Genomic DNA, 57,671 nt, shown 5'->3' with positions numbered 1-57,671 from the left:
TGCGCCGTTCCAACTACAGCCTGATCTGAATGACAATCAGGTTTATGCGGATGAATTCGTCAACTTTTTAGTGAAAAAGTACGGCGTTGCTTCAACAAAGACGGGCGTGAAAGGATATGCGCTCGACAATGAACCCGCTCTCTGGTCGCACACGCATCCGCGCATTCATGGTGAAAAGGTCGGAGCCAAAGAGTTGGTAGACCGGTCGGTAAGTTTATCCAAAGCTGTTAAAGCGGTTGACGCGGGTGCGGAAATTTTTGGGCCCGTTCTTTACGGTTTTGGCGCCTATACAGATCTTCAAACCGCACCTGATTGGAACTCTGTAAAAGGCAACTACAGCTGGTTCGTGGACTATTACCTGGATCAAATGCGCCTTAGCTCGCAAGCTGAAGGCAAGAGATTGCTGGATGTTTTCGACGTCCACTGGTATCCCGAAGCGATGGGCGGAGGCATACGAATTACGAATGAGGTAGGCAATGACGAAACGAAGAAAGCCAGAATGCAGGCGCCTCGTACTTTGTGGGATCCGACCTACAAGGAAGATAGCTGGATCGCTCAATGGAACAGTGAATTCTTGCCTTTATTGCCTCGATTAAAGCAGTCGGTGGATAAGTATTACCCGGGAACCAAGCTGGCTTTGACTGAGTATAGCTATGGCGGCGAAAATGATATTTCTGGCGGTATCGCTATGGCCGATGTGTTGGGCATCTTGGGCAAAAACGACGTTTATATGGCAAACTACTGGAAGTTAAAGGAGGGTGCCAACAACTACGTTAGTGCCGCTTACAAGCTTTATCGCAATTATGACGGAAAAAGCTCTACTTTCGGTGATATCAGCGTTAACGCGCAAACGTCGGATATTGTTAATAGCTCGGTGCATGCTTCTGTAACAGATGCATCCTACAAAGAACTGCACCTCGTTGTCATGAATAAAAGCATGGACAGCGCATTCGACGCCCAATTTGATCTTTCCGGCGAGACGACTTACGGTTCCGGTAAAGTATGGGGCTTCGACAAAAATAGCTCGCAAATTAAGGAATCCGCACCAATCACGCAAATTTCAGGCAACCGCTTTACCTATACAGTACCACCATTGACGGCTTATCATATCGTCTTGACTGCTGGCAATGATACGTCTGTGCCACCTGTGGAAGGTCCTGAAAGCTTTGCGCTGAGGGCTGAGGCTGGCGATGGGAAAGTCGATTTATCCTGGGACGCTTCCAGCGGAGCTGTAGGGTACAGTGTACAGCGGGCTACGTATGAAAACGGTCCTTTTACTGCTGTAGCATCCAACTTGGTCGAAACGTCTTATACAGATACCAACGTAACGAACGGCACTTCTTATTATTATAAAATAACCGCAAAAACAAAGGCGGGAATAAGCGAATCCAATGTTTTGAAAGCGGTTCCTAGAGCGCCTGTAGACGGATCGAATCGCTATGAAGCCGAAGAGGGCACGCTGAAGGGAACCATTGTGGAATCCAGCGGGACTGGCTTCTCAGGTACTGGTTATGTAACTAATTTCCACAATCCGGGGGATTCCCTGGCGATGACGATTCAGGCAGAGGCGGCAGGCTTGTACAATCTTACAATCGGCTACCGTTCTCCTCATGATGACAAACGCACGAACTTCTCTTTAAACGGCAAAGCGTCTGGCGAGCTGATACTTTCGAAATCGGCTGATTTTAAAGAGACTTCCGGTGGTAAGGTTCTGTTGAATGCAGGGGCCAATACGATCGGTTTTGAAACAGGCTGGGGCTGGTATGATATCGACTATGTCAAGCTGGAGCCAGCTACTGACCGTCCACCGCATGCGGTAACCAAAACGCTCATTAATCCGAATGCGACGATAGAAGCAAGAGCATTGATGAACTACCTGGTTGATCAATACGGGAAGAATATGCTCTCTGGTCAGGAGGAGATAAACGAAATTGATTGGCTTCAAGCCAATGTAGGTAAAAAACCAGCAATTGCAGCGCTTGACCTGATCGACTATTCGCCAAGCAGAGCGGAACACGGTCTTAGTTCCACAGAGACGGAAAAGGCGATTGCATGGGATAAGCAAGGGGGCATTGTTACCTTTGCATGGCATTGGAACGCACCGAAAGGTCTGATCGATACGCAGGGAAAAGAATGGTGGAGAGGCTTTTATGCCGATTCAACTACATTCGATATCGAATATGCGATGAATCATCCAGAGTCCGAAGATTATACATTGCTTATTCGCGACATCGATGTAATTGCGGGGCAATTGAAGAAGTTGCAGGATGCGAAAGTTCCTGTGCTGTTCCGTCCTTTGCACGAAGCGGAAGGCAAATGGTTCTGGTGGGGCGCCAAAGGCCCTGAGCCTGTTAAAAAATTGTATATTTTGATGCATGACCGTTTGACGAATGTGCACAAACTGAACAATTTGATTTGGGTATGGAATTCTGTTGCTCCGGATTGGTATCCGGGAGATGAGTATGTGGATATTTTGAGCTTTGACTCTTATCCGCAAGCAGGCGACTACAGCCCGCAGATTGCAAAATACGAAGACCTTGTTACATTGGGCAAGGACAAAAAGTTAGTTGCCATGAGCGAAAACGGACCTATCCCGGACCCTGATCTGATGAAGGCGTATCAAGCCCATTGGAGCTGGTTCGCTACATGGTATGGGGATTTCCTGAGAGACGGCAAACAAAACAGTCTGGAGCATCTGAAAAAAGTGTATAATCATCCGAACGTCATTACGCTTGAAAAGCTCCCGACTAACTTAAAAACGTATGGCATTACCGAGCAACCATCAGTACCGGGCAGCTTCACGCTGAACGCAGCGGGCGAAACGGCGAAAGTAAAGCTGAGCTGGACAGCATCGGCGAATGCCGCAAGCTATGAAGTGAAGCGTTCGACGGCTGAAAACGGTACGTTCGCCACCGTAGCGAGCGATGTATACGAAAGCAGCTACACCGACACAGCCGTAACGGCAGACACGATATACTATTACCAAGTCGTAGCGAAGAACGATGCAGGTCAAACGCTTTCGAACACGGCTAGCGCAGCACCGAAAGCGGATACTCAGCAGCCGACAACGGGACTGGTGCTCCAGTATCGCACAGCGGATACAAATGTGAACGACAATCACTTGAACCCGCATTTCCAAATTGTAAACAAAGGTACAGCCTCCGTACCGATCAACGAGTTGAAAATTCGCTACTACTACACGATCGACGGTGACCGTGAGCAGACATTCAACTGCGACTATGCAATGCTGAGCTGCTCAAAGCTGAATGGTAAACTGGTTAAAATGGATAAGGCTGCAACCGGTGCTGATTATTATTTGGAAGTCAGCTTCAACTCAGATGCAGGCGTGTTAGCACCTAGAGGAAGCACGGGCGGAATTCAAACTCGTATTCATAAAACAGACTGGTCGAACTATAACGAAAGTGACGATTACTCGTATAAAGGCACGCAAACTTCATTCGCCGATCATACGAAAGCTACGTTGTATCATAATGGGGTACTTGTTTGGGGAACCGAACCGACAGCTAATTAAAATGATATAAATACTATCGCTGAAATGAGCAGGGGGATTTGTATCCTACCTGCTCATTTTTTTATACGAGAAGCCATCTATATGATTATTTTGTAAAAAATGAAATGATATGTTTATTTCTATTCTTTTTGTAACATATCAAGAATTAGAATGGAATTAATTAGAAGGAAGGGGGTTGGAAAATGTAACAGAAACGTAGCCACAGACATAAAGCAAGGTGTTTAGTAGCTTAAGAACTTTTAAAGAAGACTATTAAAGAGGAGAAATGACAAATGAAAAAAGCAATCTTAGCACTATCAATTTCCGCGTTAGCTTTATCTTTAGGGGGAGTAGCTTCGGCTTCACCAGTAAGTTCAACAATATCTGTTGGAGCTCCAGCAAAAGTAACCGTAACCTTTAGTCCTGCTAACGGAGAAAAGCCACCTATTACAAAGCAGGATACCACACTTAAATTAGGTATAGGTAGCTCATATGCTATGGAAGGTTCTAACTGGATGATTTTGTATGGAAGTGATGTTGTCGAACTTCATGGAAATAAAGCTAAGATGATTGGCTATGGTTCAGCTCAGGTTGAAGCCTTTAAATCTAATGGAGACAAACTTGGAGTTTATACTTTTAAGGTTGAAAGATAGTATTTATATGCAGTGAAGGAGGTGAAGTACGCTTCACTTCCTTCACTTATTTATTATCATGGATTGATTGGGTAAGTAATCTCTAGATCAGGGAAATACTCTATTTTTGGATTTCCATCTTTGTCTAATTCAAATTTGCTCTTATCATCTTTTCTTAAGATAACCTTGTCGACCTTTATAGTAATTGATTTGGGGAGAGAGGTGAAAGGTTCAAATCTTGAATCAGTTATCAGAACGTTGCCATCCGTAGCACTCCAACCATTGCTGCTAATAGATTTCAGTTGTTTTCCTTTATCATCGTAAATTTCATACTCCAAAAAAGGAAGTGACGAAATTTTCGAATTAGTAGGTAGCTTTATGCGAGTTGTGATGCTGGTTGTAATCGGTGTGAGCTCAACTTTTTCTAGGGTATAGTCAATGTTTGAATACTTTCGCTTAAGAGACGGTGTAAAAACAAAGTTATTCTTGGTGTTCTTTTCCACAGGAATTTCTATTTTAAATGGTTGCTTAATGCCGGAGACAGGCATGGAGACTGTTAAATTAAACTTATCTGGGAAAGGCTTCCCTCCCTGGTTACGTAAATCTGAAAATTGTATAATTGTTGAATTAGAATTTTTCCCAGGTATCGTATAAGGATCAATGGAGTTGCTAGTGTTAGCAGGTGCATAAGAGTGTATGTCTTCTCCATTAATGGAAAGTATTAAATCATCAAGTAATAAGGGTAATTCAGTGTTTAAAAATCTTTTGTCAGTGGTTTGTCGTTCTAAGGCAATGGATATACGTGTTCCATCAAACATAACTTCCGGTACGCTGAGAGTCAGGCCATCGTGAGTGTCACTAAGATTTGGTTTGGATACTAGCCCTTTTTCATCCGCTGTTTGTAAACCAAGATCACCAGCAAGCTGGAATATAGAATCTATACCTGGAATTTGTTTCAAGGAAGCAGCCATTGTTGGTGAAATAAATCCAGTACTAACGACAAGTGCAAACGCCATTACAAGTGCGGCGGAGGTTCCGAGAAAGGTATTGCGAACCCTTTTCGAACGGGAGTTAGAGCGCTTATAGCGTCTTGTTTTCATTGTACTATAGCGTTCCATGGTTCTATCAATTAAATCCACTTGTAATGGAGTATTCCGAATAAGCTTTTGTAAGTGCTCAATTTCTTTATCTTCCGGGTTTAAATGAGTGCTCAATTTGTTTTCCTCCCTTTTCATTGTAGTTGATTAGCTTTTTACGGAGTCGCTCATATCTTTTTCGGATCGTGGATGATTTCAGCCCCATAATTGTAGCAATCTCTTCGTAGTTGTAATCCTCAAGTGAACGTAATAATAAAATTTGACGATCTTTTAATGTTAGCTGATCCAGTAACTCGTGAATTAAATTTGTATATTCGTGTATTGGCTGTTGCTTTAGATTCAGTTTGTACTGAATGAAGGACTTGAATGTTCTAGCGTTTCTTTTTAATAGGTCAGTACAATGATTTTGAGCGATTTTGTAAAGCCAAGCTGAAAAAGAGACGGTAGGTACAAAATGATGTATATGTTCTAGCCCTCTAATGAATATTTCTTGAGCAGCATCTTCCGCTTCTTCCCGATTTTTAAGTAAATAGTAGCAGTATAAAAAAATCTGTTGTTGATAACGCCGTATGATATGTGTGTATGCTTGTTTGTCGCCTGTTTGGACCTGCTCTATGACAAGATTGATATCTGCGTTTTGATTATTTGTATTTAGCTTTTCCATTAACGTCCCTCCCTTCTGCCTATATAACTGAAAAAGATATGCATTTGTGACATCCAAATAAAAAAACTTGAAGTTTGCTTTTAATGCTTCTCCAGATGTACCTCATTTAACTTTTCAATTATCACGGGATTCATTAAAAAAAGACTTCCTTCTAAGGCATCATAAAATAAAATGACTTTATAGACCATATATTTCACTATTTTAATTATTTTGTAATGTAATGAAGTTCTTATGGTCGAAATCACATGTTAAGTATGACTTACGATATAACTGCAACTATATTGAGGGGGATTGAAATGAAACATACACCTACGATCCGCTCGACGATAGAGACCGAACTCAAGCAAAGGGGATATACATTTAGCAGCTTTAGTAAAATATCTGGTATTAACCGTGGTACATTCAGTACCATGCTGAACAGTAACCCGCCCAAGCCAATCTCCGTTCGGCAGATGGACCTGATTACTAAGGCATTAGGATATCCCGAAGGCTGGTTGTATGAGTTATACATAGATGAATGCTTTCACGAGGGGAAAGGGCACTGGAAACGGATTAAGCCTTTTTTATTGCGTTGTGTAGATTTAGGAAAGAAAGACTGTATTCAAAAGGTATTATGGAGACTAACAGAGGACTTGTCTTATGTATTGACGGTATTTGAGTTTGCAGAAGAACTACATAAAGGAGGCAAGGAAAAGGAGTCTGCCCCTTTTTACGAGTGTGTGGTAGAGAACGAAAGATATTACCACTCGGAACGTCTGGCTATTAGTCAGTACAGGTTGTTTCGTATACAATTAGGTACCAATGCAGAAGAAAATTTAAAGTTAACTATTTTATTTTCTCCTTTTTTAGATCGTTTACCTGAAGCTTATCAGTTGGACGCTTTGTTGCAGATGGCCAATATTTATTCTTCTTTACACAAGTGGAGTCAAACTATTTTTTATAGCCAGAAATTGTTGAAACTCACAAAATGTATATATGAATATAGGGTAGCTCAAGATGATATAAAGCATGATAATTTTGAGCCGTATTCTAGCGAACGATCATTAGTAGTTTATTATGGGCAAGCGTTATTAATGCAAGCTTATTCATTACAGAAGCAAGAATTATATCAGGAGGCTAAAAAAATTGTTTCCAGATATGCAGATTTAAGTTGGTTTAAAGGTTTGGATGAGGTTGGCCAAAGAGAAGTTGAAAAATTAAAAATGTATGCAACAGCTAATGGATATGTACTGGATTTATTAATGGGGGATAAAAGTAATTTAGAAGAGTATATTTTACTACTGGAAGAGAATGAGAAAGAGATATTGCCAGGAATTCTCACATTATTAGAGGTGGCTAATAAACAATCCTTTAATATAGACAATATATTAAAGCGTTTTAGTGATTACATTCAAAAGTTCTCTGAAAATGAGGATGCATTATATATGGATGATTATTGCAATTTTAATTTGCAACTAGCTATATATCAATTTAATTTTAAAGATTATAATGCTGGAATAAACACAATTCTTAGAAATATAAAACTGGCAACATGGGTGAATAGTTCAAGTGTATTTGCACAATCTATTATATTGTTTGAGAAGTATAAAAATTTTTCTACAAAGTGTCAGTATAATGAATTTACAATTCATAAAGAGAAATTTGGGAAGGACTTTAATTTTGCGTTTTAAGCCAACGATCAAGGAACATGAAGTCGATTTTGAGCTAACAGTATTATTTGAAATGAGGTGTTAACATGAGATATACACCTACGATCCGCTCGACGATAGAGACCGAACTCAAGCAAAGGGGATATACATTTAGCAGCTTTAGTAAAATATCTGGTATTAACCGTGGTACATTCAGTACCATGCTGAACAGTAACCCACCCAAGCCAATCTCCGTTCGGCAGATGGACTTGATCACTAAGGCATTAGGGTATCCCGAAGGCTGGTTGTATGAGTTATACATAGATGAATGCTTTCACGAGGGGAAAGGGCACTGGAAACGGATTAAGCCTTTTTTATTGCGTTGTGTGGAGTTGGGGAGGAAGGAGTGTATTCAAAAGGTATTGACGAGACTAACGGAGGACTTATCCTATGTGTCTACAGTATTTGAGTTTGCAGAAGAACTGCATAAAGGGGGGAAGGAAAAGGAAGCTGTCCCTTTTTACGAGTGTGTGGTAGAGAACGAAAGGTATCATCATTCCGAGCGGCTGGCTGTCAGCCAATATAGGCTATTTTCTTGCTCTTTAAACAAAGATCTGGAGAATAATCGTCAACAAGCTATAAAATTTGCTCCATATCGCAGAAACTTGCCTGAAAATCATCAACTGGATGCTTTATTAAAGCTGGCAAATGTGTACTACCAGGTTGATGATTGTGAGACAACTATACAATATGCTAAAGAACTTGAGGAGATCACCAAAAATATTTTTGAACAGCAGATTCTAACTAGGCAGAAAAAACATGAAATCAAGCCTCTAAATACAGAAAGACATCTAATCGTCTATTATGGTCAAGCCTACTTAATACAGGGAGTTGCCCTTGAAAAGCAAGGGCTGTATGAAGAAGCAATGAAATTTATACCTTACTATGAAAAATTGACTTCTTTTAAAGGGCTAGATGAAGTGGGAGTTTTAGAAGCACAGAAATTTGAAATGTGGGCAGAGGCAAACCGTTTGAATTTAGAAATTCTAATGGGAGATATGACTAATTTACCCGCTTATGTGGAACTAATTAGGAATAATCCTCAGGAAATATTACTTGGACTACTAACCATAATAGAGTCGGCCAATACCTACAATTACACAGTGGACGATATTTTGATCAATTTTGCTGAGAATATTAATGAATCTAGGAACTTACGCACAAATATTTCTTATTATATGACGAACTATGACCTGGTGACCTATTCTCGCTTTTTTCTCGAGCTTAGTCGCTATTATTTTAATAAGGGAAACTATTCTGAGGCGATCGATAGTATGTTGAACAGTCTCAAAGCAACCTCACAGTTGAATGATAAGGCTTTCTATATCAGGTCTATCACGTTATTGTTTGAGAAATACAAAGACCATTCGACACATGAACAACGGGCAGAATATGAAAAAGTACTTAAAGCTGTCGAATATAACATTAAGCAAATGACGCCTTAAAACTCAAAAAGGCTATGTACTTTTCTACTATAGGTAGAGAGACATAGCCTTTTTTACATTTAGAGAGTATGGCGCACCGCTAATTCTAAGAATTTAATTTATCATTAGCATCCGAATCACCTGATTTACTCACTAAAAGCTCACCCTCTGAAGAGGTGAACAGTTCTTTTATGATCCGATAAGCTTTATTCTGTTCTGCTTCACTCTGCTGGGAAAGAATATGAATACATCCCCATATCCAGGGCTGGCTTTTGAGTTCTTCATATGAATTAAAGTTAAAAAATGCAAATACGTTTGTGTTCAGCGCCTCTGCTATTTTCTCTAATGTTTTGATCTGCACATTGACTTCACCACGTTCCAACTTCCCTATGTAGGAGCCTGTTGAATCGGATGCTTCTGCCAGTTGTTCTTGTGTAATATCACGCAATTTTCGAAATTGGCGAATTTTCGTTCCTATAAGTTTCGTCGTTTCCATAGACCTCCACACTCCTATAGTATGAGTGTAGACAAAGCCAGATCAGGCGTGGAGGTAATTGTATTGCCTAAATTGTTATATATTTAGTTTTTGTGAGAACTATTTAATAAACATCAAATTCCATAATATAATAAAACAGTGTAGAAAAGGGGTTGACCATCATCCAATTTATTCATATAATTTCTAGTATATTGTAATTGATTGTCGAGGAGGGTGATTTTTAAAATCATCTGAATACGCCGGGGGTGCTTTTATTGGAAAATGCAACCACGATTCGTTCGGAAATTGAGAAAGAACTAAAACTTGGTGGCTACACTTTTAATAGTTTTGGACAAGCTACGGGTCTTAACCGGGGCATATTTAGTGCTATGCTTAACGGGAATCCGCCTAAACCTATCTCCGTAAGACAAATGGACTTGATTACCAAAGCATTTAATTATCCAGAGGGCTGGTTGTATGACCTGTATGTGGATGAATGTTTTTATGATGGAAGACCACATTGGAAAAGGGTCAAGCCGTTCCTGATTCGTTGTGTTGAAGTGGGAAACCTGCGCTGTGTTGAGAAAGTGCTCTCACGCTTAATGGAAGATCTTAACCACATTCCGACAATCTTTACTTTGGCAGAGGAGCTTTATGAAGAAGGGAAGTTACAAGAGGCAATTCCTTTCTATGAATGTGTCATTGAGAATGAGAAGTATCAACATTCAGAGAGGTTGGCAATTAGTCACTATAAATTATTTGTAGCTTCGATAAGTCAAGATTTTGAAAAAAATTTGGAATCGGTATTGAAATTTGTTCCTTATCGTAGTCGCTTGCCAGAGAATTACCACTTGGACGCTTTGCTAAAGCTCGCTAATATATACTTCAATCTGCATAAGTGGAAAGAGGTAGAGAAATATGCAGATGAATTGCGAAATCTTGCAACGGTTATATATAACAATGAAGTTCAGAAACGAAAAAGTAAATATAAGAATAGAAGCTTAGTAACTGAAAGACCTCTTGTTGTTTATTATGGACAAGGGTACTTATTAAAGGGACTTGCATTAGAAAAACAAGGGTTTTATGACCAAGAATTAGAGTATATCTGTGGCTATAGAGACTTAAGCTGGTTTGAGGGACTCGATCAAATCGGAAAGATGGAAGTAGAAAAATTCAAAGTATGGGCAGAAGCTAATTTGTTGAATCTAAGTTTAATTATGGGGAACGTCGAGAAACTTTCTGAGTATGTAGAGTTTCTTAAGTGTAATCCTCAAGAAGTTTTACCTGGCTTATGGACAATTACAGAATCTGCCAATAGGCATGGTTTTTGTATAGATGATGTTCTTGAAATTTTTGCCAAAGAGCTAAAAACATTTAGTTCAAAAGTGCATCTTAGGGAAAGTTATTATGAATCCACTTTTATATTGGATAGTTGTGCTAATCTTTTTCAACAAATTGCAGTTTATAAATTCATACATTCTTCTTATTCTGAGGGTCTACATTATATTTTGCAAAGTTTAAAATTATACTTTCAAATAAATAATAGAAATAGTTTTGCAGAATGCACTGCACTTTTTGAGAAATATCGCATTAAATCTTCCGAGATTCAATTGCTGGAATATCAAAAAATTATGGAAGAGGTGCTTAAGAATGCGAAAGAAAATTCCCCTGCTTATATTGCTTATGAGCTTGGTTAGTATATGGAATATTGGACATTCAGAAAATGTTTATAAAGACATAACGAGCATTAGCATTTTTAATCATGGTGCAGGAGGGTAGGTTTGCTATTTATTAATGTTAAAGAAATGAAAATGCATAGTATTTTCTAGATGGATTTTATGTTCTCGAAGCCAATTCTTATGGATTGGCTTTTTTGATTCTCCCCGTTAAAGGGATGAATTGGGTTTTATTATATTTTTAACCTGTAGGGAAGGTATCAGCTTGTAAACTAATGTAAATACCACACCGAACAGGAGGTTTATTGATGTGAAATGGAAACAATTGGAGGAATGCATCGAAGAAAAGCGGAAGGAATTAAATGATTTGGCGAATGAGGTGGGATTGAAGGATCGGCGGGTGTTAATCAAGTCCATGGAGTTAGATCGACTTCTTAATAAATACAGCGACTGGAAATATAGCTATCGTAGACAACAGAGCATCCCCCAAAGTTCACAAATACAAGAGAAGCAACACGAGCTTGTCCTATCTTATTAATCTTCAAGTATCATGACAAGATAGAATCTAACTTCACCAGGGCTTCTAATACATAGTGGGATATAGAATAAACAAGATAATCTCTATTGCATCTCGTACGCTGCTCTTATCCACGTTGTTCGTACGGTTTATTGTTCTGCGTCTACATCAGGCGGAAGCCATGTATTAATGATGAATATGTATCAAAAAAACCTCCCGATTCACGTTATTACGTGACTCAGGAGGTTTTTGGGTTTTACTGTTGAAGTTGGCGTAGTACGGTGATTTCGACACGGCGGTTTTTTTGTCGTCCAGCTTCGGTGCTATTGTCACCAACCGGTCGGGTATCTGCATAACCTGCATACTGAAATCCTGAGGGTGAAAGTTGCTCTCGGTCGAGAAAGAATCGGAGTACAGACAGTGCCCGTGCGCCGGAAAGCTCCCAGTTATCCTTATACATCGATGAGTTCGATGAGCGCGTGAACGGAATGTTGTCCGTATGGCCCTCAATGCTAATCGGTGTTTTCAAATCTCGAAATAGACTGGCCAACTTGGATAGTGTGTTGGCAGAGCCTTGCTTGAGTGCAGCTCTACCTTGATCGAATAAAAAGCGGTCATTCAGCGTAATGACAATACCACGCGGCTGGTCTGACACAAAAATCTGATTTTCCAGTTTGTTGTCCGTAATATATTCTTGAATGACACCCATTAAATTTTGCAGCTCTTTTTCCTGCGTGCGGAATGCTTGTTCACGTTCGGTAAGCTTTGTCGATCCAGTTTCCTTTTTATCGGCTGCTGGTTGCTTGGTCGTGGGTGGATTCTTGCTGGTATAACGATCGGCAGTACCTGTAATGCCCGAGCCTTGCTCCAAAATAGAATCTCCCTTGTGGAACGTATCCTGAAGGGATTGAACAACGACATCGTATTTTTTAGCATCCAAACTACTCATGGCATACATCACAACGAAAAATATGAGCAGCAGGGTGATTAGATCGGCATAGGTAATCATCCAGCGGTCACGATGGTCTCCGCCGCCTCCTTGACCCCCACGGCGCTTACCGCGCGTTCTCATGGAAGTCCTCCTTTGGAGATGCGTCCTCAGTGCGTGAGCGACGAGGCGGTTTGCGATCTATATTTTGCTCTGAGCGGATAAAGAACTCCAACTTTTTGCGTACAAGCTTTGGATTCTCTCCGTTTTGGATAGCCAGAATACCTTGCAGCAGTAAATCCATCGTGATAATTTCACTCTCACTGGCTGCTCTTATTTTGGATGCGATGGGCAGAAAGATCAGATTGGCGCTAGCAACGCCGTATAGGGTTGCGATAAAGGCAACAGCAATGGACGGACCAAGCGCAGTAGGCTCGGTCAGGCTGCCCAGTACATGGATTAGGCCCATAACCGTACCGATAATCCCCATCGTAGGGGCATAACCGCCTGCGGATTCAAATATTTTGGCGTACCCCTCATGTTTGTGTTCAATGGCATCTAACTCAAGCTCTAAAATCTGTTTGATCTGTTCCTGCTCGGTGCCGTCGATGACCAACTGAAGACCTTCGCGCAAAAATGCATTCGGATGCTCTGATGAAATACGCTCTAGCGCAAGCACACCGGATCGGCGTGAGGTGGCAGCCATGGAAACCAAATCTTCTATATATTGCTCCGTAGGATTGTCCTCACGGCTAAATGCCATCCGTAGAGCGGTGGGGATCGTCTTCAGCTTGGAAGCGGGGTAGCTGATCACAACTGCGGCGAAAGTTCCCCCAAATACAATGAGAGCCGATGTACCTTGAAGCAGCCCGGTAAATTCGCCGCCTTCCCATAAGAAGCCACCGATTAATGCTATGATTCCTGCGATGATGCCCAATACGATGGTGATATCCAAAATTTAATTCACTCCTATTCAAGACTTATCGTTTGCATCCGCAGTAAGAAAGAGGTATAATACGGGAACAAACATTCTTATCCAACCATATTTCCCAAGTATCATTGCTCGGGAAATATCGACATAGAGTTACAGGTAAAGACGTTAAAGCTCGACTGGTGTAAAATCATGATGTTTCCATTTTAGACGATAAGGGTGATGCAGGGCAATGAGTGATATCGTTGTTAGCGATAAGACTTTTGAAATTCAGTCGGAATTCCAACCTCAAGGCGATCAGCCCCAGGCCATTTTTGAATTGGTAGAGGGAATTGCAGAAGGAAAGAAGCATCAAACGCTATTGGGTGCTACGGGAACAGGTAAGACGTTTACCATCGCACAAACCATTGCCAAGTTAAATCGGCCTACGCTGGTTATTGCACATAATAAGACTTTGGCTGCTCAACTGGCGAGTGAGTTTAAAGAATTCTTTCCGAATAACTCCGTCGATTATTTTGTCAGCTACTATGATTACTATCAACCGGAAGCATACATCCCGTCTTCCGATACGTATATTGAGAAGGATTCCAGCATCAATGAGGAGATTGATAAACTTCGCCACTCAGCGACAAGCTCTCTGTTTGAGCGTCGTGACGTTATTATTGTAGCGAGTGTCTCCTGCATTTATGGTTTGGGTTCGCCGAAAGAATATTCAAGTCTGCTGCTTTCGCTTAGAGTTGGCATGGAGAAACCCCGCAATCAGATTTTGTCCCGCTTGGTCGATATTCAATATCAGCGGAACGATATCAACTTCGTGCGGGGTACTTTCCGTGTACGGGGGGATGTTGTTGAAATATTCCCGGCTTCCCATGGGGAACATGCTATACGTGTAGAACTATTCGGGGATGAAATTGAACGAATTACCGAGATTAATGTGCTTACAGGTGAATTGATCGGTGAACGTGATCATATTGCTATTTTCCCGGCATCTCACTTCGTTACTCATGAGGATACGATGAAGGTAGCATTGGTCAACATTGAACGTGAGCTTGAAGAGCGGTTAGCAGAGTTGAAGGAGCAAGGGAAGCTGTTAGAAGCGCAACGTTTGGAGCAACGTACCCGCTATGATATCGAGATGATGAAAGAGGTTGGTTTTTGTTCCGGTGTCGAGAATTATTCAGGTCCACTGACATTCCGTGAGCGAGGAGCAACACCATATACGCTAATGGATTATTTCCCGGATGATATGCTGATCGTCATTGACGAGTCCCATGTTACATTGCCGCAGATTCGTGCCATGTATAACGGTGACCAAGCACGTAAGAATGTACTGGTGGATCATGGTTTTCGTTTGCCGTCTGCATTGGATAATCGCCCGTTGAAGTTTGAAGAGTTTGAGGACAAGGTAAGTCAGATTATCTATGTATCAGCTACTCCAGGACCCTATGAGATGGAGAAGTGCGAAACGATGGTGCAGCAGATTATTCGTCCTACCGGGCTTCTTGATCCGATTATTGAGGTGCGTCCGAGCAAGGGGCAGATTGACGATCTTATTAATGAAATACGGCTTCGCATAGAACGTGAAGAACGGGTGCTGGTGACCACACTTACGAAGAAGATGTCCGAAGATTTGACTGACTATTTAAAAGAAGTAGGCATCAAGGTCCGGTATATGCACTCCGAGATTAAGACGTTGGAGCGGATGGCTATTTTGCGGGATCTTCGTCTAGGGACCTTCGACGTGCTAATCGGGATCAATCTTTTGCGGGAGGGTCTTGATTTGCCGGAAGTATCTCTGGTCACGATTTTGGATGCAGACAAAGAAGGCTTCCTGCGTTCTGAGCGCTCTCTGATACAGACAATCGGACGGGCAGCACGGAACAGTGACGGTCGTGTTATTATGTACGGCGATAAGATTACCGATTCTATGGATAAAGCGATAAAGGAAACGGAACGTCGGCGTGCGATTCAAATTCAGTATAATGAAGAACATGGGATTACCCCGCAAACCATACGTAAAAAGATTCGTGATGTTATTGAAGCAACTAAGGTGGCAGAATCGAAGAATGATTACCTTCCTAATGAGACGGGTAAACTTTCCAAGAAGGAGCGCCAATCACTCATTCAGCGTCTGGAAGCAGAGATGAAAGACGCCGCCAAGAACCTACAGTTCGAGCGGGCAGCCGAGCTGCGTGATGCTTTGCTGGAGTTGCGAGCTGATTAAACATTGAGAATAAGCTAGAAGCAAAACATATGAAAATAAAATGTTTGATTGCTTTGCTTTTAAAAATAGTGAGGGCGGCCTATGTGGTCGTTCTCTTTGCGATATATCACTTCCATGGGATAATCCAATGCGATATAGCATGACGTGAACTACGGCTAAGGAGATGAAACATTTGGCGAATGAAAGCATCATCATCAAAGGCGCACGCGCGCATAATCTCAAAAATATTGACGTGACGATTCCACGGGACAAGTTCGTCGTCCTGACAGGGCTTAGCGGCTCAGGTAAATCGTCGCTGGCTTTCGATACGATCTATGCGGAAGGGCAGCGGAGGTATGTGGAATCTTTATCTGCGTATGCCCGTCAATTTCTCGGGCAAATGGAGAAGCCGGACGTTGATTCGATTGACGGTCTGTCTCCTGCCATTTCCATTGACCAAAAAACAACAAGTCGGAATCCGCGTTCTACTGTCGGAACAGTTACCGAAATCTATGACTACCTGCGGTTGTTGTTTGCCCGGGTGGGTCATCCTCATTGTCCTGAACATGGCATTGAAATCACGTCACAGACCGTCGAACAGATGGTAGACCGCATTTTGCAGTATCCTGAGAAGACACGACTGCAAATCCTAGCTCCATTGGTATCGGGTCGCAAAGGTGAGCATAAAACACTGTTTACGGATATAGCCAAGCAGGGCTTTGTGCGGGTACGTGTGAATGGCGAACTGCGTGAATTGTCTGAGAAGATTGAGTTGGAAAAGAATAAGAAGCACTCGATTGAAGTGGTCGTAGACCGCATCGTTGTCAAGGAAGATGTGCGTGCGCGTCTGTCTGACTCTATTGAGACGGCATTGAATCTTTCAGGCGGGCAGTTGCTTGTAGACATTATGGGGCAAGAGGAGTTGCGGTTCAGCTCCAACTTTGCATGTCCTATTTGTGGATTCAGCATAGATGAACTGTCTCCGCGGATGTTTTCCTTTAATAGTCCGTTCGGCGCTTGCCCGGATTGCGATGGGTTAGGAGTTAAAATGGTGGTTGACCCTGATTTGCTCATTCCCGATCCTGAAAAAAGTGTGGAAGATGGGGCGTTTCAGGCTTGGAGTGGGGGAACTTCCACTTATTATCCTCAATTTTTACAGTCAGTATGCGAGCACTACGGTATTCCACAGGACATTCCTGTTAGTCAATTGACGACAGAACAAATGAACCTCATTTTACATGGAACGGGTGAGCAGAAGATCCGTTTCCGCTATGAAAATGATTTTGGTCAACGTAAGGAAGCCTATGTGACCTTTGAGGGGATTATCCCCAACTTGGAGCGTCGGTATCGTGATACGGCTTCTGAGGGCATACGTGAATTTATTGAAGGCTTTATGAGTGCAAAGCCATGTAACACCTGTAAGGGACATCGACTGAAAAAAGAAAGCCTGTCGGTAACCATTCAAGAGCGCAATATTGCTTATGTAACAGCCCTGTCTATCGGTGAAGCCTCAAACTTTTTCCATACACTGGAGCTGAGTGAGAAGGAGAAGTCGATTGCCAATCTCATTTTAAAAGAAATTAACAGCCGACTGGGATTCCTCGTTAACGTGGGTCTGGAATACCTGACTTTAAGCCGTGCGGCAGGCACGTTGTCAGGCGGTGAGGCACAGCGTATCCGATTGGCGACACAGATCGGGTCCAGTCTGATGGGTGTGCTTTATATTTTGGACGAGCCTAGTATCGGGCTGCATCAGCGAGATAATGATCGTCTGATTAGTGCTTTGGAGCATATGCGGAATCTTGGCAATACCTTGATCGTGGTGGAGCATGATGAAGATACGATGATGGCGGCGGACTATATCATTGATATCGGGCCGGGAGCTGGAATCCACGGTGGGATGATTATGTCGCAGGGGACCCCGCAGGAAGTTATGGAAGACCCGAATTCCTTAACCGGGCAGTATTTGAGCGGACGCAAGTTCATTCCGGTCAATACCGAGCGGCGCAAGCCTGCTGATAAGTGGCTGGAGATTCGCGGAGCCAAGGAGAACAATCTCAAAAATGTGAATGTCAAAATTCCGTTGGGTGTTTTCTCGGCTGTTACTGGTGTATCCGGCTCTGGAAAGTCGACGCTGGTCAACGAAATTTTGTACAAAACGTTGGCGCGTGATCTGAACCGGGCGAGAGTGCGTCCAGGGCAGCACAAAGAAATTCGCGGGCTAGAGCATATCGAAAAGGTTGTTGAGATCGATCAATCGCCAATTGGCCGTACACCGCGTTCCAATCCTGCAACGTATACTGGTGTATTTGATGATATCCGTGACTTATTCTCGCAGACGAACGAGGCCAAAGTACGAGGCTACAAGAAAGGCCGCTTTAGCTTTAACGTTAAGGGAGGTCGTTGTGAAGCTTGTAGAGGCGACGGCATCATCAAGATTGAGATGCATTTTCTGCCGGATGTGTATGTTCCATGCGAAGTGTGCAAAGGTAGGCGTTATAACCGGGAGACCCTGGAGGTTAAATACAAAGGAAAAAGTATTGCCGATGTGCTGGAGATGACGGTAGAGGATGCGACGGAGTTTTTTGAAAATATTCCGAAGATTCATCGCAAGATCCAGACGCTGATGGATGTAGGTTTGGGGTATATCAAGCTGGGTCAACCAGCGACTACCTTGTCAGGCGGTGAAGCACAGCGTGTGAAGCTGGCCTCCGAATTGTATCGTCGCAGCACAGGCAAAACCATTTATATTTTGGATGAGCCGACAACTGGTCTGCATGTTCACGATATTGATCGATTATTGACGGTGCTGCATCGTTTGGTTGATTCAGGAGAGACGGTGCTGGTCATTGAGCATAATCTGGATGTGATTAAAACAGCCGATTATCTGATTGATTTGGGACCGGAAGGCGGAAGTGGCGGTGGAACGATCTTGGCTACCGGGACACCGGAGCAACTCGTGAAAGTCGAAGAATCCTATACAGGTCGATACTTAAAGCCGATCCTTGAACGGGATACAGAGCGTAGCCAAGCGCTTCAGACAGTCGATCTATAGATATCGTTTAACGTACGCTTTAAAAGCCCTGCACAGGCAGGAAGGCAGAATACGAACTACTGTATTTATGCCTTCGCCTTGGCAGGGCTTTATTTTTTTTGTAAAAAAAGAAAACTTTTATCAAATTCCTGCGTTAAAGCATGTGACACGTAGTTTACCAAGCGCTGGGATAATAAATCTATACGTATATTCATCGACAGAAAGTCTCTGAGTAGTCTCTAAATTTTGGAGTTTTGGATGTTTAGGTTCGGACTTGAAGAGGTAAATATATAAATCGTCATAGCATCATACAAAGTTCCGTGCCCACGTGACACCATTACAAGTTGAAGCGAAACCGTCTCTAGTTTTATCACATCTAAGGTTCATACAACATCTCTGAGGAAGTCATGAAGGGAGCTGGAACGCTTGAAGGTTAAGCAAAGTAGAGTTTTACGTACACGTGTGTATACATGGGCAGCAGGAGCTGCTTTGGCGGCATGCTTGATGGGATATAGTGCTGCACCGTCCTATGCCTCCGAGGTGTCCGAGGCGTTTGTGCCCAAACAAGCCGAAATCGAAACAAGTGCGGCCATTGGCAGTATTAAGGATTTAGGAAACGCTCACAATTACATTCAACCCACAGCAAATGGTGGGTTTTTAACGCTGAACGTCGAGGACGATACAGAAGCAAGTGTAGTACACGTCACATATGGCAAGCTGGACAGTTCTGTGGAGGCTGTATGGAAACATCAGCAGGATCTGAACGTACAGCCTGGAACAAGCAGCAGGGGAGTCCAGCGGGAGACGTCGGATGGTGGCTTGCTGTTTCTGATTGAATATACAAAACCGAACGGAATACGAGAGTTGCAGGCTTCACGATTGGACGAGGATGGAAACACCTTGTGGTCCAAAACATTACCCACAGATGGCTTGATATCTCATGGGGAGGATTCTCAGGTTGGCTTGGAGCCACTGGAGGATGGCGGTTTCCTGGTCTCCTATCTGAACCTTGCGGAACAGTCCTTCACTGTACTCAAATACACTGAAACTGGCGATATACAATGGAATCGAACGACGGCCGGAGTGACCTCGGGTTGGCTGGTCGGCAGTCACAATGGATATTATGCGCTTTTGAACAGCTCAGATGGTCCCGTGGGGGTACAAGCAGATGTATATGGTCGCGATATCCGTGACATCCATCTGGACTTGGGATCAGGTAAAGAAATTGCCGCAGTACGTGAGTTGCCGAGCGGTCATATTGCTGTAACAGGGCTTAAAGGAAACAGCAAGCGTACACAGGTGCTAAGTAATAGTCTGCAATTATTTAGCAATACAGCGGACTACGGGGCTGACCAGGTGTATCTGCCTGAGGAGCAGCTGTATGTCCAGTTCAGTGATCAATATGATCCACTGGGGAAAACGACGAAGATGCATGGCATCACCATTACAGGCTTGAAAGAAAACGGTACGAAGGTGTGGGAAACGAGGACTCATTATAAGGAGGACAATTCCTTCGGCATCCGGTATGATACGGGATTGATATATAAGATACCTTCAGGCTACGCGGTGGTGACATCTACAACAGGCGCTCATAAACCGACAGTGCTTGATTTTGCGAAAATATTGATACCGGAGTAATCCGGTGTCTTTTTTTTTGTGAAAGTGAGGGAGACGATATTGCGGGGCTGTATGGCGATAAGAAACAGCCTGCTTGTATATGGGATACAAGCAGGCTGTTAATAGGCTCTATATTTAGGATGCAACGTGGCTGGACTGTAAAATGGCAGACAGCTTTTCCTGGAAAGTCGGAATACCTACACGCTGTACATATGCGTAAAAGCTTTCGCCAGCGCTCCTGTTTTCTTTGTAGAACAGAATGAGCTCCGCCAGCACAGGTCCAACCTGATCCCCACGTACGCGACCTTTGAGCGCCTTGTTAAACTGGGCGCCTGCCCCAAGCGCTCCGCCGACAGCGATGTCGAACGCGTCGACCAAGCCTTCCGGTGTCTTTATGAGCGAGCCTTGCAGACCGATGTCCGCAATATGCTTTTGACCGCAGGAATTTGGGCAACCGATAAAATGAATGCGCACCTTTTCATCCAATTGTACGTGCTGATCCAAATACTCGGCAACGTCAACCGCCCGTTTTTTGGTTTCCACAATCGCCAGATTGCAAAACTCATTTCCTGTGCACGATACCGTACGACTCATAAAATGCTTGGGTCGTGGTGTCAGGCGTTGCAGCACGGGAGCTTCCAGTAGTTCATCCACTTGCTCATCCGGCACGCCGCTCAGCAAAATATTTTGCGACATCGTGGTACGAATCTGACCATCGCCATAGCGGTCAGCCAGTTCGGCCAGTTCATGCAACTCGTCAGCGCTAAGGCGACCGACAGGCACGTTCAGACCGACATAGTTCAGGCCTTTCTGGGCTTGAGGGTGCACACCGTCAAAATAGGCGGCTTGCCAGCCAATCGTTTTGTCCTCGCCTCTTCCGGGCATTTCACCGATATACTCGGTGAGCTTAGCCAGAAATTTGTCTGGGCCCCAATCGACAACGAGGAATTTCAAGCGAGCATGGTGCCGCTTTTCCCGATAGCCGTAATCACGGAAAATGGTGGTGACAGCAATAGCAACCTTCAGCACTTCCTCTGGACGAACAAACAAATCCAGAGACTGTGCCATATGCGGCTTGGCGGACAAACCTCCACCAACCATCACATGGAAGCCGATCACTTCTTTTCCGTCGAGGATCTTGGTGGCCGGAGTGAAGGACAGGTCGTTAATTTCAGCCTGTGCATTGTTGTACGTATTACCGGAGATAGACATTTTGTACTTACGCGGCAGATTGGAGAAGTCTCGATTTAATAAGAAAAAACGGTTTACTTCATCTACAATCTCTTGGGTATCCACCAATTCATTGGGATCAATACCAGCCAGCGGATTACCGACAATGGTACGCGGGCAGTCTCCACAGGCTTCGAAGGAATACAAGTTGACTTTTTCCAGTCTTTCAAAAATATCGGGCAAGCTTTCGACTGTCAGCCAGTGGAATTGAATCGCCTGGCGAGTGGTGACGTCCACAAGACCGCGTCCGTATAGCGCGGATATGTCTGCCAGTGCATGTGCTTGTGCTGAAGTCATGATCCCTGTGTTGATGCGGACTCGCATCATGAAATGACCATCCTTGGGCTTTTGCTGATATACCCCAGCCCATTTGAAACGATCCATATCGTCCGCAGAGATCGAGTCATAGCCTTCGTTGGCATAGTTTTCAATAATGGTACGGATAACGTCGAGACCGTCCTTTTCCAGCTTGACTAACTCGAATTTGTTAAGCTTATCGGGATGAGCGTTCCAGATTGGTTCGTAGGCCATTCTTTTAACCTCCTGTAGGTGCTTATTTATACTTTAGTGTTTTGGATAGAGGACTCATGATTTTATTCTTTATTTCCGACAATAAAACTAAGATATAATGTGATGGTATCATAGTTGGTTATGCCCGTAAATGAAGGAATGACCTAAACGGTATAACGATTATTTATCGTTTTTGCTTATTTTTTTGATATAAGGATTTGGAAAATTTATAATATAAATAGCATGAGAGGACAGGGATGCAGCAAACGGCGCCTTTTAGAAAAAGATAGGGCTTAAAGCGATTGTATACGTGTCCCCTCTATGGTAGATTTGGACTAACTGATAGAACAGGGTCATGTAAGAGAGGGAATGGTGAGTATATGCGTAAGATGGGGAAAAGGGCAGTTGTTCTGGCTTTGGGCAGCGCTCTATGTGTTTCTGGTACGGCAGGTGCAGCCAGCAGTGGGACTGCGTTAAAGGCCAAAGTCATTAATGGTGGGGTCTATGTTAACGTAAGCGATATGAATAAGGCATTAGGAACCAGCGGCGCATATAACAGCGCAAATGGTACATATACGTTATCGGCCGGTCGTGTGCCGCAGGTGGTTAAAAATGTATCTCCTTCTGTGGTCGGTATTATTGGCCGTTCAGCCACGGGAGAGACCGTAGCAGGAGGAGATCGATACAACCTGGCTCACGGCACGGGTGTCATCATTCGTACAGATGGATGGATTGTGACGAATGCGCATGTTATCGAAGGATTAGGTGATGCCGTGGTCGTAACCTCGGACGGAAAATCTTACGGAATCACCGACAGCTATAGCGATCCGATCAGTGATTTGGCATTAGTTAAAATCAAGGCAAGCGGCCTCAAACCCGCTACCTTGGCAGCTTCAACGAACAGTCTACAGGTAGGGGAGCAGGTAGTGGCTATTGGTACGCCTATATCCTTTTCACTTCGCAATTCGGCAACCTCAGGTGTGGTTAGCGGGCTGAACCGTGGTGTCAACGCTGCTTATCGTTTGATCCAAAGTGATACCGCGATCAATCCTGGTAACAGCGGCGGTCCGCTGGTCAATCTCAAGGGTGAGGTCATTGGGATCAATACGATGAAATTCTCGGCGGTCGGCATTGAAAATATGGGCTTTTCGATTCCGGCGGATACGGTGAAATATGTCATCGGCCAATTTTTCAAATACGGAGAGGTTCGGCGCGCTAGTCTTGGTCTAGGGCTGGAAGAAAGCTGGTCAGCTATCGTCGGATTACCTACCGAGGATCCTTTGAAAGTTACGAAAATTACTTCAGCCAATGCCGTTCAGGCCAAAATCAAGGAAGGCGATGAGCTGTATAGTATTAACGGTAAGCGTGTAGCTTCCGCTATTGATGTCAATGAACTGCTTAAAAACTATCAACCAGGTCAAACGGTGAGTGTACTTATGCAGTCTGACGGTGATATTGTGAAGCGCAAGCTGGTACTGACACAGGATAATGGTGAAATCTATGAGTCCATTCAGTCTGGAGAAGATAGTGAAGATTCGAACGGTTCGGAAGCCGCTGAAGATGGTGGTGTAGCGCCTTCTAAGGAAGCATCGGAGCCAGCTCAAGGAGCAACTACTGGAAAGTGAACAATAATGCCTCTTGAATCTATAAAATAAAGCTAAAGGGAGATTTACTGTGAAGCATATTCAAAGAAAAATGATGCGTAAGCTGGGGGTCGGCGCTGTCGCATTGTCCCTTCTGCTTTCCGCTTTGCCAGCAGTTGCAGCAGATCATGATAAAACCATGCTGGAATTACGGTTGCAAAGCGGCAGCAATACAGCCATCGTGAACGGTCATAATGCCAATATTACGAAGCCGTATTCCAAAAGTGGTGCACTGATGGTTCCGGCTGGTGTGTTTAAAAAGGCATTTAACAGCAAAATTCGATTAGCTGAAGATAATGTGGTTAAAATCACTAGCGGAACTCATGTTGTATCGCTAACCATTGGTAGCCGTACAGCGTGGGTGAGAGGTCACAAGGTGACACTTCCAGCTCCACCGGAAATGTCATCAGGTATTCTCATGGTGCCTCTGCGTCAAGTAGCAGAAGGGCTTGGCGGTAAGTTGGAGAAGAATGGTGCCGGAATCATTATTCGGATGGAAGCACAAGAAGAGGCAGGCACGGTAGCTGAAGAGACACCGAACATTGATAATGATGAGGGTAAGACACAGATCGGGAACAGTTACTATGACTGGTCTATGAACTATCCAACAGGGCTCGTCATTGGTCAGGGAGGTGGAGATGAGAGTATTTCCACATTTATGGACGAGAACAGTGCGTATTATATGGAAGTGCACACAGCGTCACAGCCGGTTCCGCTGAATGCGGACGATCTGCTGCAACAATTGGTGCAGGCAGCCAAGGAAACGGGAGAAACTGTGATCGATCGAAAATCCTTCCCGAAAGCGAAGGTACCTTATGCTCGTGTCATTACGAAGGATGGGGACGGCGTGCTGTGGGAAAATCGTCAGTACTATGACAACGGACGATTGTATGTAGTTTATTTTTCCGATGCTAAAGCAACGAATTATAAAGATCTGGCCCAGTATGCGGGACTTTTAAATTCCTTCAAGACCTCCTTTAATGCGCAGGATAAAAGTATTAAAGACTTGTCTACTGTCGTAGGAGGCACACGCGAGGCCGGGAATCCAGACTACGGTGTGTCACTCAGCATACCCGCAGGCTGGAAAATGGACGATCAACGGATGCAATATGAAAGTAATGATGGATCGAGCTTCCGTGTGAAAGTAACCTCAGCTCCAGCAGATGGAAAATTGGAGAACTGGGGCCAGCAGCTGCAAAAATGGCTGAGCGATTCATTTGTGTCCACGGCTTATGAGGCACAGAAGACGTATCCGCTGGAGGTTGCAGGCGTTCAAGGGTTAGTACAGGAGTACCGCTATAATTTTGGCGATGGATGGGTCAAAGAGTACAATGTGCTGATTCAGCAAAATGGATACCGCTACTTGGCTGAATACGCAGTGCCTGAAAAAGTAAGCAAAGGAAATGATCAGTTCAACGCGCTCATTTCCTCGCTTCAAATCGATTTTCAAACCGTAGCGAGTAACTTTGGACAGTTGGAAGAAGACGACTATTTGACAGACAAAACGAAAACGGTCAAAAAGACGTCAAAAGCCTATGAATATACAGTGAATATCCCACGATATTGGACCGCGATTAGCGATCAATTTGAATTGGGCGATGTAGAGTACCAGTTTACCGGAGGACGCTTTTCCATCAAAATCGACAACGACCAATCATTTGAACTAACGGTATCCCAGCTCAAGGACTTCTACGATAAGCAAGCAAAGAACTACAAAAACCTCAAAGTTGAGGAAGTTAAGGACGTAACATTTGCTGGTGTTCCGGCAGTGTCCTTTACATTCCATCGTATCGAGGAAGGCATTGGCTACACAGGCCACCAATTGGTTTTAGAACGTGATGGAAAAACGTATACCGTGACAACGACATTGAATGATGCGAACAACACGGCTGTACAGTCTAACGCACTGGATTCGACGTTAAATTCGTTTAATTTTGTGAAGTAAGAGGGTGTAGGTAAGAGATTAGCGAGGTTGTGGGGGAAGCGCTACGCGTGCCATTTGAGCCTACGAGCGCTGACGCTTCTTCGGATTCAAATGGCCCGCTTCACTGGCGCCCGCCAAATACCGCCAATCTTTTGATGAGTGAGGTAAGCAGGGAAGAGCGAAGGCAGATATTTACGGTACTTAGATCAGCCAATACGAACCCCTTTTCTCGGATTCATTGTCTGGTACGCTGTTAGCGTCAACGAGGATACCGTATTCTAAAAAGGCTGGTGTAGCTTACTAGCGCTCTAAATTGCCTAGTCTTCATCACTATTTGGCTTCCTGCTCGATAGTACTGATTACTTCGTTGTTCCTCTTGTTTTATAGGATTCTTCACCTCCAAAGTACCGTTTGACGGGAATGGGGGTGTTTTTTATGTTTTAGTAAGAGGATTTTTATGAGGAATCGCTTGGAAAGTGTAGAAGCTTGGGACGCAGTCTGGTACACTAGATTAGTTACAAGATAAGAATAACTATGCCGCAAATGTTCGTGATGCGGATTTTTTGAGTTGGATTCCATTTATCCCTCGAGCCAGTGGTTCAGAGTGGGGATGATCGGATAGGATGATAATTCATAGGGCTATAAAATAAGCAGCATCGCTGCTCTGGAAAATAACGTTTAACTCAAGGTTAATCAGTTATTTCTCCATATAGGGAGGACAAAAATGAAATCAGTAGTACGAAGAGAAGATGTTGAGCTTCTGGCACCAGCCGGTGACTGGGATTGTATGCGTGCGGCGGTGGCAAACGGGGCTGATGCGATCTTTTTCGGGGTGGAAAAGTTCAACGCACGGGCACGGGCGAATAATTTCCGCATGGAGGAACTGCCTGAAATTATGGCGTTTTTGCATAGCTATGGGGTTAAAGGTTTTTTAACATTCAATATATTGGTATTTGAAAACGAGTTGGAGGACGCTAAGGAGCTGGTCGATGCCTGTATTGATGCTGGAGTCGATGCTTTAATTGTCCAGGATATGGGCCTGGTGAAAATGATCCGCGACATTTCACCGGATTTTCCGATTCATGGTTCTACCCAAATGACGATTACCTCGCCGGAAGCGGTAGAGTTTACAAAGCCGTACAATATGGAACGGGTCGTGCTTGGACGTGAAAACAACCTGAAACAGATCCAAAAAATAGGCGATCAGGCGAGACTTCCAATGGAGGTATTCGTACATGGAGCATTATGCGTATCTTATTCTGGCCAATGCCTGACTTCAGAAATGTGGGGCGGCCGCTCTGCTAACCGTGGTGAGTGTGCACAGGCATGTCGTTTGCCTTACGATCTGATGGTGGATGGAGAGCAGAAGCCAATGGCAGATGTGACGTATCTGCTGTCACCTAAGGATCTAGCAGCGATTGACCTGATGCCTGAACTGATCGACGCGGGTGTGGTTTCTTTTAAAATTGAAGGGCGACTGAAAACACCTGAATATGTGGCAAATGTGGTCAGCAAGTACCGCAAGGCTATTGATAAGTATTTTGATGGAGATACATCCAAGACGAGCAAAGAAGATATCCGCGAGCTGCAGCAGAGCTTTTCACGCGGCTTTACGCACGGTTTTCTCGAAGGAACCAATAACAAGAAGCTGGTTGACGGGACGTTCCCGAAAAGCCGGGGGGTGTATCTGGGCCGAGTGGAACAAATCCTTCGTGATGGCGTAGTGTGCCGTATTGATGCACCGCTCAAGCGTGGCGATGGTATTGTATTCGATGCGGGAGATCCCACGCAAAAAGAAGAAGGCGGACGCGTATACGATATCCGTCGCAAGGGCGTGAAGATTGAAGGCGAAGCCGGAGAAGGCTGGATCATTGACATTGTAGCGGGACGCAACGATGTCGATCTGCGCCGTGTACACGTGGGCGATCGCATTTGGAAGACCAACGACCCGGCGCTGGACAAGCGTCTGCGCCAGTCGTACGACACGGACAAGCCGTACCGGGTCTTCCCAGTACATGTGCGGGTCAGCGGCTCCCCAGGACAACCGCTGTCGACATGGTGGACCGACGTGCAGAAAGGCACAACGGTCCGCGTGGACTCCGAGCTGGAACTTGAAATTGCCCAGAAGCGTCCGATGACGCACGAGCTGCTCGAAGAGCAGTTCGGCCGACTGGGCGGAACGGTGTTCCAGCTGGAAGAGCTGGACGTCCATCTGCATGGGGACGTCATCGTGCCGATGCGCGAGCTGAACGGTATCCGCCGTCAGGCGGTGGAACTGCTCGCGGGCGAGCGCCCCAAACCGCCCGTGTACACGAAGCGGGCGGTCGAGGTGTATGACGATGCATCGACTCCGGCATCGTCTGTGGCACGCGGTCAGGCAGAGCTGACCGCGTTGTGCCGCAGCCTCCCTCAGGTGGAGGCTGCGCTCGAGGCCGGCGTGGAGTTCATCTACGCCGACTTCGAGTTCATCAAGCAATTCCCGGCAGCCGTAGAGGCAGTGCACGCTGCAGGCCGCCGAATTGCGCTGGCGACCCCGCGTATTCACATGCCGGGTGAAAATGGCTATCACAACAACATCCTGCGCCTAAAGCCGGATGCTGTGCTGGTACGCAATCCAGGGGCACTGTATTTCTACTTGCGACATCGGTTGGAGAACCCGGACGCACATCACCCGCAATTGATTGGTGACTTCTCGCTGAACATAGCCAATCATAAAGCGGCTGATCTGTTCTTGGATTCTGGCTGCGACCTGGTTACGCCGTCGTACGATCTGAACATCCAGCAAATGGTCGATATGCTCAGACGTACGCGTACCGATAAGCTGGAGATCGTGATCCAGCAGCATATGCCAATGTTCCATACTGAACATTGCGTATACTGTACCTTTATGAGTGAAGGCACCGACTACACCAACTGTGGTCGCCCTTGCGAGGATCATCGCGCATCCCTGCGTGATCGTATTGGGATGTCACATCCGGTCCGTGTGGACGAAGGCTGCCGCAACACGGTATACAACGCGATTGAGCAATCCGGCGCGGAATACCTGTCCAACTTCCTGGAGCTGGGCGTGTCCCGTTACCGCGTGGAATTTTTGGAGGAGACACCGGAGCAAGTGCATGAGGTTATTGATCTCTATAACCGTGCCCTGCGCGGAGAAATCAGCGGAACACAAGTATGGAAGACGCTGAAGGCGACGAATCAGTTGGGTGTTACACGTGGTCAGCTGGTGAAATAAATAACTGTATATTTGTTCGGGAGCCAGAAAGATTCCGGCAGCATAATATATTTATATAGAAAGCTAGTGATTGGAAGACATGTTCTCTTTAAGGGAAGATGTCTTCTTCTTTAATCTATTACAATAATTGACCTTCCTGTTATAATCATAGATAGTATATCTTACCGTTATATTGACGACAAAGGAGTTAAACCTATGAAAATCCGTAAAGCGATTATTCCTGCTGCGGGATTAGGAACCCGGTTCCTTCCTGCTACGAAAGCGATGCCTAAAGAGATGCTTCCCATTGTAGACAAACCAACAATTCAATATATTATTGAAGAAGCTGTTGCATCTGGTATAGAGGATATCATTATCGTTACTGGTAAAGGCAAAAGGGCGATTGAGGATCATTTTGACTACTCCTTTGAGCTGGAGCATAATTTGACTGCGAAGGAAAAATGGAACCTGCTCAATGAAGTGCGTAAGCCATCTGAGATGGCAGATATCCACTATATTCGTCAAAAGGAACCTAAAGGGTTGGGGCATGCCATCTGGTGTGCACGTAAGTTTATAGGTGACGAACCTTTTGCCGTCCTTTTAGGGGATGACATCGTTGAGTCTGAGAATCCGTGCCTCAAACAGATGATTGACGTGTTCGATGAATATCAGCGTTCTGTTGTAGGTGTAAAACAAGTGAATTGGAACGAGGTACATCGTTACGGGATTGTTGAAGGTCATACACTTACTTCCAAAATCTCTGAGGCGGAACGATTAGTGGAAAAGCCAAAGAAGGAAGAAACCAACTCCAACTTGGCGATCATGGGACGTTATATCTTGACGCCTGACATTTTTGATATCCTGGGTCAGCAATCCGCAGGAGTAGGCGGGGAAATTCAACTGACGGACGCATTGTCCAAACTGGGAGAAAAGAGCCCCATTCTGGCCTACGAATTTGATGGCAATCGCCATGACGTTGGCGAGAAATTGGGATTCATTGAAACGACCATTCATTATGCTCTACAGCATAACGAGATTAAGGATGAAGTACTGGCTTATATGAGACAGGTTATTAAAGAGATTGACCAACAAAAATAAACATCTCACTAAACCTAACTATGCTTCCTCAATATAAAAAAAGAGACTATCAGTATGATGTAACATCATCTGCTAGTCTCTTTTTTCTTAACTATTTCTCCGATTTCAACTGTTCAATCTGCTCCTTCTCCTTCGGATCAGCCTGAATCAGCTTATCGTACAAAGCTTTATCATCTTGTCCCTGCCGTTGCAGAGCGACGATATAATAGCGAGCGACCTCACGATTTGTAGCATCACTCAGATCGTCCTTTAGGCCGTTTTTGAGGATGCTTGCAGCCTCAGCAGGCTTACCTGACATGAACTCAATTTTACCAGTGCTGAGCGCAATGCTTGGGGTTACTTCAAAAGTACGTGTCAATTGAATTTCAGGTGGAATCGTCTTAAGATGAGCTACCCCATCCAGAACCTGCTGATAAGCAGCAAGACCTGCTTGGAAATACTTCTGTTCCGTAGCTGTGTCCTTAGCCAATCGAGCTTTATTGCCAAATTCAAACGCTTGGTTAATCAGCAAATTGTACCAATCCAGATCCCAGGTGAAGTTAGCACGGTTATTTTCCAAAATGGCAAATGCCTTGTCATTGTTTCCTTTAGCTTGCTCAAGTCGCATTTTAATAAACAGCATATTTCTATTATACGGCTCTGCCTGCAGCCCCAGATCAACAATGGTCATGCCACCTGTATAGAACTCTTCGCGTTTGGTTTGCTTATAGACCTGATAATACATACTAGACAAACCAACAATTGAATCAATATGAGTTGGGCGTAGATTCAAGTCCTTATTATAAGCAGCTTGTCGTTGTTCGAACGAATTGCTGCTTTCCAGGGCTTTTGCTTCCCGGGCAGCATTGCTGGCTTGTACAAAGCGCAGCCCTACAAATAAAAGCACAATACTGAGAACACCAATGACGATACTATAAATCGGACGGAAACCTTCAGGCTTCATCGCCAAGCGTTTTACAGGTTGTGCATCCATTGCTGCAGCCATACCCCCGAGTCCAATAAACACGAGTATACCCATGAACACATAACTCATATTAAAGTCCAATAGACTATGGAGCAAAATGGACATTGCCAAGATCAGGTAAAGGAAGTGGCTATCCCGATTTTCCCCATCGCTCTTAATGTAACCTTTAGTGTATTTATAGAAAATATAAAGGATAAACGCCATAAAAATAATGAATCCAATAATACCAGTCTCTACCATATATTGCATAAAAAAGTTATGTGCCTGTGCGCTTGTGTAGCCATAGTCTTGATATTTTCCATACAGCGTAGCCCAACCGCCGCCACCTGCGCCAATCAACGGATAATCAGCAATTAGCTTGGAAGCATCGCGATAAAAGGTTATACGTTCCAGCACACTATGCTGTCGGAAGTTGATATTTTCCAGACGTGTCTCCACATTGGCTGGTAGAAAACTTCGTAGTCCTGTACCAATGAGCAGGAACGCAATTACACCAATCACGACCACAGAGCCAACAGGCAGCCACAGATTAGAGAGTTTACGTGAAGCTAGACCTTGCATTCCTTTTTCCAAACGAGATCCCAGAGAGGTTTGTATAAGCCATAAAATAACTGCAGTCACCAAGGAAGTCCCAAGAAGCAGTCCCCAGCCCTTAGTAGCTAAAGCACCGTTGTAGGTCTGATTCAACTGTAATCCCCAATTTGTAATAGGGCTCAAAATAGCAAGTGAAACGACACCCGCAATTGCGCAATGCAAAAGCCATAATATTTGCCGCGCTGGCTTAAAGAACAGAAGTAAAAGAACAAATACGACTGGCAACATAATGAGACCACCACGTGAAAGTGTCAGGAACAGTGATACCAATATAGGCACCAGCATAAAGGCGTGAGTCGCTTTACCATACCACGTCTTCGACTTCATCAGACAAAAGATAGCTGCGAACAAAAACGCCATTAAAAATGCCGCATATGTATTCGCGTACTGGAAGACGGATGTGAGACGTGGACCGTTAGAATCTACCTTTATGGCATCAACGTAGCGATTACCGCTTACCATTGATGAGAACCAATCCACGAGTCGCCCGGCCAATACCCACTGTCCAAACCAGTTGATGAGGCCAAAGCCTATAATAATATAAGCTACGGTCATAATCGCGGTTTGGATGATCTGGTTGCTCAACCGATCTCGCAAGGCGTACAATGTAATGATGAAGAACGAGGCATAGATGCACTGCACCACTACCATGTTCATCGCGAGATAATGAGAAGCAGCAGAAATCAATGAGAGCACGAACGTCAGCGGAAGTAAGATAACAAGCACCGCCAACCAGTCTCTTTGATCTTCTAATTTGAATTTCTTATAATAGGTTGCGATTCCCAAAATCAATAGAATCATGCTGATGATCAAAGCCCCATACAGAGGCTTCTCAAATTCGAGCATTTGCCCATTAAAAAGTGCAGCCTGAAAGGGGGCCCAAACTAAAAACAGAATAATCCCAACAATTAACACCCATAATATAGCCGGCCTTTTATCGTCACGGGTCGACGTTTTGGCCTGTTTCCCGTATACTGGATTCGACAAGGTTTACAATCTCCTTTTCTTGTAGATACGTCAATATTTTAGCATAGAATGTTGTTTAGTTGAAATTTATAAAACAAATATCAATGATATAGTTATTAGTTAGGGGATGCTTGAGCAGTGAGCTATTTGAAAGAGTACATTTCTAAAAGAAGACTGATTATAGATCTATCAAAAAATGATTTTAACAAAAGATTTAAGGGGTCCTACTTTGGAGCTATTTGGGCATTTGTAAATCCAGTTATAACAATTTTGCTGTATTGGTTTGTTTTTGCAATTGGATTTAGAAGCGGTAGTACACCGGAGGGATACCCCTTTGTATTATGGCTGATCTGTGGAATGGTGCCGTGGTTCTTTTTTTCAGAAGCCTTTATGAATGCAACATTGAGTTTTTCCGAGTATAGCTTTTTAGTCAAGAAAGTAGTATTTAAAATTAGTATACTCCCAATTATAAAAATCTTTTCGGCTCTATTTATACATTTATTTTTTATTGTATTTTTTATAGCTATTTTATTTATTTACGGAGTTATGCCAACTTTATCATGGTTGCAATTAATATATTACGTTGTCTGTACAATTGTTTTACTATTAGGTGTAACCTTTATAACCGCGTCAATACTGCCGTTTTTTAAAGATATTGCACAAATCGTTTCTGTGATAATACAAATTGGTTTTTGGCTAACTCCTATTGTGTGGAGCTTGGATATTGCTCCAGCCAACTATCAATTCCTGTTTAAGTTAAATCCTTTCTACTATATTACTGAAGGATTTAGAGACACCTTTTTGTATAACAATTGGTTCTGGGAAAAACCCTTTCAAACTCTTTATTTTTGGATTGTTTGCGTAATTTTCCTTTCAGTAGGCTTAGTCATATTTAAGAAATTAAAACCTCATTTTGCAGATGTTTTATAAAATGATTTGTGTAGGAGATACTATGATGACCCCAATAATAGATGTAAAAGAACTGACGAAAATATACAAGTTATACTCTAATCCCTCAGATCGGTTAAAAGAGTCGCTTCATCCAATGAAAAAAAGTTATCATAAAGAATTTTTTGCTTTGAATAACCTTTCATTTCAAATTAATAAAGGTGAATCAGTAGGGATTATCGGTAAAAATGGATCAGGGAAATCCACTTTGCTGAAAATTGTAACAGGTGTGTTATCGCCTACTACTGGAGACGTCCAGGTTCGTGGGAAAATATCTGCTTTGTTAGAGCTAGGTGCAGGATTCAATCCGGATTTTTCAGGGATCGAAAATGTGTATTTGAATGGTACTATGATGGGATTCAGTAAAGAAGAAATGGATGCTAAAATGGATGATATTATTCAGTTTGCGGATATCGGTGATTTTATTTACCAGCCTGTCAGAACCTATTCTAGTGGAATGTTTGTTAGGTTAGCCTTTGCGGTTGCGATTAATGTTGAACCGGAAATCCTTATTGTGGATGAGGCATTGTCTGTGGGGGATATTTTTTTTCAAGCAAAGTGTTTTAAAAAATTTTCAGAGTTTAAAGAGCAAGGTAAAACAATTCTCTTTGTTACTCATGATATGAGCAGCATTATGAAATACTGTGAACGTGTAATTGTAATGAACGAAGGCGAAATTGTTGAAGAAGGTCTACCTGGCCCTATGATTGATATATATAAGAAAATATTAGTTGGTATGTATGATACCAATAATAGTAGTGAATCTTCATTATCTAAACATAGTGGGGATAATAACGAAATATGGAAAGATAAACTTAACATTAATCCAGGTTATTCGGAATATGGTGACAAACGAGCTGAAATTTTAGATTTCGCCATTTTTGATCACAATAATGATTTAACGAATGTAGTTTTGAAAGGAAAGTTTTTTAAAATTAAAATGAGAATTCGCTTCAATAACGACATAAGAGATCCTATTTTTGCCTTTAGCATCAAGGATGCGAGAGGAACGGAAATAACAGGCACGAATACAATGTTAGAATCTGTAAACATTGACAAGGTAGTACCTGAGAAAATTATCGAAATTAGTTTCACCCAAAACAATGATCTTCAAGGTGGAGACTACTTAATTTCATTAGGTTGCACGTGCTATGAAGGGAATGACTTTGTTGTTTTTCATAGATTGTACGATATTATGAATCTTCACGTTATATCTAATAAGAATAGTGTGGGCTTCTTTGATATGAACTCAACGATCCTCATTTCAGATTTCGAAAGGAAGGGGCAAGATGATTGAGTATATTGGAAGTGTGAAAATGAACTATAGTTATTATAATGGCGAAGATAGCTATTCGGATGGAAAAATAGAAGATGAACTATTGGACATGTTGTATAATGGCCGCGATTTAGGTCAAGTTCTTCGAGAAGATAACCGATGGCCGATTTTGTATCATTTTTCTCCTACTCGTCACAATCTATTAGAGTGGTATCAATTTAGACCGGAAAGTGAAATTTTAGAAATAGGTGCAGGTTGTGGAGCTTTAACAGGTCTGCTATGTGACAATTCAAAGAGTGTTACATGCATAGAATTATCAAAGAAACGTGCGTTGATTAACGCGAATCGTCACACAGACAAGAGTAATCTCGAAATTGTGATAGGGAATTTAAATGATATTAAACTCGATAAAAAATTTGATTATATTACTTTAATAGGTGTTTTGGAGTACGCAGCTTTATATACGGAAACTAACTCACCCTACGTTACGTTTTTGAAGAATATTAAAAAATTCCTTAAAAGGGATGGTGTTCTTATTATAGCCATCGAAAATAAATTAGGTCTTAAATATTGGGCAGGAAGTCGTGAAGATCATACAGGTGATTTTTTTGACAGTCTTCAAAATTATCCTTCAAACAGGGGGATGGCCACTTTCTCAAAGTTGGAAATAGAAAAATTGATTTATAATTCGGGATTTGGTGAAATGAAATTTTATTATCCGTTTCCTGATTATAAGATGCCTACACAACTCTATTCAGATAAGCGACTGCCTTGTGTGGGTGAATTAAGGAGCAGAAATACTAATTACGACCAAAATAGAGTGGTGCTGTTTGATGAGGAATCGGTCACGGACAACATCATCAATAACCAGCTATTTTCTACTTTTTCAAACTCATTTCTCGTTTTTTGTTCAAGTTAAATGAGGAGAGGAGGTTAAGATATGGAAACTATTTATTCAAAATATAGTCGCGAACGTGCTCCTGAATATCAAATAAAAACAAGTATACATCAAGATGAATTTATGTATGTTTCCAAAACTGCATTAACAGATCGAGCAGTGGATCATATTAAGCGGATTTATTCAAACTATGAGTTACTTAAAGGTGTATACCAGCCTAGTAAACTTGTCAAACCGATTTCTTATGAGAAGGGGTCAGTGCTATTTGAGTACTTAGAAGGTAAAAGCCTGGACCAACTGATTCTTGAAGCAGTGATAAATAAGCAAAGAGATCTAGTATATGAAATACTGGGTTTGTTTACTGATTTCTTGGAGACCGTTGCAGAAGGTCATTATTGTGAATTTAGTAATACACCCGAGTTTATCAGTGTGTTTGGAGAAAAAAGTAAACTATTAGGTTTGAATAGTTTTACCATTGCTAACATTGATCTTAATCTGGATAACATACTTTTGGGTGATGATAACCAGCTTAGTATCATTGATTACGAGTGGGTATATCTGTTTCCGATTCCTCTAAATTTCATTAAGTTTAGAGCGATTAATAGTTTCTATTATTCACATTATGCGAGCTTGCAGAGCTTTATTTCCATTGAGGATATGTTTTCCTATGTCGGGGTCTCACAGGGGGAGATTCCAGATTACATTGATATGGCTAATAAATTCGCAGATAGGGTCGGAACTGAAAAAGAACTGCTATTTTTGCAAAAGTATTTAAAAAAGGCAGTCCAATTCAAGTTTATCGAACCAGCAGAATATACAGCTCAAATTTTTATAAGTGCAAATCAAGAACTTACTGAAGATAAAAGCATGTATTTTGAGATAGCAGAACCCGATCAGACGATTGCTTGTGATTTAACCCAGAAGGGTCAGATTAGTTGTGTCCGATTTGATCCAATGGAAGGCAGAGGAATTGTACGTATTGGGGAAGCGAGATTAATAGATCTTGAAGATAACATAGTACAAATTAGAGAATTCTCTTCAAATGCTGATTGGGCAGGTGGCGGATACTATGTTTTTCTTGATGATGACCCGCAAATATATTACCAGGTAGAAAAAAAGGAATATAAAAGGATAGAGCTTTCAATTGTCTATATTGAGGAATTCCCAGAAGGTTTAATGAAGGAAGTTCAAAAGAAAAATAACTTACTTCAGAATGAGATTTTAATAAATCAGAGCAATTTGTCCGCTCAAGAAGAAAAAATCAGTGAGTTGGTAGTTGAGAAAAATGAGCTTCTAGACACTTTAGAAGAAATGGGTCTGAACTTAAGTATTGTAAAAGAAAATCTTAGTGACAAACTAGAAAAAATTAATGTTTTAAATCATAAATTGGATTCGTCAAATCAGGAAATAAGCTCATTGCATCAAGAAATTCATGGATTACAACGGCAAATGCAAGAACTAACATGTTTGTTGACAAGCAGAGAGCAAACTATAAATGATATGACAAGCACAAGATGGTGGAAAATTCGTCTTTTTTACAAAAAAATCTTTCGGAAAAGCGTGGATAAATAATAAATTTTATATTTTAAGGAATGATTTAATTGAGAGAAATGGAAGTCGTTAATTTATTAGATATCAATAAAAGTGGGGATAAATGGGAAAGTTTTGGTAATGACCCTCAGATTTATTTGAAGGGTTCGTTTAAAAAAGGTTGGTATAAGATTAATTGTGAAGGTTCTTCGGAATCATTGAGGTTTCTTAAGCTGTATATTGACTATGGGGCCGGTTTTAGTGAAGATAATTCTTGCATCATCGGAAAGCTAGATCGTCAGAATTCGAATGGCAGGCCTTTTGAGTTTAAGCAAGATGTAGTGTCTCTGAGACTGGATCCTGGTGACTCTCCCGGCGTATTTTACATACAACGGATTGTTATAGAGAAGGTTGGAGTGCTTTCGATCTTAAATCAGGCTTTTCACAGCTACAAAGAATTAAATTCGGGAAATAACTCCAATTTGTTTGTTAAAATGTTTAAAAAATGGAGGCAAAACGGATTTAAATGGATGTGGAATAGAGCTATCACATTGATGGCAAATAGGAATGATAATCAGGTTGGGAGATTTGAACCATACACGTATAAGGAAGGCACCCAAATTACCAACGTTCAATACCCTGTCAGACATTTGTTCTCTATCATTATTCCCGTGTACAAATTAAATCAGGCCTATCTGGAGTTTTGTTTAAGTTCTTTAACTAGCCAAACGTATTCCAATTTTGAAGTAATTATAATTTCAAGGGAAGAGATTGTTGAAAATCAATTTACGAGTGGCTTTGATTTGAGCAAGGTTCAGTTTATTCATACTGCTAATAGTATGTTTTTAGATATGGTGAGAGAGGCTAGTAAGATTGCACAAGGGGATTATATTACGGTATTGGAACAAGAGGATTTTCTATCTATTAATACATTACACCATTTGGCTTTAAATTCTATAGATAGTGAAGACTTGATTTTTACAAATGAAGACAGATTCCTTGATAACGGGGATCATTTTGCTCCTTTCTATAAAGAGGAACATTTAACTTCCGTAAAGTTAAATTATAAGGTAGCTGGATCATTTATTGTGGTTCAGTCCACACTTTTTAAAGAAAAGGTTTTGCTTGATGTTAAGGACTACGATTCTTTTATGGAAGAACTGGTTGCAAGCGCAATGAAAGTAAAACATATTTCTGAGTTTAGTTATCACAGAAGATCTACAGCATCCGCTTGGCCGGAAAATCAAAACAAAACAACAAATATTGTTTCTTTTTATTTACCACAGTTTCATGCAATTCCAGAGAATGATGAGTGGTGGGGAGAAGGGTTTACAGAGTGGAGAAATGTTCGTAAGGCGACACCTTTATTCAAGGAACATTATCAACCGCATGTTCCTTCAGATTTAGGATATTACAATTTGGTTGAGGATAGTGACATTCAGAAACGTCAAATAGAACTTGCTAAAAAATATGATATCTTTGGTTTTTGTTACTATTATTATTGGTTCGATGGCAAGAGGCTTTTAGAGAAGCCGATGAATGCTTTATTAGAAAATAAAGATTTGGATTTTCCTTTTTGTATTTGTTGGGCTAACGAGAGTTGGACAAGGCGATGGGATGGGCAAGAGAAAGAAATGCTTATGAAGCAAGTGCACGATGAAGACTCAGATAACAGATTTATTGAAGAAGTTATTCCTGTTTTAAAGGACAAAAGATATATCCGTATTGATGGTAAGGACCCCATATTGTTGATTTACAGAGCTGAATTGTTTCCTAATCTGAAAGCAACAGTCCATACATGGAAAGAAAAGTGTAAAGAAGAAGGCATTCCAAATCTTCATGTATGCATGGTACAGTCCTTTGGTCAAGTAGATCCAACGATCTACGGTTGTGATTCTGCAGTCGAGTTCCCGCCGCATGGTGTTTATGCCAACGAAATTTCTAAAACTATGAATGAGCTGGTTTCTGACTTCTCAGGAAACATTTACGATTATCGAGAAGTGGTAGATCGTTCGCTTCAGAAAAAGAAGGCTGGGGATTTCACATGGTTTAGAGGTACTATGCTGAGCTGGGATAATACAGCAAGAAGAAAAAGTGCAGCTAATGTCTTTCACTATGCGAATCCTGTAGAGTATGAAAAATGGTTGGTAGGCCTGGTTGATTATACTCGGAGGTTTAGTCAAGATTCAGAACAAATGATTTTTGTTAACGCATGGAATGAATGGGCTGAAGGTACACATTTAGAGCCAGATCAAAAGTATGGGCATCAATATCTAGAGGTAACTAAGAGAGCATCCCGGATTCGATAATATTTGAGGAGAAAAATATGAATAATCAAGATACGCCTTTAGTTAGTGTTATTGTGCCGTCTTATAATTATGAAAAATATATTGAGGCTGCCTTAAAATCCATTTATGAGCAAACATACGATCTACTTGAATTGGTGGTGATTGATGACAACTCGAAAGATAACAGTTGTCATATCATAAATGAACTGATTTCTAGTGAAGCTTTTTTGGAAAGATTTAATAATCGCATAACATTCATTTCGCACGATCAAAATCAGGGTGCTCACAATTCAATTAATGAAGGTATAAGGGTCTCACAAGGAGAATATGTAACAATACTAAATGCAGATGACTTGTTTGAGTCAAATCGGATAACACAATTAATTAAACATTTATTCGGTTCTGATTCAGAGTTCGTTTTCTCGAGGATTAAAGTAATTGATGGAGAAGGAAATGATATTAGCACTGTATCCGACCAGGCTATAAGCTTCATTAATACTCAAAATTCGATAAAAAACTTTCCCAGTGTAGGGTGGTCTTTGATACCTCACAACACTGCTATTTCAACAGGAAATATATTATTCAGCAGAGACATTTTCGATAAGCTGAATGGATTCCGAAATTTGAAATATTGTCATGATTGGGACTTTGCTCTAAGGTGTTTGCTTTTATCAGAGCCCTTATTTGTTGAGACTACGTATTATTACTACCGCTTGCACGGCAATAATACTTTTTTGACATTAAATGACGTCGTAGACAAAGAAGTGAAGACAGTGCTTGGCTCCTATTTTAAATCGTGCAGAAAAAATAATGTTCTTAATAAATTGGCTCCTTCTCCTCAAAATTGGCCTGTACAATTCTTTGAGATACTTAAGAATTCGTCTATAATAAACTTTTGGTATTATTCTAGAACTATTGCAAACTCTTTTTTGCAATTTAAACAGAATCGGATGGATTACAAAGACATTAAAAAGAACATCAAATAACACTAAACCTAGGAGGCTATTATGAAAGGAATAATATTAGCAGGGGGAACTGGAACACGGTTATACCCATTAACAAAGGTTACAAATAAGCATCTTCTTCCGGTAGGAAAATATCCAATGATCTTTCATGCAGTATATAAGCTGAAACAAGCTGATATTCAGGACATCCTTATTGTCACAGGTAAAGAGCATATGGGCGATGTAGTGAACCTTTTAGGAAGTGGAAAGGAAATGGGAGTTACTTTTACCTATAAAGTGCAGGACGAAGCAGGCGGGATCGCCCAGGCATTGGATCTAGCAGAGCAATTTGTGGGAGACGATCAAATGCTTGTTATTCTAGGTGATAATGTATTCGAAGATGACATATCTCCATATGTTCAAAACTTCCGTAATCAAGTGTCAGGTGCTAAATTGCTTCTACAGCAGGTAGAAGATCCAAAACGCTTCGGTGTTGCAGAATTACAGGGAGATCGAATTGTTTCAATTGAGGAGAAGCCTCAAAAACCCAAAAGTGATTATGCGGTAACAGGTATTTATATGTTTGATCACAGCGTTTTTGAGATTGTTAAAACTCTCAAACCGTCAGCACGTGGTGAATTGGAAATCACGGATGTAAACAATGCATACATTGCAAAAGGTGAGCTAACATTCGACATTCTTCAAGGTTGGTGGACCGATGCAGGTACACATGTCTCCCTTGCTAAAGCCAATGAACTTGCCAAAGAAATAATATTCAGCGACGAGTTTGGGAGATTAAAATTATAAGGGGGTTAATTATATGAAAGTACATGAGTTAAAACTGAAGGGTGCTCTGCTTATTGAACCGGTGGTTCATGGGGATCACCGAGGTTTTTTTATGGAAAGTTACAATCAAAATGTGATGAACAGCTTAGGAATTAATTATGAATTCACTCAAGATAATCATTCATTATCTGCTGAACCAGGCGTCCTTCGTGGTTTGCACTATCAACTATCCCCCAAAGCTCAGACTAAATTAGTTCGTGTTGTTGCTGGTGCTATTTATGATGTCATTGTAGATATTCGACGTGATTCGAAAACATTTGGGCAATGGGTAGGAGTAATTCTCAGCCAATATAATAAGAAGCAATTATTGGTCCCAAAAGGATTTGCTCATGGTTTTTGCACATTAACACCAAACACGGAAGTCTTGTATAAAGTTGATGAATATTACTCTTCAGCACATGACCGAGGTATTTTGTGGAATGATCCTGCGCTCGGAATTGATTGGCCCGTATCTAAGCCTATACTATCTCAGAAAGATGAATGCCATCCTTTATTGGGAGCTGCTGAGATTTAAATTTCTTTGCTTCAAAATCGGAATATAGAGGATGAATTTATTTATGAAGTTGGAAATAAAAGTGGATGATAAGTATTTAAATATATACCGTTTAATTATCATCACTTTGGCCGTGAGCATGTATTTATACATGCTCAGAATTAATTATTTTGTGCCGTACTGGAATGATGAGTTTGCCTACAGCTTTATTATGGGCACAAATCAAAAGATTGAAAGTTTAACTGATATTTTTCAATCTCAAAATTATTTGTACCATAATTGGACCGGAAGAGTAATAGTACACTTTTTTGTACAATTATTTCTATGGTTAGGCAAAGATGTATTCAATATTGTAAATGCATTTTTTTATGTATTGTTGTTGTTTTTAATCTGCTCCTTCTCAAAAATAAGAAAATTTAACACTAGGGAAGATTTAGGTATTTTCTTACTCGTTTCTTTGATGTGCTGGTTTATGCTTCCTGTTTTGGGTCAAACAGCTTTTTGGTTAGCGGGTTCCGTGAACTATCTCTGGGCTACTGTTTTTATTTTAATATTTTTATTCCCATATAGATTTCTTATTGATAACAAATATGTACTAAAAAATAATTTAATAACAATACTGACAATGTTTTTTTTGGGTATTTTAGCAGGTTGGAGTCAAGAAAATACTGCTGTAATAGCAGTAGCATTTGTAGGGATTTCTTTTTTTATTGCTCTAAAGAAGAAAATTGAACTGCCTTTATGGTTTTTTAGTGGAATTATTGGCTGCCTTATAGGGTTTGTTTATTTGGTACTGGCTCCTGGAAACAAAGTCAGAAAAGAGACTATGTACTTTAACGTTGGTTTTAAAGATCAGATAATTAACTTTTTACAAACTATGAAAGGAATATTGTTGCAAGACCAGAGATATTTATTCCTAATACTTTTTGTAGCGATATTATTTTATGTTTACAAAAACTATAAAAGCTCTAAAAGGGTTCTCTGGATTGCTTTACTAATTATGTTCACAGGCTTCCTTTCTTATGTAGCAATGGTGGCTTCTCCCGAATTTCCTCTTCGTGCAGCTTTTGGTGGGGCTGTAATGATTATTATTTCAATAACTATGATAGTAAAACCGAACAAGAAGCTACTTGTTGTTGTGTTGGTTGCATCCATTATTCCTTTATACATTACAATGCATAATGTGTATACTCAATATAAATTAATTGCAGAGGAAAGTGCTCAAAGACTTCAAATCGTGAATAAGAATCTAGAACAGGGGGAAAGGGTTGTAAAACTTCCAAAGTTAACAGCCAAAGAGAATAGCTATGTTTTTATTTATGATATTTCTTTAAATCCGAGTTATACTTCCAATGATCATTTTGCAAAATATTATAATTTAGCATCTGTTAGCATTGACAAGCCAACGATGATAGTTGAGTTGGAGAAAGCAAAAGTTAATATGTACCAGCTATACTATGATATTGGTGATGGTATCAATGAAAAGGATTCATCAAAAGCATATATTTATAATCAAGCTGATGGGAATAGACTGTTCTTTGAACTGCCCAATAAGCCAATTTATAGTTTCAGATTAGATCCCGGTATTTTAACAAATCAGAATGTACAAATAAAGAGTATCGAATTCGATAATAATAATGTTCATCTGAAATATGATGCAAAAAAGTTGGAAAGTCTATTTTATCCACTTCATGATATTTCCAAGATAAAAGCAGAGAGTGGTATATTAAACATATACACTAATGGGTATGATCCGCAGTTGAAATTCATAAATGATTATACAGAAGATGTTGATATTCAGGTTGAGTTTAAGTATCCTCAAACTGATATTTTTCAACTGTTTTATGACAGGGGTAATGGCTTTAACGAAAAGGATTCCATCAGTCAGCAACTAGATCATAACAAAGTATTTAAAACTAGTATTCCATTAAATCATATTCAAAAGTTCAGATTTGACATAGGAACTACCCCTCATAAGTTAGTACCTATTAAATCAATTATTATTACAGAGAAAAATAAAAAAGCCTTGGTTCTTAAGGGGAGTGCGCTACGTAACAAAATCAAAGAAACTGCACAAGTTGAGTTAAAGGGTTTTGATGGTGATTCCACTAACTTATACACTGAAGGGGACGATCCGTATATTCAAGTTGGGGATTTAGATCACTAGAAGTAAGTAGGCTTGAATTAAGAGGGGATATAAGAATGAAATTTAAGATGTCATTAGTTGTACCTATGTATAATGAAATTGACAACATTGATTTTTTTTATGAACGCATTTCAGAAGTACTAAATAAGCATAACTATGATTATGAAATCATATGTATTAATGATGGTAGCAAAGACAATACTCATGCTAGATTAAGAGAAATTGCCTCTACTGATTACAGAATCAAGGTCATTGATTTGTCTAGAAATTTTGGTAAGGAAATTGCAATGAGTGCAGGTTTGAAATATTCTAAGGGGGATATAGTAATCCCTATAGATGCCGATTTGCAAGATCCACCTGAACTCATTCCCTTGATGGTTGAAAAGTGGCAAGAAGGATACGATGTTGTCTATGCAACAAGAACTAAAAGGGATGGAGAGACTTTCATAAAGAAAGCAACAGCCAGTTTTTTTTATAAATTTATAAGACGAATAACGAAAATAGATATTCCGGCCGATACTGGGGATTTTCGTTTGATGTCTAGACAAGTTGTTAATGCTGTAAATAACTTACCAGAAAGTCACCGATTTATGAAGGGGCTTTTTAGTTGGGTAGGATTTAAACAGACAAGTATATCGTATCTTCGGGATGCAAGATTTGCTGGGAAAACCAGTTTTAATTATTGGAAGTTATGGAATTTTGCTATTGAAGGGATTACATCTTTTAGCTTTGCTCCTCTACAACTTGCTATGTATTTAGGCTTCATTGTGTCAATTTTTGCATTGATCCGTGCACTTTTTTTTAATGATAAATACATTGATATATGGAAATCCGGTTCCTGGCTATCCATCTCTTATGGTTACTGTATTGTTTTTGGGGGGAGTTCAGTTAATTACAATTGGAATCATTGGAGAATATATTGGTCGTGTATATGGTGAGAGTAAACGTAGACCGCTATTTCTTGTAAGAGAAACTATAAATATTGAAATAGAAGCTCAGCAACAAGAAAAAGAGCCCTATAATTTATGAATATTATAAAAAGATTTGAGTTCCTGAGATTTCTTTTAGTAGGGGTTATTAATACTTTAATTGGTTTGTCTAGTATTTATCTTTTTTATAATTTATTTCATTTCAATTATTGGATTTCAACAAGTTGTGGAAATATAATTGGTGGAATTTGTAGTTTTTTTCTGAATAGGAATTTTACTTTCAAGGTGAATGAATGGTATTTAAGTCAGACTTTGAAATTTACCTTTGTAACTATACTTTCTTATGTAACCTCTTATTTCATAGGGTATTTTTTAATGCCATTATTGGAGTATATGGATAAATTATTGATTTTAAATGTTATAGGAGTTGGGAACGTTTCGATTTTAATTGCATCGGGTCTCTACACAGTGTTTAATTACTTTGGGCATAAGTACTATACGTTTAACACTAAAATAACGGATAATTAAATTTAGGAGGTCAGTATGAAACTTCTTGTCACCGGCGGGGCCGGATTTATAGGCAGTAACTTTGTATTGTATATGTTAAAACAGCATCCGGATTACGAAATAGTAAATATAGATGCTCTTACCTATGCAGGTAACCTGGAAAATTTGAAGTCCATTGAAAATAACCCCAAACATAGCTTCATCAAAGTAGATATTACCGACGCACAAGCCATCGACCAGCTGATGCAGCAGGGAATTGATGTGGTGGTTAATTTTGCAGCAGAGTCACATGTCGATCGGAGTATTCTGGAACCGGAAGTGTTTGTGAAAACAAACGTGTTGGGTACACAAGTGCTACTGGACGCAGCCAAGAAATATAACGTGACAAAGTTTGTACAGGTATCAACAGATGAGGTGTACGGTTCTCTCGGAGAAACAGGATTGTTTACGGAGGAAACTCCGTTGCAACCTAATAGTCCTTATTCTGCATCCAAGGCAGGCGGCGATTTGCTAGTTCGTGCATATCATGAAACCTTCGGTTTACCAGTAAATATCACGCGTTGTTCTAACAACTATGGTCCATATCAGTTTCCTGAGAAATTGATCCCGCTAATGATCTCCCGTGCACTGAGCGATCAACAGCTACCTGTATACGGGGATGGCTTGAACATTCGCGATTGGTTGTATGTAGAGGATCATTGCAGCGCCATTGATCTGGTCATTCATCAGGGTAAACTGGGTGAAGTATACAATATCGGGGGAAATAACGAGCGGACAAATGTGCATATCGTCAAAACGGTATTGGAGGAGCTGGGCAAGCCAGAATCTCTGATTTCGTATGTGCAGGATCGTCCAGGTCATGACCGCCGCTATGGGATTGATCCTACAAAGACCATGAATGAGCTGGGCTGGAAGCCAAAGCATTCTTTTGAAACCGGCATTAAAGAAACGATTCGCTGGTATTTGGACAACGAAGAATGGTGGACTCGCATTCAATCTGGTGAATATCAACAATACTATGCAAAGCAGTACGGTTCCCGCTTGGGGGATGTGTAGAATGAAGGTACTGGTCACTGGAGCATCCGGCCAACTTGGTAAAGACGTAGTAAAGGTTTTTCAAGAGCAAGGACATGATGTCCTTGGTTACGATCGGGAACAATTGGATATCACGGATTTGCAGCAGACTGTGAAAATTGTAGGACAATATCAACCTGATGTCGTAATCCACTGTGCAGCGTATACGGCTGTGGATGCAGCGGAGACCGATGTAGACGGGGCTTATCAAGTCAACGCGGCAGGTACACGTAATATGGCTCTGGCTGCGGAAAAGGTTGGAGCCAAGCTGGTTTATATCAGCACAGATTATGTGTTCGATGGAACGGCAAAACAGCCATATCATGAGTACGATAATACCAATCCACAGAGTATCTACGGAAAGTCCAAACGTGCGGGAGAAGTGTTGACCCAAACACTTTCCTCCAGGTACTTTATTGTTCGTACATCTTGGGTATATGGATTGCACGGGAACAATTTTGTGAAAACGATGCTGAAGCTTGGACAGGAGAAGCCGCTTCTCCAGGTAGTGAATGATCAGAAGGGTTCACCTACTTATACGGTGGATTTGGCACGTTTTTTGGCGGAATTGATGCAAACGGAGAAATATGGCGTATACCATGCATCCAATAGTGGTTTCTGTACTTGGCATGAATTTACGCAAGCTATTTTACAGGATGCGGCGGAAATATTAGATGCCAAGATCACAGCGAAATTGGAGCCATGCAGCACAGAGCAATTCCCCAGACCAGCAGCGCGGCCACGTAATTCTGTTATGGAGCATATAGCGATCCGGACAAATGGGTTACATGATTTACGTTCTTGGCGTGAGGGATTGCGGGATTTCTTAAAAGAGTATCTGGCAAGCTCGAGTAAGTAAAGGCACATTATATCTATAGCGATCTCCCATCATATCATGATTGGGAGATTTTATTATGTAGCCACATATGTCAATCAAGTTCAATGACATTCGATTATTACGCTTTTTGTGATCAGGATGATGTATGGATGCCGAATAAACTTGCTCAGGCAGCTGACATCCCCCGACCTGTATCCTTCTATAATGCTCTCATTGAGAATGTATGTGCAGGTTGTACTGTGGTGATCAATAAAGAAACACTCCAACTCGTGAAAAAGAGAATTCCGACTTCTTTGGATAACATTATCATGCATGACTGGTGGATTTACTTATGCACCTCCTCTTTTGGTGAGGTTGTTTTTGGCCCCAAGCCGTCCATTTTATAGACAGTCACGGTTGGACAACTGGATTTATAAGTTGGTTTTCGTATTGAGGAAGTTATAGAGGTATGGAAAGAAAAATATTGAAACTTTTTTCCATATATAAGCGTCAAATAGTCAAAGGTGCAAATGAATACTAGATAAAATACCATCGAATGCGTGTTCCTTTATGGAAAAATATAGTATAATTGAAACGTGCAACCGATAGAGCTGGCAAGGGCGGTCGGCTAACTCTCCCGAGGAGGGGGGTGAAGCCTGTGACAGTGTTTGAGGCGCTCAGTTTAATGCTGACGTTCGGGGCGTTAATCGTCACACTGTTAGAGTTTAACAAACGAAAATAGACCGCCCCCGCAAGGAAGGGTCTATTTTCGGCCTGATTGTTCCAAAACCGTCCGCTCTTGGAGCGTTGGTTGCGCAGGGGCTGGCTGGCACCAGCCCTTTTTCCATGTATATCTTACCACGATGAATTTTAGACCTCAACCGAGGATTTTACAAAAATCTAATAAACGACTTCCAATGAACAATATATAGATCGAAATGATTTCGTTTGTCTATATTTGCGCTTTGGAGTGACAGGAATCGAATTTTGCATAATCCTTCTAAACTATGTAAGGTTACAAGTTATGTGCTTTTTTGCGCCCCGTGGTCTGCGCGGTATGCTATAATAGGCGATAGTAGAATAGATTACTGAATTTGTCAGGAGCGTTTTAAATATGGATGTAAGCATACTGGTCGTCAACTATAATACGTGTCAATTGACGCTGGATTGTTTGCAGTCGGTGTATGCGTCCGAGACGCAATACCGATATGAAGTGATTGTTATTGATAATCACTCCAGTGACGGATCTGTTGAGGCTATTCGTGCTGCATACCCGGAGATTATGTTGATAGCCAATGAGGATAATACAGGTTTTGCCAAGGCAAACAATCAGGGAATGGAAGTAGCCGGCGGACGTTATATATTGCTATTGAATTCCGATACGCTGGTGCAGCCGGACACACTGGATACGATGATTCCGTTTATGGATACGCATCCGGAGATGGGAGCATCGGGCTGTAAGGTCATCCTGCCGGATGGTTCGCTGGATAAGGCATGCAAGCGTGGATTTCCAACGCCGTCAGCTTCTTTTTACTACGCTTTCGGCTGGTCGAAGCGTTACCCGGATAGCCCGAAGTACAATCAATATCAGCTTGGGCATCTAAGCCCGGATGATGAGTATCCAGTAGATGTACTGGTAGGTGCTTTTATGCTAGTACGCCGGGAGACGATTGACCAGGTCGGGGGGTTGGACGAAACCTTTTTTATGTATGGTGAGGATATTGACTGGTGCTACCGGATTAAGCAAGCCGGGTGGGGCATTTACTACTACCCGCGCACATATATTATTCATATCAAAGGGGGCAGCGCTCGCCGCCGTCCTTTGAAAATTATTTATGAGTTTCATAGAGCTATGTGGGTATTTCATCGTAAGCATTATAAACAGCAATACAGTTGGATCACCAATATGGCTGTATATGCGGGGATTGCCGTGAAATTTGGAATGGCTTTCCTGAAAAATAAGTTGTCCGCACCGGTCAAGCCGGACGGCGGGGAACAATCTCATACTGAGGTGAAAGCATGATACGCAGAAATCAGCGTTTTTTAACCCAATTATATATTGTGGCGGATTTCGCGGTCATTCAGTTGTCCTTTCTGATCGCTTGGTTTTTCAAATTTGAAAGTGAATGGATCACCTATACAGAACCGCTTCCTATTCAAGTATATGGAGGCTGGAGCTTAATCTACGGCCTGATTGCCGTAGTGCTGGGGATGTTATTTTCGCTCTATTCGCCCAAACGCAAAAAACGATTTGCAGATGATGTATTTCGCGTCACCCAGATTCATATCGTTGGACTGTTCGTGCTGTTGAGTGTGATGTTCTTCGTGAAACAAATTGATATCTCGCGGTCCTATCTGGCAATCTATATGGTTGGAAACGTGCTGCTTATTTTGTTTTATCGATTTTTCTTGAAGCAAGTTCTTAAAGCTCTCCGTCAAAAAGGGTACAACAAACAATTCATGCTTATTCTTGGGGCGGGTACTCTAGGCCAGCGATTTTATCATAACCTTGGACAGTATCCTGATCTGGGATACGAGGTAGTGGGTTTTCTGGATGATAAGCGGCATTGGAGTGAAGAGGAAGAGGCGCATTTCCGCCCGATTCTTGGAGGCTTAGATCAATTGGAGGCTACGCTGTCGCGTCTGATGATTGACGAGGTCATTCTGGCGCTGCCGCTGGATGCTCATGATAAGTACCCCAAGATTATCAACATGTGTGAAAAGGCTGGAGTGCGCACGCTTATAATCCCCGACTTTTTCGATTATTTGCCGGCTCGCCCGTACTTTGATAACTTTGCAGGTATGCCGATGATCAATGTGCGGGATATTCCACTGGATGTAGCGGGGAATCGATTGTTTAAGCGCCTATTCGATATTTTATTCTCTTTATTCGCGATTCTCCTGACCTCTCCGATCATGCTAGCAGTAGCGATTGGTGTGATGATTACATCCAGAGGGCCAATCATTTTTAAGCAGGAGCGGGTAGGCTTGAACCGTCGCACCTTCCGAATGTACAAATTTCGTTCGATGAAGGTGCTGCCTCCTGGAACTGAAGATACGGGCTGGACGACTGCTAATGACCCAAGACGCACACGTTTTGGTACTTTTATTCGTAAAACGAGTCTCGACGAGCTGCCTCAATTTTTCAACGTTCTGCTGGGTGATATGAGTGTCGTTGGTCCACGCCCAGAACGCCCCTATTATGTGGATCAGTTCCGTGAGGAAATTCCAAAATACATGGTGAAGCATCATGTTCGTCCTGGAATCACAGGCTGGGCACAGAGCAACGGGTTGCGTGGAGATACATCTATTGAGGAACGGATTAAGCATGACATCTTCTATATTGAGAACTGGTCGCTCTTATTCGATATTAAAATTATTTTCCGCACGATTCGCAACGGTTTCAAGAACGCATATTAATACAAAAGCACCCTTCGGTTTAGCCGGAGGGTGTTTTTGCGTCTGGCAGTTGTTTTGAGCATGCGTATGTGGGGTATTGACCTGTACGAAAAGGATGTGACACCCCATGAAACGATTGATTGTTTCGGTTATTCTTTTAATGTTAATCGGCACATTTTTACTGGCATACAAAGGAAAATCTACAGAAGAACATACTGGCTTTACCATGCACCGTGTGATTTCGCATGCCATGGGAGCCGTTGATGGTTTGGCCTATACTAATGCGCGTGAAGCGTTTGTGGAAAATTATAAAAAAGGCAGCCGCGTATTCGAGGTCGACCTGATGTTTACATCGGATGGACAATTGGTGGCGCGCCATGAATGGACAGAATCTTTTACAGTGCAAATGCAACAGGAACATGCAGTTGCTACGGAACAGGGCGGAAAACCTTGGAGCTATCATCAATTCAAGAACACCCCCATACACGGTTCCTATACCCCAGTAGATTGGAAGGATGTATTGGATTTATTGGAAACATACCCGGATGCTTATATTGTGACCGATACGAAAGAACAGGACCCTGCCCAAATCAAACAGTTGTTTGCGCAACTGACCCGTCAGGCACAGGAGAAAAATCCCGAGCTTTTGTCCCGTATTGTTCCTCAAATTTATAATGAAGAAATGTTGCGAACGTTACGAAGTATTTATCCTTACCCATCCATTATTTATACGCTCTATGCCACAGAAGATAAGGACGACCAGATCATTCGATTTGTACAACAAAATGATATAACGGCAGTAACTTTACCAGAGAATCGGGTGAGTGGTGCTTTAGTGGAAAGTTTGCGTCAGGCAGGAGCGGTATGCTACGTAAATACCATTAATGAGTTGAAGGATGCGGCTGAGTATGAACAGATGGGTGTGCAAGGTTTCTATACAGATATTTTAACGGAAAAAGAACTTAGTAAACGTAGTTGGTTGTATGCGCTACGCCCCTAAGCTGTCTGAACGGGGTGTTCCCATTTGATACGAACATTGACACCTTTTAAGCACTGTCATAGACTTAGCATAGAACGCTTTTGGATATTGGAATTCGGTTCGACTGGATCATGACAAAAGCAATGGATGCTGGAGGAATGTGTGTTGGCAGATTCAATTCAATCATGGAGGCATGTGTTTAAGCTTGATCCTGAAAAGGAACTGGATGATGAGGCACTTGACGCCGTGTGTATGTCTGGTACGGATGCGATTATGGTAGGAGGTTCATCAGGTATTACCTACGAAAATACGGTGGATTTGCTGTCGAGGGTTCGACGTTATGAGGTGCCGTGTGTGCTTGAGGTGTCCGATCTGGAAGCTGTAGTACCAGGGTTTGATCTATATATGATTCCTATGGTACTGAATACCGCTGACAGTAATTGGATTCTAGGACAGCACCAACGTGCGATTGAACAGTTTGGTTATATGATCCCTTGGGATTTGCTTGTGACGGAAGGATATATTGTTTTGAACGGTGATTCTACAGTCGCTAAGCTTACCGGAGCAGATACTTCGCTGGATACTTCATCTGCCACCTCATATGCACAGATTGCTGACAAGCTCATGCATCTGCCGATTGTATATGTGGAATATAGCGGTGCTTTTGGGGATATGGAGCTGGTGCAAAAAATACATCGCAGTACAGAGCACTCTCGTGTCCTATACGGGGGAGGAATCGTGGATAAATCTACCGCGTTACAAGCGGCTGCCGTTTGTGACACCATTGTAGTAGGAAACATCATTTATCGTGACTTGGCGAAAGCGCTGGAGACGATAGCTGTGAAATTGGAAGTATAGAACGTGATTTTATGGAAGCTCAGGGAAAGGAGCATGCACGCATGCAATCAATAGATATACACGAGGCGGTAGCTCGCCTTAATCCGCCTCAGCGTCAGGCTGTGGAGGCGGTAGATGGTCCGCTGCTGATTATGGCTGGCGCAGGCAGTGGTAAAACACGGGTGCTCACGCACCGAATAGCCTACCTCATCGCAACCCGCAAGACGGCTCCATGGGGCATTTTGGCGATTACCTTTACGAACAAGGCCGCGCGTGAGATGCAGGATCGCGTATCCAAGCTGATTGGCCCACAGGGAAGAGATGTGTGGGTATCCACCTTCCACTCGATGTGTGTGCGTATTTTACGTCGGGATATCGAGCGGATTGGATTTACCTCGAATTTCAGCATTTTGGATTCTACGGATCAATTGTCTGTCATTCGGAGCTGCATGAAGGATCTGAATATAGACACCAAAAAATTTGAACCCAAAGCGGTTCAGTCTATGATGAGTACGGCAAAAAATGAACTGGTCACTCCCGAAATGTATGAGCGCAAGATTGGCGACTATTTTGAAGGGATTGTGGCGAAGGTATATACCAAGTACCAACAGCGGCTCAAAAACAACAACTCTCTTGATTTTGATGATTTGATCATGGCAACGATTCAGCTGTTTAAAGAAGTACCTGAGGTACTGGACTTCTACCAGAAGAAATTTCAATACATTCATGTTGATGAATATCAGGATACAAACCGTGCGCAGTACATGCTGTGCAAAATGCTGGCCGACAAGCATCACCGGATTTGCGTAGTAGGTGACAGTGACCAATCCATCTATCGGTGGCGAGGTGCCGATATTAGCAACATTTTGAATTTTGAAGAGGACTACCCGGAAGCGCGTACCATTTTGCTGGAGCAGAACTACCGGTCCACCTCGAATATTCTCAATGCTGCCAATGAAGTCATTGGTCAAAATACAGGCCGCAAGCCGAAAAAACTATGGACTGACAAAGAAGGTGGCGCCAAGATTAAGGTTTACCGTGCTGATTCTGAACATGATGAGGGCTACTTTATCGCCTCAGAAATTCATAAGAATATTAAAGCGGGCAAAACCTATAGCCATCATGCCATTTTGTACCGTACGAATGCTCAGTCTCGGGTTGTCGAGGAAATTCTGATTAAATCAGATATTCCTTATCAGATCGTGGGCGGTATCAAGTTCTATGATCGGAAGGAAATTAAGGATTTGCTGGCGTATCTTCGCCTGCTCTCCAATCCTGACGACGACATCAGTTTGATCCGAATCATTAATGTGCCAAAACGAAGCATCGGAGACACAACTGTCGGCAAATTGCAGGCAGCTGCAGCGGAACGTGGAGTTTCGATTTTCCGTGTCCTTCAAGTGGTAGATGATTTGGGCTTTGCAGGACGTACGCGCAATGCGTTGGTAGAGTTTTACGATATGATCGAAGGTTTAAGTCGTATGGTAGACTACCTGTCGGTTACAGAGTTAACAGAAAAAATGCTGGAAACCACCCAATATCGATTGGAACTGCAAAACGAGAATACACTCGAGTCACGCTCGCGTTTGGAGAATATTGATGAGTTCCTGTCGGTAACCATGGAATTTGAAAAAGGAGCGGAAGACAAGTCACTCGTCTCCTTCCTGACCGACCTTGCGCTGATTGCTGATATTGATTCCATGAATGACGACGAAGAAGAGCAAAGCGATGCGGTTGTATTGATGACCATGCATAGCGCCAAAGGTCTGGAGTTTCCCATTGTATTTATTGTCGGTATGGAGGAGGGAGTGTTCCCTCATAGTCGTGCCTTTCTGGATAACGAAGAACTGGAAGAAGAGCGCAGATTGGCGTATGTCGGCATAACCCGTGCAGAGGAGCAACTGTTCCTTACATGTGCACAGATGCGCACTTTGTTTGGACGCACCACGGCTAACCCGCCTTCCCGCTTTCTCGAAGAGATTCCAGACGAGTTAAAAGAGGATACGATCATCAAACGTGACCGCTACCGCCGTTCAGGCAATGTAGGCGGATCTTATGGTGGGCGCGGACTGAATAAAGGTAGTGGCAGCAACTTTGGTGGAGAACGCTCGTTTGATACGATGAGCCGCAGTGGTTCGTCCGCTTCCGCGTCACCCCGCGTAACCGTAACGACATCTTCATCCGCGAAACCGACTCCGGCTGCTTCGGCAGGAGGCCCCTCCATTTTTGCTGCTGGAGACAAGGTGCAGCATGGCAAATGGGGAATTGGAACCATTGTCGCAGTAAAAGGGACTGGTAATGATATGGAGCTTCAAATTGCTTTCCCGGCTCCAGTAGGGGTTAAACGACTGCTGGCTGGCTTTGCACCTATTACAAAAGTAGAATAAATCTCAAACATCACTAAATCTCGAACCTCATGAGTGGCAGTTTGGCTTAGCCTCTGCCCTGATGAAGTTCCCGGAGGGATACGCCTGCATGAACCCAATGCACAGGATGGAGCAGCTTGTTGCTGAACTGAACACATATAACTATCATTACTACACACTGGATGAACCCAAGATCAGCGACAAAGAATATGATGTGCTTTATGACGAGCTGGTAGCGCTCGAACAGACAAGCGGTCTTGTGCTGCCGGATTCGCCGACACAGCGTGTGGGCGGGGAGTTACTCAAAGGTTTCACACCACATCGCCACCTGGCTCCATTATGGAGCCTTGATAAAGCTCAGAATATGGAACAGCTGCGTGCATGGAACGCGCGTGTCGTGAAGCTGGTCAATGATTACAATACCAAGAACCCGGAGTCACCTTTGCCATCTCCAGGCTATGCCATAGAACTTAAATTCGATGGACTGACGCTAAACCTGACGTATACAGATGGACAGCTTGTACAGGCTTCTACCCGCGGTAATGGGGTGGTGGGTGAGGGAATACTGGCACAGGTAAAGACGATTAAATCCGTGCCACTTACAATTCCTTTTCGAAACGGAACCATTGAAGTACAGGGAGAAGGGATCATGAATCTCTCTGTATTGTCCAAATATAATGAGACTGCCGCGGACCCTCTTAAAAATGCACGCAACGCCGCAGCTGGTGCTTTGCGTAACTTGAATCCCAAAGTGACAGCAGAACGGCGATTGAATGCATTTTTCTACAATGTGGGATATGCAGACCGTATCCAGTTTAACAGCCACCAGGAAATGATGACTTTCCTGCGCGAAAATCATTTTAAGGTAAACCCTTACTTGACTTACTTTGATAATTTTGAAGATGTAATGGAGCAACTGATTGAGATCGAAGAGTCTCGTGCCGGATTGGATTACCTTATTGATGGGGCAGTATTGAAAATTACAGATATGCGCACACGTGAGGCTCTCGGGTATACCGATAAATTCCCACGCTGGGCGGTGGCATATAAGTTCGAAGCCGAGGAAACGACAACGGTGCTTAACTCGGTTGAGTGGAATGTAGGACGAACCGGTAAAATCACCCCACTCGCAAGGGTAGAGCCGGTAGAGCTGGCGGGAGTCACTGTACAAAATTGTACACTGAACAATGCTGGTGACATCGAGCGCAAAAACCTGAAGTTTGCTTTGGGTGCACGTGTGTTTATCCGTCGCTCAAACGATGTCATTCCGGAGATATTAGGAAAGGTAACGTCTGAGAACGACGGGGAGGAAATTGTCGTACCAGATCATTGTCCAGCCTGCGGGTTTCCGTTACAGCAGCGAGGTGCCCATTTGTTTTGCGACAATAAGCTGGGGTGTAAACCACAAATTGTAGCTCGTATTTCCCATTTTGCTTCACGTGATGCTATGGATATTGAGACATTCAGTGACAAAACGGCCATACAGCTGCATGACGAACTGGAAGTGCGCGAGCCTGCGGATTTGTATACACTCCAATATGATGATCTTGTGAAGCTGGAGCGGTTTGGTGAGAAAAAGGCCAGTAACCTCTTGGCGGCACTTGAAAAGAGTAAAGAGAGAGATTTGGCTTCTTTCCTTTATGCTCTGGGTATACCGAATACCGGTAAAGCAACAACACGCATGTTGGCTGAACACTACCGTGATTTGCACAAGACGATGTCCGCTACGGTGGAAGAACTGATAGAACTACCGGATGTGGGCGGGATTGTAGCCGAAAGCATTGTTGCTTTCTTTGCAGATCCATTTACTCAGGCGGGAATTGAAAAGATGCTGTCTCTAGGGGTGAAAGCTCAGGCCCCTGAAGCTCCGCAGGAGAAGAAGACAGACAGCTTTTTCAGCGGCAAAACGGTCGTGCTTACAGGTACCTTGCATCAGCTTACGCGTGACGAAGCTGCATCCAAGCTGGAGGCACTGGGAGCCAAAGTTGCGGGGTCTGTATCGAAAAAGACGGATCTAGTCATAGCTGGTGAAAAGGCTGGGAGTAAGCTGGCTAAGGCCCAACAGCTCGGAATTGACACCATAGAAGATGAGGATGAATTTATCAGACTGCTGGAACAAGAATAATAGTTTTGCAATGAGTGCAGTCATTCCGCTCTGGGGCGGGGTGGCTGCCTTATTATCTGTTGTATAGTAGGAAATAAAATAGATATAAATAAATGCTTGCTAAATAACTTTAGGCATGATATATTATTAGACGTTGCTTTGAGAGTATCATTTCTTGAAGCGAGGTTGCTGAAAAGATAATCGAAAAAAAAAGATTTGACAAGAAAGTAACTAACATGATATGATCTAATTCCTGGCTCGTTGAACGAACGAGAACAGACAAGTTCTTTGAAAACTGAACAAATGGATGATGAAACAAAGATTTCTTCTTTTATAAAGAAGGATCGCTAGCATTAAAAATGAGCTTATCGCTCTTTCTATAAACTAACTTCTGTTGGTCTTTAATGGAGAGTTTGATCCTGGCTCAGGACGAACGCTGGCGGCGTGCCTAATACATGCAAGTCGAGCGGGGTTGTTTAGAAGCTTGCTTCTAAACAACCTAGCGGCGGACGGGTGAGTAACACGTAGGCAACCTGCCCACAAGACAGGGATAACTACCGGAAACGGTAGCTAATACCCGATACATCCTTTTCCTGCATGGGCGAAGGAGGAAAGACGGAGCAATCTGTCACTTGTGGATGGGCCTGCGGCGCATTAGCTAGTTGGTGGGGTAAAGGCCTACCAAGGCGACGATGCGTAGCCGACCTGAGAGGGTGATCGGCCACACTGGGACTGAGACACGGCCCAGAC

41 protein-coding genes and 1 rRNA gene (1 of these 42 running past the window's edge) are annotated in these 57,671 nt (G+C 42.4%); 35 read left to right on the top strand and 7 right to left on the bottom strand.

The window, feature by feature from the left end; all coding sequences use genetic code 11:
• Together ACWA2B_RS04315 and ACWA2B_RS04310 are read left to right on the top strand one after the other, a co-directional pair.
• Positions 1-3,532: the 3' portion of a glycosyl hydrolase gene (locus tag ACWA2B_RS04315; protein WP_449291736.1), read on the top strand. 533 nt of this gene lie to the left of the window's left edge; 3,532 of the gene's 4,065 nt are visible here — the last part of the coding sequence; the start codon falls outside the window, past its left edge; its stop codon occupies positions 3,530-3,532.
• A 272-nt stretch (positions 3,533-3,804) separates the two neighbouring features.
• The gene (locus ACWA2B_RS04310; protein WP_449291735.1) at positions 3,805-4,164 is read left to right on the top strand and encodes a hypothetical protein; all 360 of its coding nucleotides are present in this window, start codon (positions 3,805-3,807) and stop codon (positions 4,162-4,164) included.
• 56 nt (positions 4,165-4,220) lie between these two features.
• On the opposite strand, the gene ACWA2B_RS04305 is transcribed toward ACWA2B_RS04310, so the two are convergent.
• Together ACWA2B_RS04305 and ACWA2B_RS04300 are read right to left on the bottom strand one after the other, a co-directional pair.
• Positions 4,221-5,357, bottom strand: a complete 1,137-nt coding sequence (locus tag ACWA2B_RS04305) for a DUF4179 domain-containing protein (protein WP_209947879.1) — start codon at positions 5,355-5,357, stop codon at positions 4,221-4,223.
• A complete protein-coding gene (locus tag ACWA2B_RS04300; RefSeq protein WP_449291734.1) occupies positions 5,329-5,904 on the bottom strand; it encodes an RNA polymerase sigma factor in 576 nt (191 codons plus the stop codon). Before ACWA2B_RS04300 ends, ACWA2B_RS04305 begins: the two co-directional genes overlap by 29 nt.
• Before the next feature lie 296 nt (positions 5,905-6,200).
• On the opposite strand from ACWA2B_RS04300, the gene ACWA2B_RS04295 reads away from it, so the two are divergent.
• The gene (locus ACWA2B_RS04295; protein ID WP_449291733.1) at positions 6,201-7,574 is read left to right on the top strand and encodes a helix-turn-helix domain-containing protein; all 1,374 of its coding nucleotides are present in this window, start codon (positions 6,201-6,203) and stop codon (positions 7,572-7,574) included.
• Positions 7,575-7,639: 65 nt separating this feature from the next.
• A complete protein-coding gene (locus ACWA2B_RS04290; RefSeq protein ID WP_449291732.1) occupies positions 7,640-9,037 on the top strand; it encodes a helix-turn-helix domain-containing protein in 1,398 nt (465 codons plus the stop codon).
• 85 nt (positions 9,038-9,122) lie between these two features.
• Here the strand turns inward: ACWA2B_RS04290 and ACWA2B_RS04285 are convergent, their stop codons facing one another.
• Positions 9,123-9,512 carry a helix-turn-helix domain-containing protein gene (locus ACWA2B_RS04285; protein ID WP_341040149.1) on the bottom strand — a complete coding sequence of 130 codons (390 nt, stop codon included), beginning with the start codon at positions 9,510-9,512 and terminating at the stop codon, positions 9,123-9,125.
• 254 nt (positions 9,513-9,766) lie between these two features.
• Here ACWA2B_RS04285 and ACWA2B_RS04280 point away from each other — a divergent pair, with 254 nt between their 5' ends.
• Together ACWA2B_RS04280 and ACWA2B_RS04275 are read left to right on the top strand one after the other, a co-directional pair.
• The gene (locus ACWA2B_RS04280; protein WP_341040148.1) at positions 9,767-11,188 is read left to right on the top strand and encodes a DNA-binding protein; all 1,422 of its coding nucleotides are present in this window, start codon (positions 9,767-9,769) and stop codon (positions 11,186-11,188) included.
• 289 nt (positions 11,189-11,477) lie between these two features.
• On the top strand, positions 11,478-11,705 hold the full coding sequence (locus tag ACWA2B_RS04275; RefSeq protein WP_023990607.1) for an aspartyl-phosphate phosphatase Spo0E family protein: 228 nt from the start codon (positions 11,478-11,480) through the stop codon (positions 11,703-11,705).
• 235 nt (positions 11,706-11,940) lie between these two features.
• Here ACWA2B_RS04275 and ACWA2B_RS04270 read toward each other — a convergent pair whose 3' ends face one another.
• Both ACWA2B_RS04270 and ACWA2B_RS04265 read right to left on the bottom strand, forming a co-directional pair.
• Positions 11,941-12,756, bottom strand: coding sequence for a flagellar motor protein MotB (locus tag ACWA2B_RS04270; protein ID WP_039271420.1), 816 nt, complete (start codon positions 12,754-12,756; stop codon positions 11,941-11,943).
• The gene (locus ACWA2B_RS04265) at positions 12,740-13,567 is read right to left on the bottom strand and encodes a flagellar motor protein (protein ID WP_029514537.1); all 828 of its coding nucleotides are present in this window, start codon (positions 13,565-13,567) and stop codon (positions 12,740-12,742) included. The genes ACWA2B_RS04270 and ACWA2B_RS04265 overlap by 17 nt, the downstream gene beginning before the upstream one ends.
• Positions 13,568-13,775: 208 nt before the next feature.
• Here ACWA2B_RS04265 and uvrB point away from each other — a divergent pair, with 208 nt between their 5' ends.
• The 3 genes from uvrB to ACWA2B_RS04250 all read left to right on the top strand — a co-directional run bounded on the left by uvrB (position 13,776) and on the right by ACWA2B_RS04250 (position 20,418).
• Positions 13,776-15,767 carry an excinuclease ABC subunit UvrB gene (gene uvrB / locus ACWA2B_RS04260; RefSeq protein WP_029514536.1) on the top strand — a complete coding sequence of 664 codons (1,992 nt, stop codon included), beginning with the start codon at positions 13,776-13,778 and terminating at the stop codon, positions 15,765-15,767.
• Positions 15,768-15,939: 172 nt separating this feature from the next.
• The gene (gene uvrA, locus ACWA2B_RS04255; RefSeq protein WP_307351594.1) at positions 15,940-18,801 is read left to right on the top strand and encodes an excinuclease ABC subunit UvrA; all 2,862 of its coding nucleotides are present in this window, start codon (positions 15,940-15,942) and stop codon (positions 18,799-18,801) included.
• A 405-nt stretch (positions 18,802-19,206) separates the two neighbouring features.
• Entirely contained in the window at positions 19,207-20,418 is a 1,212-nt protein-coding gene (locus ACWA2B_RS04250) for a hypothetical protein (protein ID WP_029514534.1), read from the top strand.
• A gap of 114 nt (positions 20,419-20,532) precedes the next feature.
• On the opposite strand, the gene ACWA2B_RS04245 is transcribed toward ACWA2B_RS04250, so the two are convergent.
• On the bottom strand, positions 20,533-22,158 hold the full coding sequence (locus tag ACWA2B_RS04245) for a nitrite/sulfite reductase (protein ID WP_039271414.1): 1,626 nt from the start codon (positions 22,156-22,158) through the stop codon (positions 20,533-20,535).
• Positions 22,159-22,517: 359 nt separating this feature from the next.
• Here ACWA2B_RS04245 and ACWA2B_RS04240 point away from each other — a divergent pair, with 359 nt between their 5' ends.
• The 4 genes from ACWA2B_RS04240 to galU all read left to right on the top strand — a co-directional run bounded on the left by ACWA2B_RS04240 (position 22,518) and on the right by galU (position 30,016).
• Positions 22,518-23,762 carry a S1C family serine protease gene (locus ACWA2B_RS04240; RefSeq protein ID WP_029514532.1) on the top strand — a complete coding sequence of 415 codons (1,245 nt, stop codon included), beginning with the start codon at positions 22,518-22,520 and terminating at the stop codon, positions 23,760-23,762.
• Between the two features lie 49 nt (positions 23,763-23,811).
• Positions 23,812-25,725, top strand: a complete 1,914-nt coding sequence (locus ACWA2B_RS04235) for a stalk domain-containing protein (protein ID WP_165146332.1) — start codon at positions 23,812-23,814, stop codon at positions 25,723-25,725.
• Positions 25,726-26,428: 703 nt separating this feature from the next.
• Positions 26,429-28,939 (top strand): U32 family peptidase, encoded by a 2,511-nt coding sequence (locus tag ACWA2B_RS04230; protein ID WP_029514530.1) that lies wholly within the window; start codon positions 26,429-26,431, stop codon positions 28,937-28,939.
• 195 nt (positions 28,940-29,134) lie between these two features.
• Entirely contained in the window at positions 29,135-30,016 is an 882-nt protein-coding gene (galU, locus tag ACWA2B_RS04225) for a UTP--glucose-1-phosphate uridylyltransferase GalU (protein WP_029514529.1), read from the top strand.
• A gap of 91 nt (positions 30,017-30,107) precedes the next feature.
• On the opposite strand, the gene ACWA2B_RS04220 is transcribed toward galU, so the two are convergent.
• Positions 30,108-32,561, bottom strand: coding sequence for an O-antigen ligase family protein (locus tag ACWA2B_RS04220; protein WP_449291731.1), 2,454 nt, complete (start codon positions 32,559-32,561; stop codon positions 30,108-30,110).
• Between the two features lie 117 nt (positions 32,562-32,678).
• Here ACWA2B_RS04220 and ACWA2B_RS04215 point away from each other — a divergent pair, with 117 nt between their 5' ends.
• From ACWA2B_RS04215 to ACWA2B_RS04110, 22 genes are all read left to right on the top strand, one after another.
• Entirely contained in the window at positions 32,679-33,470 is a 792-nt protein-coding gene (locus tag ACWA2B_RS04215; protein ID WP_449291730.1) for an ABC transporter permease, read from the top strand.
• A gap of 25 nt (positions 33,471-33,495) precedes the next feature.
• Complete coding sequence (locus ACWA2B_RS04210) at positions 33,496-34,785, top strand: ABC transporter ATP-binding protein (RefSeq protein ID WP_080658543.1); 1,290 nt, start codon at positions 33,496-33,498, stop codon at positions 34,783-34,785.
• Positions 34,778-35,683, top strand: coding sequence for a class I SAM-dependent methyltransferase (locus ACWA2B_RS04205; protein ID WP_029514525.1), 906 nt, complete (start codon positions 34,778-34,780; stop codon positions 35,681-35,683). The genes ACWA2B_RS04210 and ACWA2B_RS04205 overlap by 8 nt, the downstream gene beginning before the upstream one ends.
• Positions 35,684-35,704: 21 nt before the next feature.
• On the top strand, positions 35,705-37,234 hold the full coding sequence (locus ACWA2B_RS04200; protein WP_449291729.1) for a coiled-coil domain-containing protein: 1,530 nt from the start codon (positions 35,705-35,707) through the stop codon (positions 37,232-37,234).
• Positions 37,235-37,272: 38 nt separating this feature from the next.
• Entirely contained in the window at positions 37,273-39,501 is a 2,229-nt protein-coding gene (locus tag ACWA2B_RS04195; protein WP_161626954.1) for a glycoside hydrolase family 99-like domain-containing protein, read from the top strand.
• Between the two features lie 17 nt (positions 39,502-39,518).
• On the top strand, positions 39,519-40,466 hold the full coding sequence (locus tag ACWA2B_RS04190; RefSeq protein WP_029514522.1) for a glycosyltransferase family 2 protein: 948 nt from the start codon (positions 39,519-39,521) through the stop codon (positions 40,464-40,466).
• A 21-nt stretch (positions 40,467-40,487) separates the two neighbouring features.
• The gene (locus ACWA2B_RS04185; protein ID WP_029514521.1) at positions 40,488-41,231 is read left to right on the top strand and encodes a sugar phosphate nucleotidyltransferase; all 744 of its coding nucleotides are present in this window, start codon (positions 40,488-40,490) and stop codon (positions 41,229-41,231) included.
• A gap of 13 nt (positions 41,232-41,244) precedes the next feature.
• Complete coding sequence (gene rfbC, locus ACWA2B_RS04180) at positions 41,245-41,784, top strand: dTDP-4-dehydrorhamnose 3,5-epimerase (RefSeq protein WP_029514520.1); 540 nt, start codon at positions 41,245-41,247, stop codon at positions 41,782-41,784.
• A gap of 43 nt (positions 41,785-41,827) precedes the next feature.
• Complete coding sequence (locus ACWA2B_RS04175) at positions 41,828-43,930, top strand: DUF3329 domain-containing protein (protein WP_029514519.1); 2,103 nt, start codon at positions 41,828-41,830, stop codon at positions 43,928-43,930.
• Positions 43,931-43,965: 35 nt separating this feature from the next.
• Entirely contained in the window at positions 43,966-44,847 is an 882-nt protein-coding gene (locus ACWA2B_RS04170; RefSeq protein ID WP_449291728.1) for a glycosyltransferase family 2 protein, read from the top strand.
• Between the two features lie 87 nt (positions 44,848-44,934).
• The gene (locus tag ACWA2B_RS04165; RefSeq protein ID WP_029514517.1) at positions 44,935-45,366 is read left to right on the top strand and encodes a GtrA family protein; all 432 of its coding nucleotides are present in this window, start codon (positions 44,935-44,937) and stop codon (positions 45,364-45,366) included.
• A gap of 15 nt (positions 45,367-45,381) precedes the next feature.
• Positions 45,382-46,401 carry a dTDP-glucose 4,6-dehydratase gene (rfbB, locus tag ACWA2B_RS04160; protein WP_029514516.1) on the top strand — a complete coding sequence of 340 codons (1,020 nt, stop codon included), beginning with the start codon at positions 45,382-45,384 and terminating at the stop codon, positions 46,399-46,401.
• A 1-nt stretch (position 46,402) separates the two neighbouring features.
• Positions 46,403-47,278 (top strand): dTDP-4-dehydrorhamnose reductase, encoded by an 876-nt coding sequence (rfbD, locus tag ACWA2B_RS04155; protein WP_449291727.1) that lies wholly within the window; start codon positions 46,403-46,405, stop codon positions 47,276-47,278.
• A 128-nt stretch (positions 47,279-47,406) separates the two neighbouring features.
• Positions 47,407-47,643 (top strand): glycosyltransferase family protein, encoded by a 237-nt coding sequence (locus ACWA2B_RS04150; protein WP_029514514.1) that lies wholly within the window; start codon positions 47,407-47,409, stop codon positions 47,641-47,643.
• 242 nt (positions 47,644-47,885) lie between these two features.
• Positions 47,886-47,978, top strand: a complete 93-nt coding sequence (locus ACWA2B_RS04145) for a putative holin-like toxin (protein ID WP_219727884.1) — start codon at positions 47,886-47,888, stop codon at positions 47,976-47,978.
• A gap of 372 nt (positions 47,979-48,350) precedes the next feature.
• Positions 48,351-49,259 carry a glycosyltransferase family 2 protein gene (locus ACWA2B_RS04140; RefSeq protein ID WP_029514513.1) on the top strand — a complete coding sequence of 303 codons (909 nt, stop codon included), beginning with the start codon at positions 48,351-48,353 and terminating at the stop codon, positions 49,257-49,259.
• Entirely contained in the window at positions 49,256-50,656 is a 1,401-nt protein-coding gene (locus tag ACWA2B_RS04135; RefSeq protein WP_039271378.1) for an undecaprenyl-phosphate glucose phosphotransferase, read from the top strand. Before ACWA2B_RS04140 ends, ACWA2B_RS04135 begins: the two co-directional genes overlap by 4 nt.
• 106 nt (positions 50,657-50,762) lie before the next feature.
• Positions 50,763-51,635, top strand: coding sequence for a phosphatidylinositol-specific phospholipase C/glycerophosphodiester phosphodiesterase family protein (locus ACWA2B_RS04130; RefSeq protein WP_342434526.1), 873 nt, complete (start codon positions 50,763-50,765; stop codon positions 51,633-51,635).
• A gap of 126 nt (positions 51,636-51,761) precedes the next feature.
• Entirely contained in the window at positions 51,762-52,472 is a 711-nt protein-coding gene (locus ACWA2B_RS04125; protein WP_069010718.1) for a heptaprenylglyceryl phosphate synthase, read from the top strand.
• A gap of 41 nt (positions 52,473-52,513) precedes the next feature.
• Entirely contained in the window at positions 52,514-54,838 is a 2,325-nt protein-coding gene (pcrA, locus tag ACWA2B_RS04120) for a DNA helicase PcrA (protein ID WP_029514509.1), read from the top strand.
• Between the two features lie 88 nt (positions 54,839-54,926).
• Complete coding sequence (gene ligA / locus ACWA2B_RS04115) at positions 54,927-56,942, top strand: NAD-dependent DNA ligase LigA (RefSeq protein ID WP_029514508.1); 2,016 nt, start codon at positions 54,927-54,929, stop codon at positions 56,940-56,942.
• A gap of 380 nt (positions 56,943-57,322) precedes the next feature.
• Positions 57,323-57,671 (top strand): 16S ribosomal RNA (locus ACWA2B_RS04110); the annotation flags it as partial.

The sequence above is a fragment of the Paenibacillus sp. CMM36 genome, assembly GCF_053570945.1.
The sequence above is the reverse complement of the archived record's forward strand: the minus strand, read 5'-3'. Positions and strand labels throughout refer to the sequence as shown.

Coding starts and splice junctions, on each gene's coding strand:
- rfbB (WP_029514516.1), top strand. CDS start 45,382: ATGAAACTTCTTGTCACCGGCGGGGCCGGATTTATAGGCAGTAACTTT.
- galU (WP_029514529.1), top strand. CDS start 29,135: ATGAAAATCCGTAAAGCGATTATTCCTGCTGCGGGATTAGGAACCCGG.
- pcrA (WP_029514509.1), top strand. CDS start 52,514: ATGCAATCAATAGATATACACGAGGCGGTAGCTCGCCTTAATCCGCCT.
- ACWA2B_RS04130 (WP_342434526.1), top strand. CDS start 50,763: ATGAAACGATTGATTGTTTCGGTTATTCTTTTAATGTTAATCGGCACA.
- ACWA2B_RS04290 (WP_449291732.1), top strand. CDS start 7,640: ATGAGATATACACCTACGATCCGCTCGACGATAGAGACCGAACTCAAG.
- ligA (WP_029514508.1), top strand. CDS start 54,927: ATGAACCCAATGCACAGGATGGAGCAGCTTGTTGCTGAACTGAACACA.
- ACWA2B_RS04170 (WP_449291728.1), top strand. CDS start 43,966: ATGAAATTTAAGATGTCATTAGTTGTACCTATGTATAATGAAATTGAC.
- ACWA2B_RS04300 (WP_449291734.1), bottom strand. CDS start 5,904: ATGGAAAAGCTAAATACAAATAATCAAAACGCAGATATCAATCTTGTC.
- ACWA2B_RS04285 (WP_341040149.1), bottom strand. CDS start 9,512: ATGGAAACGACGAAACTTATAGGAACGAAAATTCGCCAATTTCGAAAA.
- ACWA2B_RS04230 (WP_029514530.1), top strand. CDS start 26,429: ATGAAATCAGTAGTACGAAGAGAAGATGTTGAGCTTCTGGCACCAGCC.
- ACWA2B_RS04205 (WP_029514525.1), top strand. CDS start 34,778: ATGATTGAGTATATTGGAAGTGTGAAAATGAACTATAGTTATTATAAT.
- ACWA2B_RS04190 (WP_029514522.1), top strand. CDS start 39,519: ATGAATAATCAAGATACGCCTTTAGTTAGTGTTATTGTGCCGTCTTAT.
- ACWA2B_RS04140 (WP_029514513.1), top strand. CDS start 48,351: ATGGATGTAAGCATACTGGTCGTCAACTATAATACGTGTCAATTGACG.
- rfbC (WP_029514520.1), top strand. CDS start 41,245: ATGAAAGTACATGAGTTAAAACTGAAGGGTGCTCTGCTTATTGAACCG.
- ACWA2B_RS04245 (WP_039271414.1), bottom strand. CDS start 22,158: ATGGCCTACGAACCAATCTGGAACGCTCATCCCGATAAGCTTAACAAA.
- ACWA2B_RS04125 (WP_069010718.1), top strand. CDS start 51,762: ATGCTGGAGGAATGTGTGTTGGCAGATTCAATTCAATCATGGAGGCAT.
- ACWA2B_RS04210 (WP_080658543.1), top strand. CDS start 33,496: ATGACCCCAATAATAGATGTAAAAGAACTGACGAAAATATACAAGTTA.
- ACWA2B_RS04200 (WP_449291729.1), top strand. CDS start 35,705: ATGGAAACTATTTATTCAAAATATAGTCGCGAACGTGCTCCTGAATAT.
- ACWA2B_RS04195 (WP_161626954.1), top strand. CDS start 37,273: ATGGAAGTCGTTAATTTATTAGATATCAATAAAAGTGGGGATAAATGG.
- uvrB (WP_029514536.1), top strand. CDS start 13,776: ATGAGTGATATCGTTGTTAGCGATAAGACTTTTGAAATTCAGTCGGAA.
- ACWA2B_RS04175 (WP_029514519.1), top strand. CDS start 41,828: ATGAAGTTGGAAATAAAAGTGGATGATAAGTATTTAAATATATACCGT.
- ACWA2B_RS04150 (WP_029514514.1), top strand. CDS start 47,407: ATGCCGAATAAACTTGCTCAGGCAGCTGACATCCCCCGACCTGTATCC.
- ACWA2B_RS04185 (WP_029514521.1), top strand. CDS start 40,488: ATGAAAGGAATAATATTAGCAGGGGGAACTGGAACACGGTTATACCCA.
- ACWA2B_RS04135 (WP_039271378.1), top strand. CDS start 49,256: ATGATACGCAGAAATCAGCGTTTTTTAACCCAATTATATATTGTGGCG.
- ACWA2B_RS04295 (WP_449291733.1), top strand. CDS start 6,201: ATGAAACATACACCTACGATCCGCTCGACGATAGAGACCGAACTCAAG.
- rfbD (WP_449291727.1), top strand. CDS start 46,403: ATGAAGGTACTGGTCACTGGAGCATCCGGCCAACTTGGTAAAGACGTA.
- ACWA2B_RS04240 (WP_029514532.1), top strand. CDS start 22,518: ATGCGTAAGATGGGGAAAAGGGCAGTTGTTCTGGCTTTGGGCAGCGCT.
- ACWA2B_RS04310 (WP_449291735.1), top strand. CDS start 3,805: ATGAAAAAAGCAATCTTAGCACTATCAATTTCCGCGTTAGCTTTATCT.
- ACWA2B_RS04270 (WP_039271420.1), bottom strand. CDS start 12,756: ATGAGAACGCGCGGTAAGCGCCGTGGGGGTCAAGGAGGCGGCGGAGAC.
- ACWA2B_RS04165 (WP_029514517.1), top strand. CDS start 44,935: ATGAATATTATAAAAAGATTTGAGTTCCTGAGATTTCTTTTAGTAGGG.